This window comes from Ralstonia mannitolilytica, from assembly GCF_905397375.1.
Taxonomy (GTDB): Bacteria; Pseudomonadota; Gammaproteobacteria; order Burkholderiales; family Burkholderiaceae; genus Ralstonia; species Ralstonia mannitolilytica.
Map to the genome: position 1 here is coordinate 339,182 of NZ_CAJPVG010000003.1, position 55,923 is coordinate 395,104.

The following is a 55,923-nucleotide window of genomic DNA, read 5'->3' on the forward strand; positions in this document are numbered from 1 at the left end:
GCGGTCCATCAGTGGCCGCCGTGCTCCGCGTAGACCTTGCGCGCCAGGCACAGGTCTTCCCACGCGCGGGCCTTGTCGCCCAGGGTGCGCAACAGATACGCCGGGTGGTAGGTCACGACCACCGGCACGCCTTCCACCTCGTGCACCTTGCCCCGCAGCTTGCTTACAGGCGTCTGCGTCTGCAGCAGGTTCTGTGCGGCCACGCGCCCCAACACGACGATGATGCGTGGCTTGACCAAGGCAATCTGGCGCTTGAGATACGGGTCGCACATCGCGACCTCGTCCGGCTCCGGGTCGCGGTTGCCCGGCGGGCGACACTTGAGAACGTTGGCGATGAACACGCCTTTGCCCTCACCCGGCTGACGCGACAGGCCGACGGCGCGCAGCATGCTGTCCAGCAGCTTGCCGGCCTGGCCGACGAACGGTTCGCCCTGCTTGTCTTCGTTTTCGCCGGGCGCCTCGCCGATCAGCATCCAGTCGGCCTGACGGTCGCCCACGCCGAACACCGTATTCGTGCGCCGTTCGCACAGCTTGCAGGACGTGCAATTCGAGACAGCGGCCTCAAGCTCGGCCCAGCCGAATGCCGCGATGCGCTGCGCGCGCGGAATCGCCGCCTCTGCCCCGCCCCCGCCCACCGGAATCCCGATCTCGGCCGGCGGCATTTCGACTCGCCCGGGTGCGGGCTCGGCAGCCACCGCAGCGGCAAAGGCTTCGGCCTCGAGCGGCGGCTCGACGACGGCAATGTCCTCGACCTGCTCGGCGGGCGGCTGCGCACCGCGCAAGGTCCATTCCGTGGAAACGCCCAGCGCTTCCAGCATCCGGGATCGACGATTCATGCTGCCTCCACGCCGCTTGCCTCGCAGCTGATGCGCATGACGAGGGCATCCTCCCGCGTGTTGTTCTCTGCCGGGTAATAGCGCTTGCGACGACCAATCTCGGCAAACCCGGCGCGGCGATACAGCGCAATGGCCCCCGTGTTGGACGGACGCACCTCCAGCAGCAGGCTGCCGAAACCGTGCGCGAGTGTGAGCGCCACCGCCAGCCGAAGCAGCCAGCGGCCCAGGCCCTGGCGCTGCCACACCGGCGCCACTGTCACGTTGAGCAGGTGCATCTCGTCGACCACCGGCATGAGGATCAGGTAGCCCGCGACCTCGTTGCCCCCGTCGCGCAGCACGATGCCAAGGTGGCCAGACTTGAGCGAATCCTCGAAATTGCCGCGCGACCAGGGGAACGCAAACGCGGTCTGTTCGACGGCGGCCACGCCTGCCACATCGAGCGCAGTCATGCGCTCGGCGCGCCACCCGGCGGGCAGCGGCGTCTGTGCGGCAACGCCTGCGAGCGCGGTGTCGATGAGGCTCATGCGCCGGCACCTGCTGCCGCAGCCTTGGCCAACTGCACAGCCTGGCGTTCTTCAATGGTGAGCGCGACCTTGTCACGCACATAGAGCGGCGCCGCCTCTTCGGGCCGGACCGTATGCCCAGCCGCCAGAAGGCGCAAGCCGACCGCAACAACCTCACGCGCGTGTGGCGCAACCTCAGGCAGCACCGCAGCAGCCCCTGAGGCCACGGCCAACCGGTCGCCGAACACCGTCACGGCGTTGCCGGCCAGCCAGTACGGCTGCGATGGCGCCACCACGCTGTCCGGGCTGCTCACCTGGATGGCGGAAAGCGCGTGCCACCCGGAGGCCTCCTGCGCCGTGTCGGCGGGCATGAAGCTGGCCCAGTAGCACTCGTCCATGCGGGCATCCAGCGCCACCGTCACAGCGGTGCCAGCGGGCAGGGACGCCCGCGTCTGTTCTGCGCCGGCCACCAGCGAGTTGACCGGCACGACCGGCAGGTCCGCGCCGAAGGCCAGGCCCTGCGCGACCCCGCACGACGTACGCAGGCCGGTAAAGGAACCCGGCCCCGCGCCGAACGCGATGGCCGCACAATCGGCCAGGGCGATACCGGCCTCGGCCAGCAACTCGGCGGCGGCGGGCAGCACGCGACTGCTCGATCGCGCCCCCGTGTGTTCGTGGCGGAACAGTGTGCGGGTGCCGTCACCGAGGGCGACGGAACAGAACTCGGTGGAAGTGTCGAAAGCGAGAATCCAGGGCATCCCGGCATTGTAACGGCTGGTGTGTCGCATGAACGCGCGAACCGGCGGCGGCGCACGCCGGAAACCGAAGCCATCCTCGAATTCAAACGGCGTGGGAGCGCCCCCCCGGACGCTATCATCGCCAGACCATTGTCTTTCAGCCGGGAATCATCATGAGCGACCTGCAAGCCCGTTTCGAGCAAGCCCAGATCGACGTCAAGGGCCTCTCCGAGCGCCCCAGCAACATGACGCTGCTGCGCCTGTATGCCCTCTACAAGCAAGGCGCCGAAGGCGACGCGCACGGCGACAAGCCTGGCTTCACCGACATCGTCGGCCGCTACAAGTTTGAAGCGTGGGAAGGCCTGAAAGGCACGTCGCAGGATGAGGCCAAGCAGAAGTACATCGACCTCGTCGAAGAACTGAAGAGCGGCGCGACGACGTGATCGGCACTGCGCCATGCACGGACCGGGCCCCGCGCCCGGTTTTTCATTGCGCAGACGACATGGCGACCGCCGGCCCGCTGCGGCGCATGCGCCACGCCGCCGCCACCGCAAGTGCGCACAGCGCACCGAGGAGGACGAAGGTCTCGTCGAAAGCGACGATCCGCGCCTGTGGGTCGACTGCGGCGCCGTGCACGGTCTCGATGCCGCGCGTGGCGAGCCGCCATTGCAGGAAGATGCCCGTGGCCGACACGCCGATTGCCCCGCCGAGTTGACGCAGAAAGTTGACCGCACTCGAACCTTGGGCGATCAATGTGAAATCGACGCCGCGCATCGCGCCCAGGCTCAGCGACGGCAGCACGAAACCGAGCCCGACGCGCCCGACGACGGCAATGGCGATCAGCAGCAGATAACTGGTGTCGCGCGTGTTCGTCGCCATGAGAAAGAACGACAGCGCCAGCGCTGCCAGCCCGAACGACACCAGCCGGAACGGCTCGATGCGGTTGGTCAGCCGCCCCGCCAGCATGATCGTCACGGCCAGCACCAGCCCGGCGGGCAGCAGCACGAGGCCCGCGCGCGACGGCGCATACGCGAGCGCCACCTGCATGTACACGGGCACCAGGTATGTCGATCCATACAGCCCGGCGCCGTAGATGAACGCCACCACCGCGCCCATCGCAAACTGCCGGTAGCTGAAGAGGCGCAGGTCCAGCAACGGCGACTCCACCCGCCGCTGCCAGGACACGAAGCCCGCCACGCACACGCCCGACACGAGCATCAGCACCGCGCCGTGCACCACATCGCCGTGCAGTGCCACCAGCCCGTTCAGCAGCGAGACCGTCGCCGCGCCAATCAGCAGCAGGCCGCGCCAGTCCAGCGGCTTCGGGTCGCCCGCCATGGATGAATTGATGGCCATGAAGCGACGCGCCATCGCCCAGCCGAGCAGCGTGAACGGCACCACCACGAAGAAGATCGAGCGCCAGCCAAACAGCTCCACCAGAAAGCCGCCCACGCTGGGGCCGACCGCAGGCGCCAGCACCACGCCAAAACCGAACAGGCCGAACGCCTTGCCCTGCTCCCGCTCCGGAAACACGCGCAGGATCAGGATGTTGGGCAGCGGCTGCATGATGCCGGCGGCAACCCCCTCGACGACACGCATGGCGATCATCACGCCGTAGTTCGGCGACAGCCCGCCCGCCAGCCCGCCCACACCGAGCAGCACCAGCGCGCCGATGAACGTGCGCCGCAACCCGAAGCGCAGCAGCAGCCAGGGCGTCAGCAGCATCGACAAGGTCATCGCAACCATGAAGCTCGCCGACACCCACTGCGCCCGCTCCTGCCCGAGCACGAAATGACGGCTCAGGTCGGGAATGGCCACGTTGACGATGGTGGCCGAGATGACCGACGACACCGCACCCACCATCAGCGTGAACAGCACGAGCCACTTGAAGCGCTCCCCGTGGCGCGCGCGCAGGGCCTCGAGCGTGGGCGTGAATGTCGTCATGGTCTCGTTCTGATGCTGTATGAGACGACCAGGAAGGGATCAGCCCGACCTGCACATCCTCCATGCAGGGCCGGGGTGGCAGGTCAGCCGAGGCGGCCGGTGGCGGCGATCTCGCGGATGCGGCGTACGGTGTCGATATCGGATTCGCGGTAGGCCGACTTGACGATCTCGGCATAGCGCGTATCGCCGCTCTCGTCCGCGTTGGGCAGCGTGGTGTCGTAGACGAACCGGATGAACGCCGCGTTGTTGTCGCCGGTTTCGATGGTCATGGTCAGGGAGCCGCCGGCGTGCTCGCCCGTGGCAGCCGTGGTGTACGTCACGCGGGTATGCGGCTCCAGGGTCACACGATCCTGGATGCGCGCGCGGCCGTACACCAGTTCGCGCTCGACCCAGCCGTCGCCTTCGGCCGTGATGATGCATTCGTCCAGGCTTTCGACGAATTCCTTTTGCTCGCGCACCCGCAGCACCAGGCCTTGCCAGATCTGGTTGGGGGTCAGCGCGTCGATGAGGGGGTTCAGTGGATCGTTGACTTCCACCAGGTGTTCAAAGCGCAAAGCAGCCTCCGCAAGATTTCTTGACATTATCGCGCGGCTTGGCCCGCGCTGCGCCAAATGAAAAACGCCGGCGGGTTGCCCCGGCCGGCGTTTTTCATCGCGATGCCTGAAGCGTCGCCTGGCTTCAGATTTCTTCGTAGAGCGGCAGCGTCAGGAATTCTGCAAAGTCTTCCGAGGTCGACATCTGTTCGAAGATTTCTGCCGCGCGGTCAAAATGCCCCACCGCGCCCGTCTCCTTCACCTTGGCCAACTCTTCGGGGATCAGCTTGCGGACGAGTTCGGCCGTGACCTTCGTGCCGTCTTCGAGCTTGCCCTTGGGCGAGCGGATCCACTGCCACACCTGCGAGCGCGAAATCTCGGCCGTGGCGGCGTCTTCCATCAGGTTGTGGATCGGCACGCAACCGTTGCCGGCCAGCCAGGCACCCAGGTAGTGGATGCCGACGTTGATGTTCATGCGCAGGCCGGCTTCGGTGATCGGCGTTTCGGGCTGGAAGTTCAGCAGGTCGGCGGCCTTCACGTCCACGTCCGGACGCTGCTTGTCGAACTGGTTCGGCTTGTCGCCCAGCACCGCCACGAACTCCTTCATGGCCGGCTCGACCAGGCCTGGGTGAGCCACCCAGCCGCCGTCGTAGCCGTCGGTCGCGTCGCGCTTCTTGTCGTTGATGATGCCCTGCATGGCGATGGCGTTCTTCTCCGGATCGTTCTTGATCGGGATCAGCGCGCTCATGCCGCCGATGGCCGGTGCACCGCGCTTGTGACAGGTCTTGAGCAGCAGCAGCGCGTAGGCACGCATGAACGGCGAGGTCATCGTCACCTTGGCGCGGTCGGCCAGGCAGAAGTTCTTGTCGACCTTGAACTTCTTGATGCACGAGAAGATGTAGTCCCAGCGGCCGGCGTTCAGGCCAGCGCTGTGCTCGCGCAGTTCGTACAGGATTTCCTCCATCTCGAAGGCGGCGAGGATCGTCTCGATCAGCACGGTGGCCTTGATTGTGCCTTGCGGCAGGCCGATCTCGTTCTGCGCCATCACGAAGATGTCGTTCCACAGGCGCGCTTCCAGATGGCTCTCCATCTTCGGCAGGTAGAAGAACGGACCGGCGCCGCGGGCGATCTGCTCCTTGGCGTTGTGGAAGAAGAACAGCGCAAAGTCGAAGATGCCGCCGGAGACGCGCTCGCCGTCGACGGTCACGTGCTTCTCGTCGAGGTGCCAGCCGCGCGGACGCACCTGCAGCGTGGCGATCTTGTCGTTCAGCTTGTACGTCTTGCCGTTCGATTCCAGCGTAAGCGTGCGACGCACGGCAGCCTTCAGGTTGACCTGGCCTTGCAGCTGGTTGTGCCAGTTCGGGGTGTTGGAATCCTCGAAGTCGGTCATGTAGCTGTCCGCGCCCGAGTTGAACGCGTTGATGACCATCTTGGCATCGACCGGGCCGGTGATCTCCACCCGGCGGCAGTGCAGCGCGGGCGGGATCGGCGCAACCTTCCAGTCGCCCTCGCGGATGGCCTTCGTCTCGGGCAGGAAGTCCGGGCGCTCGCCGGCGTCCAGGCGCTTGGCGCGCTCGACACGCGCAGCCAGCAGCTCTTTGCGGCGCGGCTGGAAGGCACGGTGCAGCTTGGCGACCAGCGCCAGTGCTTCAGGGGTCAGAATGTCTTCGTAGGCCGGAAGGATCTCGGCCTTGATCTCCATGCCTTGGGGCAGCGTGAGCGCCATGGTTGTTCTCCAGAGGATGATGTGAGGGTTGAACGGGTTCGGTCCTATGGCTGGACCGATGAAATGCAATGCCTTACGTCGCTTGTGTTGCCTGCACGAACTGCAGCAGATCGCGCATGTCGTGGCCCGCCGCAGTGGGCGCCACGTCGAGCGCCTCGGGCGGATGCCCCAGGCGATTGATCCAGAACGTCTTGAAGCCGTACCACGTCGCGCCGCAGGCATCCCAGCCATTGGACGAGACAAACAGAATCTGTTCCGCCGGCACACCAAACGCTTGTGGCGCCAGCGCGTAGGCTTGCGGCGCGGTCTTGTAGAGCTTGACCGCATCGACCGACAGCACGTGATCGAACAGCCCGGACATGCCGGCACTCTTCACGGCAATGTCAAGCATCTGGGGGTTGCCGTTGGAGAGGATGCCCAGCGGCAAGCCCATCTCGCGCAGGCGGCGCAGCGCAGGCACGTTCTCGGGAAACGCCGACAGGCACGCATATTCGCGCATCAGCGTGGCCTCGTCGTGGGCGGAAAGCTCGACGCCCAGGCGGGCCGCGGCGTAGCGCAGCGCGTCGACGGTGATGTCCCAGAACGGCTTGTAATGCTCGCCCGAGGGGCCGGCCAGCGAGCGGATGCGGGTGTAGTCGATCTGCTTGTCGCGCCAGAGGACCGACAGCGCCTCGCCCTTGCCGGCAAAGAGCTGCTCGGCGCGTGCCGCCACCGAATACACGTCGAACAACGTGCCATAGGCGTCGAAGACCACCGCGCGAATCGAACTCATGCCTCAGCTCCACGGACCCGAAGGCCGGTACTCCGCGCGTTCCGCTCTGCAGAATGCTTCTCCGACCTTCGCAACGAGGGCCATTCTAGAAAAGGTGACGCGCTGCACAAAGACGCCAACGGTCACTTGATCTTTAACTTTTACCCGACGAATGGCGAGTGATAACCTTTATATTCGTCACAATCCCGCAGCACGCGGTATAAGCATCGGCCATGGATCATTTCAAGCAGCTCGAAACGTTTGTCGCCGTGGCCACGCGCGGCAGCCTGTCTGCCGCGGCCGCCGCCGAGGGCGTCGCGCCCGCCATCATCGGGCGCCGCATCGACGCGCTCGAAGAGCGCCTGGGCGTGAAGCTCCTCGTACGCACGACGCGGCGCATCACCCTCACTTTCGAGGGCTCGGCGTTCCTGGAAGACTGCCAGCGCATCCTCAATGACCTGCACAACGCCGAGGCCAGCGTGTCGGCGGGCGGCGTGAAGGCGAGCGGCCATCTGCGCGTGACGGCTCCGGCGGGCTTCGGCCGCCGCCATGTCGCGCCGATGGTGCCCGACTTCATTGCGTCGCATCCGGACGTGTCGATGACGCTGGACCTGGGCGACCGCGTGGTGGATCTCGTCAACGAGGGCTTCGATTGCGCCATCCGCCTCGGGGACCTGCCGGACTCCAGCCTCGTTTCGATCCGCCTGTGGGAAAACCGCCGCGTGGTGGTGGCCGCGCCGAGCTACCTCGAGCGCCGCGGTGTACCGACGCAGGTCGAGCAGCTTTCCGCCCACAACTGCCTGGCCTTCGGGGCCAGCGCCAACGTGCAGCGCGGCTGGGTGTTCCAGCAAGGCGGCAAGGCCATCACCGTGAAAGTCTCGGGCACCATGGAATGCACCGACGGCGCGGTGCTGCGCGAGTGGTGCCTGCAGGGCCACGGGCTGGCCTGGCGCTCGTGGTGGGAGGTCGGGCACGACATCGCCACGGGCAAGCTGGTGACGGTGCTCGACGCCTTCGAGGCGCCGCCGATCGGCATCCACGCGGTGTTTCCGCAGCGCAAGCACCTGCCGTTGCGGGTGCGGCTCTTCATCGATTTCCTCAAGAACACGTACGGCAACCCGGCCTACTGGCGCCGCGCCGACGCGCTGATCGGCATGGATTAGCGATCACCCTGAGTGGGTGGAACCGCTCGTGCGGCCTACAATCAAGACAAGACCCTCTTTCGCACCCTCACTCCGGAGGCCGCATGTTCCAGCACATCCTCATCCCGACCGATGGTTCTGAGCTGTCGCGCAAGGCGGTGGCGGGCGCGCTCGACTTTGCCAAGACCCTGGGCGCGCGCCTGACGGCATACACGTGTCTCGAGGAGTATCCGTACACGCCCTTCTCCGAGATCGTCGTGGAGACGCCGCAGGCGTTCAAGGAGCGGGTCGAAGCGCAGGCGCGCGTGGTCCTCAAGGACGTCGAGGACGCCGCCCGCAGCGCCGGCATCGAGTGCGACACCGACATGAGCTGCTTCCCGGTGCCCTACATGGGCATCATCGACGCGGCCGAACGCCATGGCTGCGACGTCATCTTCATGGCCTCGCACGGGCGGCGCGGGCTGGCCGGCCTGCTGCTCGGCAGCGAGACGCAGAAGGTGCTGACCCATACCGAAATCCCGGTAATCGTGTACCGCTGAGAGCCGCTCGGGCCCATGCCGCACAGCCGTCCTTGGGGACGGCTTTTTTTCTCCACGCGCGAGGCGGTCTCACGCACGTGCCTGATCATCACGCTCTACGACCGCCCCGGCCCGCCCGCATGCCCCGAACATGAGCACGACACGCTCACAGAAGCCCGCGACCCGCAACGTCGAGCGCGCACACGACCTGATGCGCGAGCATTTCCAGCACATCGAGCAGTCGCTGGACCTGCATGCGACGCCCACGTCGGCACTCGACCTCGAATCGATTTTCAAGCGCACATAAAAAAAACCGCGCCACTCACTGGGGCGCGGTCCGAGCGGCCGGCGTGTGGTCAGCACACCGGCCCAGGTGACCTGGATGCCGGATGCGTCGGCAACCTCAAGCGACCTTTTTGGCTTCCGCCTTTTCTTCGAAGAATTGCTCGTCTTCGGTCGAACCCTTGAGCGCCGTGGTCGACGCTTCGCGCTCGATGGTCTGCGTCACGGCATCGAAGTAGCCCGTGCCGACTTCGCGCTGGTGCTTCACCGCGGTGAAGCCACGCTCGGCGGCCTTGAACTCGGCCTCCTGCAGCTCGACGAAGGCGCTCATCTGGTTGCGGGCGTAGCCGTAGGCCAGGTTGAACATCGAGTAGTTCAGCGCGTGGAAGCCGGCCAGCGTGATGAACTGGAACTTGTAGCCCATCGCACCGAGTTCCTTCTGGAACTTGGCGATCGTGGCGTCGTCCAGGTTCTTCTTCCAGTTGAACGACGGCGAGCAGTTGTAGGCCAGCATCTTGCCGGGGAACCTGGCGTGGATGGCCTCGGCAAACTTCTTGGCGTACTCGAGATCCGGCTTGCCGGTTTCGCACCACACCAGGTCGGCGTATTCGGCATAGGCCAGGCCGCGCGAGATGGCCTGCTCCAGGCCCGGCTTCGTGCGGTAGAAGCCTTCGACGGTGCGCTCGCCGGTGCAGAACGGCTTGTCGTTGTCGTCCACGTCGGTGGTCAGCAGGTCAGCGGCTTCCGCGTCGGTACGGGCGATCAGCACGGTCGGCACGCCCATCACATCGGCGGCCAGGCGTGCGGCCACCAGCTTGCTCACGGCTTCACGCGTGGGCACCAGCACCTTGCCGCCCATGTGGCCGCACTTCTTCACAGCGGCCAGCTGGTCTTCGAAGTGCACGCCAGCGGCGCCCGCTTCGATCATGGCCTTCATCAGTTCGAACGCGTTCAGCACGCCGCCGAAACCGGCTTCCGCATCCGCCACGATCGGCGCGAAGAAGTCGATGTCGTCCTTGCCTTCCGACCACTGGATCTGATCGGCGCGCTGGAACGTGTTGTTGATCTTCTTCACGACCTTGGGCACCGAATCCACCGAGTACAGCGACTGGTCCGGATACATCTCGCCGTTGCTGTTGGCATCACCGGCCACCTGCCAGCCCGACAGGTAGATCGCTTTCAGGCCCGCCTTGACCTGCTGCATGGCCTGGTTGCCCGTCAGCGCGCCCAGGGCGTTCACGAACGGCTCGTTGTTGATGAGCGTCCACAGCTTCTCCGCACCACGCTTGGCCAGCGTGTGCTCGATCTGCAGCGAGCCGCGCAGGCGCACCACGTCTTCCGCGGTGTAGCCGCGCTTGATGCCCTTCCAACGCGGGTTGGTTTCCCATTCCTTCTGCAGCTTTTGCACTTCGAGTTCGCGCGACATCACACTCTCCTTTTTGATCGCATCCATCAAATAAAAACTGGGGTAACTCTCACTCGTCGCCTAGAGCCGCCGGCGCCTTTTTGGGGTGCCGCTGGGTGGCTCAAGTCATATGTCTTATATAAGAGTGTAGGGAAGCCCGGTGCAGCGCAACAAGTAGAACTTTGTCTTGCGTAAAAGTTTTTATTCCTTATTTTTCATATAGTTATGCGCCATATTTCGGGATGCGGAAAGATTTTTCCTATCATGAAAGACAGCGATGGTGCTGTGCGGCGCGCAATTTTTGCGGACCAAAACGACTTTCCGCATTATGAAACACCTCGACTTCCGCCCGACGCATCGCCGCCCCCAAAAAAACGCCGCAACAGCGGCGTTTCCTGGGCACAAGGAGGGGGATCACTCACGGGCCAGCCGATGCGCCACCCAATCCCCGCCTGTAATGACGGGCCGCCCAGCGACATGCTGCGCGCTCACCGGATACACGATGCAGTCGACGGTGCTGCCTCCAAGCACGACCGCATGGTTCTCGCGCACAAACAGCGCATCGCCGCCGGGGTAGACCTCTTCGATCTCGTCCAGCACGGGGACGAGCGCGGCATCGATGCGATAGATATCGCCGCGCACGGCGGTGCCGGTCGGGTCGAGCACCAGGCCGGGGTACGCGCCGAAATCGTACAGACGGCCGTGCAAGCTGGCGGACCCCAGCAGTTCAGGCTCGGGGATGCCGCGTGCGGCGGCGGCCACGCGCAGGTCGTTGGCCTCGCCGGCGCGCAACGTGCCGTAGACGAAGACATGGATGAGGCCGGGGTTGGACACCGGAAGGTTCATTGGCTGGCTCATGCGAGTTTGTCCTGCGAAACCAGCACGCCGTCTTCATCGGCATAGATCCACTCGCCCGACTGGATGTACGCGCCGGGCATCTGCACGCCCACCTCGCGCTGGCCAGCGTTCTTCTTGATACTCTTGCGCGGGTGCACGGCCAGGGCGTGGATGCCGACGTTGCACTCCGCCAGCTCGCGGGTATCGCGCACGCAGCCGTTGACGAGAATGCCTTCCCAGCCGTTCTCCTCGGCCAGCTTGCCGAGGTTGCCACCCACCAGCGCGCAGCGCAGCGAGCCGCCGCCGTCGATCACCAGCACGCGGCCGGCCCCCTGCTCTTCAAGCGCGGCACGCACCAGGCCGTTGTCTTCAAACACCTTGAGCGTGGAAGCAGGGCCCGCAAACGCGGCGCGCTTGCCAAAGCTGCGGAACACCGGCGTGAGCACGCGCAGGCTTCCGTAGATGAGCTTGTCTTCGTGCAGGTCGCACAGGTCGGTCACTGGGATCATCGTCATGGCAAATGGGATGTGAAAGGCGTTGGCGAATGCGGGTTCAGGGGCGGGCGCGGCTTGGTGACTGGGCGCGCAGCGAATCGATGGTCGCACGCGGGCTGATGATGTTCGGGTCGGTCTGTACCTCGATGAGCGTGGCAACCGGCGAGGCCAGCGCGGCCTCCACGGCCGACTGGAACGCTTCGAGCGTGCGCACGGTATGGCCTGCGGCGCCATACGCTCGGGCCAGCGCGGCAAAGTCCGGGTTGCGCAACTCGGTGCCGCTCACGTGCTCGGGGTATTCGCGCTCCTGGTGCATGCGGATGGTGCCGTACATGCCGTTGTTGACCACGATGAAGATCACCGGCGCGTTGTACTGCATGGCAGTCGCCAGCTCCTGGCCGTTCATCAGGAAGCAGCCGTCACCGGCCATGCAGATGACGGGCGTATCGGGGCAGACGATCTTGGCCGCCACCGCAGCCGGGGCGCCGTAGCCCATCGCACCGCTGGTCGGCGCGAGTTGCGTGCGCGAACCGGCGGCCAACGTACCGTATTGATAGAAACGATGCAGCCACGTCGCGTAATTGCCCGCGCCGTTCGTCAGGATGCTGTTGTGCGGCAGGCGCTCACGCAGCCACTGCATGGCGCGGGCCATGTCGATGCCGTGGCCGCTGAACGGCGGCGGCGTGATGTTGGCGAGGTAGTCGGCGTGCGCGGCTTGCGTCCACGCGGACCAGCGGGGCGCGGCATCGGGCGAGACGCCGTCCAATGCCTCGGCCATCGCCGGCATTGAGGCATGGATCATCAGCTCCGCCTGATAGACGCGCCCCAGTTCTTCGGCGCCGGCATGCACGTGGATGAGCGTCTGCTTCGGGCGCGGCACATCGAACAGCGTATAGCCGGACGTGGTCATCTCGCCCAGGCGCGGTCCGATGGCGAGCACCACGTCCGCCTCTTTCACACGCGCGGCCAGCTTCGGGTTGATGGCGATGCCGACATCGCCGGCGTAATTCGGGTGGCGGTTGTCGAACAGGTCTTGCCGGCGGAACACGCAGGCGGCAGGCAGATTCCAGCGCTCGGCAAACACCTGGATCCGGGCGGCAGCGGCCGGCGTCCAGCCCGAGCCGCCCAGCAGCAGCATCGGGCGCTCGGCGCTCTGCAGCAGCGTCTTCAGCTGCGCCAGGTCGCGCGGGCCGGGCCACGCCATCGCGCGGGGCATCGGCGGTACGTCCGCCACAGCGGCAACGTGCGTGAGCATGTCTTCGGGCAGCGCCAGGACCACGGGGCCCGGCCGGCCCGCGGTGGCCGTCTGGAATGCACGTGCGACGTATTCGGGAATGCGCTCCACGCTGTCGATCTGCGCGACCCATTTGGCCATCTGGCCGAACATGCGGCGGTAGTCGATTTCCTGGAATGCTTCACGGTCGACAAAATCGCGGCCGACCTGGCCGATGAAGAGGATCATCGGCGTGGAATCCTGGAACGCGGTGTGCACACCGATGCTGGCGTTGGTTGCGCCCGGGCCCCGCGTGCAGAAGACAATGCCGGGCCGGCCCGTGAGCTTGCCGTACGCATCGGCCATGTTGGCCGCGCCGCCTTCCTGCCGGCAGACGATGAAGCGTGCGCGGTCGCGCCGCTGGTAGAACCCTTCGAGCACCGGCAGGTAGCTTTCGCCCGGCACGCCAAAGGCGATGTCGACGCCATGCGCAACCAGCGCATCGACAAGGATCAGGCCGCCGTGACGCGGTTCGATGAGGGGGCTCGCGGCGCGTGCTGCGGTCTGCATGGCGGGTGGTCTCGCTCTCGATTCGTTGACGACACAACGGATCATAGCGGAACGCACCCCGCACGCGCACGCGTTCGCTACATCTGCCGGAACAGGTGCGCGTACTGGCGCGCCACGGGCAGCGTCTCGGTGCGCCCGCGCATCTTCAGGCCGAGGCGGCCGAGCGACAGGTGCACGGCGCTGGCCACATGCGCCACGTTGACCACGGTACCGCGATGCACCTGCCAGAAGTGCTCCGGGTCCAGCTGCGTCAGCAATTCGCGCAGGCTCATGCGGATGAGCGATTCGCCGCTGCTGGCCACGACGTTGACGTACTTGTCGGTGGCTTCCAGGTACAGCACCTCCTCCACGGGGATGAAACGCACCTCCTGCCCGACCAGCGCCTTGATGAAGCGCAGATACCCCCCCTGCGGCGCAACGCGCGTCTGCGCGGCGCTCTGCAGCCCAGCCAGCCGCTCGACGAGTTCTGCGAGCGTCTGCGCGGGGTCGGCCGCCGTCGTACTGTCTGCGCGTGTGCCCAGGCGCGCCTTCAGGCGCTTGACGGTCTCGGCCAGGCGCTCTGTCTGCACGGGCTTGAGCACGTAGTCGACCGCCGCCTGCTCAAACGCATCGAGCGCGAACTGGTCGTAGGCCGTGACGAACACCACGAGCGGACGGACCTCACGTTTCGACAGCTCCCGCGCCACGTCAATGCCGGACAGGCCCGGCATGCGGATATCCAGAAAGACGACGTCCGGCCCCTGCCCCGCGGCCGTATCGTCGATCACGTCGAGCACCGACTGCCCGTCGTACACGGCGGGCAGCAACGTGGCTTCAGGCCAGAGGGCTGTCAGTTCCGCGAGCAGGCTATCGGCCAATGCGGGTTCATCGTCGGCAATGAGCAAACGCGGGGAGGCGGGCATCGATCAGGTTCCGGCAGACGCGCGCGAAGACAGCGCGGAGTTGGCAGGCGAACGCGAGGGTTGTGAAAAGCGGCAGCGCCATTCGGGCGCATCGGCGTGCACCGGCGTGTCGGCGCTTTCACGCGCGAGCGGCAGCTCGACGATGATCGTCACGCCGTGCGGCACGGTCTCCGTAATCGTCAGGCGCGCATCGCCGTCGAACAGCCGCGACAGGCGCTCGCGCACGTGGGTGAGCCCCAGGCCCGAGCCCTTGCTGCCGTCGTTGCCGAAACCGACGCCGGTATCGCGCACCTCCAGCACGAGGCGCTCGCCTTCTTCGCGGGTCACGCGGCGGGCCGACAGCGCGATCTCGCCGCCTTCACGCGCGGGTTCGATGCCATGCACGACGGCGTTCTCGACGAGCGGCTGGATCAGCATGGGCGGAATGACGATGTTGGCGATGGCATCGTCCAGCGCCAATGAGAAACGCAGCCGATTGCCGAAGCGCAGCGCCTGGATATCGAGATACGCACGCAGCAGCGCAAACTCCTGCGCCAGCGTGCATTGCTCGGCGCGCGCATGCGAGAGCGACGCCCGCAGGAAGCCGATCAGATGCTGCAGCAGACGCCGCGCGCCGCCGGGGTCTTTCGCAATGAGCGCATCCACGTGGGCCAGCACGTTGAACAGGAAGTGCGGCTCGATCTGGGCCTGCAGCGCCATCAGCTGCGCGCGCACGACCTGCTTCTCGGCCTCTTCGCGGTCGAGCGCATCGAGCGCAGCCCGGCGCTCGAGGGCCGCGAGCTTGCCGCGCGACCAGTAGTAATACGTTGCGCCCAGCGCCGCCAGCATCGCGATGATGAAGCTCATGCGCAGGCTGTCGGCGCGCCACGGCTCGGCGGTGCTTCCGTTCAGGCACAGAATCGTGCGCGCGATCCACTGCCCCAGCGGCACGCCGATCACCACGGCGCCCACCACGATCCACGGAAACAGCTTCTTGTTGGGCGGGCCGTCGCCCCAGAACACGTGGCGCGGAATGCCGATCAGCGAGAACATCGACAGCCCGATCGCCTGGCTGAACACGAAGCTTTTCCAGAACGACTCCTCGGGCCGGATGCCGAACGCCAGCACGGCCGCGATCAGCGTATTGATGACGATGATGACGGCATAGCGGATGACCCAGCGCCGCACGAGGCGCAGGCACTCCGCAAGAGAAGGGAACGACACATTGGCGAACATGCCGGCGATCTTACCGGAGGCAACTTCGGCGTTGAAGCTTGGGATTTCCCGCATCAGCGGCCCGCCTGCGCGCGCAAGCGGGCGAGTTCCTGGTCAACCAGGCGCTGATAGCCGTTGCCCATGCTCCACGCCAGGCTCAGGCCATGCGCGGCCAGGCCCATCCCCCAGCCGAGCAGCGGCCAGACAAACCAGAATTGCCCGCGCGACAGCGCCATCGCTGCCAGCACGGCATTCACGGCCAGAAACGACAGGAGGTGGATGCGGAACCCCATGCGTGCGCCGGCGCGGTGGCGGGCGCGTCGCAACAGGGCTTGATCGGATTCGGCGGGCTGCGGGTAAGAGATGGCGGACATGGTGGTCTCCGGGGCAACCGAGGATGTCCGCAGTATAGGAATGGCGCCCGGGCAGGCACCACGTCGGTGCGACGAACCGCGCAATCGCGGGGCTGAACGGTCGCCATCCCGCGCCGGATCGGCCGTGCGGGGCTAGGCGGCCAACGCCTCCACGCGCGCCGACTGCGTCACCACGGAAGACGCCACCGCTTCGGCCACCGTTTCGCGCGACAGATGCGGCGCGAACATCCCGATGAAGTCATGTGCGTAGCCACGCAGGTACGCGCCACGGCGCACCGCCACACGCGTGGTGTTCGGCTCGAACAGGTGATCCGCCCCGATGCAGACGAGGTTGTCGTCCTTGCGCCCGTCATACGCCATCGACGCGATGATGCCCACGCCCACATCCAGCGCCACGTACGTCTTGATCACGTCGGCGTCCATGGCGGTCAGCACGATCTCGGGGTGCAGGCCGGCGCCGGCAAATGCCGCGTCGATGTTGCGCCGGCCCGTGAAGCCCGCGTCGTACGTGATGAGCGGATACTGCGCCACGTCTTCCAACGTCGGGAGCGGGTTCTTCGTCAGCGGATGGTCCGGGCTGACCACCAGCACGTGACGCCAGCGGTACGCCTCGAACGACGTCAGCCCCGGCTCGTTGGCCACGGCCTCGGTGGCGATACCGATATCGGCCTGCCCCGTCAGCAGCAGCTCGACGATGTGCGAGGGCGACGCCTCCTGCAGCGCCAGCGTGACGTGCGGGTATTCCTTACGGAACGACTGCACGACCTTCGGCAGCGCATAGCGCGCCTGGGTGTGCGTGGTCGCCACGGTCAGGCGGCCGGATTGTCGGCCGGAGAATTCCTCGCCGGCCTGGCGCAGGTTTTCGGCTTCGAGCAGCAGCCGTTCGACAATGCGGACGATCTCGCGGCCCGGTTCGGTCAGGCCCGTCAGGCGCTTGCCGTAGCGCTCGAAAATCTCCACGCCAAGCTCATCCTCCAGCTCGCGAATCTGCCGCGACACGCCAGGCTGCGACGTGTACAGCGCGTTGGCGACTTCGGTCAGGTTGAACTGGCGGCGCACCGCCTCGCGGATGGAACGCAGTTGCTGGAAGTTCATGGCTCGTGTCCTCTCGTATTGGTTGTCGTCGGAGCGTCGTGTTACACGGCGGCTTGCGCAACGGGCCGTGCATTGCCTTGCGCGAACACCCGGATCGCGCGCGGGCGCACCACCAGCGTTTCGCCTTCACGGAAGCCCTCGGCGCGGAAGCGCTCGATGGGCAGGGAGACTTCGATGATGTCGTCGGTGTCTTCGCGCTCCAGCTCAAGCTGCGCGATGGCGCCCAGCGTGAGCGCGCGGCGCAGCCTCACGGGAATGCCCTCGGCGCCCGGCGCATAGCGCTCGAGGTCGATTTCATGCGGGCGCACGAAGGCCACCGCCTGATCGGCGCGGGACGAATCCACACCGCCCGACGGCACGGCGATGGCCGAATCGCCCACGTGCAGCACGCTGCCGCCCTCGCCCTCTTCCAGGCGGCCGTGGAACAGGTTCACGTTGCCGAGGAAGCCGTAGACGAACGGCGTGGCCGGCGTGTTGTAGACCGCATCGGGGCTGCCGACCTGCTCCACCTGGCCGCGGTTCATCAGCACCACGTTGTCGGCCACTTCCAGCGCCTCTTCCTGGTCGTGCGTAACGAACAGGCTCGTGACATGCAGATCGTCGTGCAGGCGACGCAGCCAGCGGCGCAGCTCCTTGCGCACCTTGGCATCGAGCGCGCCGAAGGGCTCGTCGAGCAGCAGCACGCGCGGCTCCACCGCCAGCGCGCGCGCCAGGGCAATCCGCTGACGCTGCCCGCCAGACAGCTGCGGCGGGTAACGATCGGCCAGCCAATCCAGCTGCACGAGTTCCAGCAGCTCTTTCACCTTGGCGCGGATCTGCGCTTCGCTTGGCCGCTGCGCGCGCGGTTTCACGCGCAGGCCGAACGCCACGTTCTCGAACACCGTCATGTGCTTGAACAGCGCGTAATGCTGGAACACGAAGCCGACCTGGCGCTCGCGCACATGCTGGTCCGATGCGTCTTCGCCGTTGAGGTGAATCGTGCCCGAATCGGCATGCTCCAACCCCGCGATGATGCGCAGCAGCGTGGTCTTGCCGCAGCCCGACGGGCCCAGCAGCGCAGTCAGTTCGCCCTGCTTGAAGTCGAGCGAAACATCGTTGAGGGCAACGAAGTTGCCAAAGCGCTTGGTGATGTGTTGAACCTGGATGCTCATGCTGCGCTCCCTTCCAGCGGAGATTGCACGGAAATGTGCGAATTCGAATTGGATGTCTGTTGCGCCACGCGCTGCCCCGGACCTTCGCCCACGCCGGCATCAGCATCAGCCAGCTCGCGACGGCTGCGCCATTCGACCAGCGTCTTCAGCGCCAGCGTGACAAGCGCCAGCAATGTCAGCAGCGACGCCACGGCAAACGCGGCCGCAAAGTTGTATTCGTTGTAGAGAATTTCCACGTGCAGCGGCATCGTGTTGGTCAGCCCACGAATGTGGCCCGACACCACCGATACCGCGCCAAACTCGCCCATCGCCCGCGCGTTGCAGAGGATGACGCCATACAACAGGCCCCACTTGATGTTCGGCAGCGTCACGCGAAAGAACGTCTGCCAGCCCGAGGCGCCGAGCACGATGGCGGCCTCTTCCTCTTCACTGCCCTGCGCCTGCATGAGCGGAATCAGCTCGCGCGCCACGAACGGAAACGTGACGAACACCGTCGCCAGCACAATGCCCGGCACCGCAAAAATGATCTTGAAATCGTGATCGGAGAGATACGGCCCGAACCAGCCCTGCGCGCCGAACAGCAGCACGTAGATCAGGCCGGCAATGACGGGCGACACCGAAAAAGGCAGGTCAATCAACGTCAGCAGCAGGTTCTTGCCGCGAAACTCGAACTTGGCAATCGCCCATGCCGCCGCCACGCCAAACACCACGTTCAGCGGCACGGCAATCGCTGCTGTGGTCAGCGTCAGATAGATCGCCGAAAGCGCATCGGGCTCGATCAGCGCCTCGACATACACGTCGACGCCCTTCTTGAACGCTTCGACAAACACGCTCGCCAGCGGCACGAACAGGAACAACGCCAGGAACACGAACGAAACGAGGATCAGCGTTGCACGCACCCAGGCGGATTCTGCGGTGGCCCCTCGGCGGCCACCAGCGGGCGCCTGACCAAGTTGACGGGAAACAGTACCGGCCATGTCAGGCTCCAGCTGCCGCGTTGGCGGTCGGGGGTTCGGGGGCACGCTCGATGGCGTCATTGCGATTGCCGCGGCGGCGCGTCCACGCTTGCAGCAGATTGATGACCAGCAGCAGCGTGAACGAGATACCGAGCATGACGACGGCAATGGCCGTGGCCCCCGCGTAATCGAATTGCTCCAGCTTGGAATAGATCATCAGCGGCGTGATCTCGGAAACCATCGGCATGTTGCCGGCGATGAAGATGACCGAGCCGTATTCGCCGGTCGCACGCGCAAAGGCCAACGCGAAACCGGTCAGCAATGCGGGCAGCAAGGTCGGCAGGATCACGCGAGTGAAGGTCTGCCAGCGCGTGGCGCCCAGGCTGGCCGCCGCCTCCTCCAGTTCGGACTCCAGATCTTCGAGCACCGGCTGCACCGTGCGCACGACAAACGGCAGGCCGATGAACGTGAGCGCCACCACGATGCCCAGCGGCGTGAACGCGACCTTCAGCCCCAGCGGTTCCAGCCGCGAGCCGATCCAGCCATTCGGCGCGTACAACGCGGTGAGCGCAATGCCGGCCACCGCAGTCGGCAGCGCAAACGGCAGGTCGACCAGCGCATCGATCAACCGCTTGCCCGGAAAGCGATAGCGCACCAGCACCCACGCCACGATCAGCCCGAACACGAGGTTGATTGCCGCCGCAATCAGCGACGCGCCGAACGTCAGCTTGTACGACGCCACCACGCGGGGCGCGGTGACGGTGGTCCAGAACGCGTCCCACGTCATGGTGAACGTCTTGAGGACGGTGGCCGACAGCGGGATCAGGACGACCAGCGCGAGATACAGCAGCGAAAAACCCAGTGCCAGCCCGAAACCAGGCAGGACGTTGGCGGGCTTTCGCCGCTGGGCAGGAGAAAACGCAGAAGACAGGCTCATCAGCGCAACCAAGGAAAAGGCCGCAAACCCTGCGACCTATTGCAGATGCACCGATTGTGGCGAGCTGCCCTTATGAAGAAAACGAATATTTGCGCATGTGCATCATCGTTTTAGATATAAGGGGTGCTGGGCAAGACATCCCATTGCGCTTGCCAGTCGGCGCCATCTCGGGTGGTGCCTTCAGCACTTGCGCGGCTAATGAGGCGCTCCAGCAGGGTCAGACCGGCGTCCCAGTCGCCGAGGTTGGAATCGGCGTTGATGTGCCCGGCGTCGCCCGCATCGATGAATTCGGCGCCCCAGCGGGCCGCCCAGTCGAGGGCGCTGGCCTGCGTCATCCACGGGTCGTTGCGGCTGGCGATAACCGCGGCGGGAAACGGCAGCGCGCGCTGCGGCAGCAGGTCGCGCACGCCGAACTTGTCCGGATCGGCCGGTGCGACGAGCAACACAGCGGCCACGGCGTCCTTGGGCTCCTTTCCGCGGGTTGCCCAATGCAGCGACGCCAAGCAGCCAAAGCTGTGTGCCACCAGGATCACGCGGCGGGCGCGCGCTTGGCCAGCCAGGGCGGTGCGCACGGTTTCGCCCACGCGGGCAGACCAGCGCGGCAGGTCGGGCGTCGACCAGTCCGTCTGTTCCACACGGTGCCAGTCCGGAAAGCGGGCCTCCCAGCGCGTCTGCCAATGGCCCGGGCCGCTGCCATGCAGCCCAGGGACGGTCAGGACGACGGCGTCGGCAGGCCAGTGCCAGTCCAAAGCCTTCGATGCGGTTGCGGGTGCGCTACGTGCCATGGAATGGGGCTCAGTCCGTCAGAGAAAAGCCGGCGCACTGCTGCTGTTGCAACAGCGGTGCCTGCGCCATCGGCGCGATGACGGCCGGCGTGGGGATGGCCTCGGGCTCAGGTTCTGCGCCCGGCAGGATGGTGCCCTGCACGTACGTGATGCCGGCTGCCCGGGCAAGCTGCAGGTCGCCCGGACGTTCGCAGCGGCGCAGGGCCAGCGTCACGCCAAGTTCGTGCGCCGATTCGGCCAGCGACAACAGGTGCCGGACGTTCCAGTCACGCCGCGCGTCGAGCTTGAGGAACGCGGGCCTCGCGTGTACGAGCAACGCGCCCGCCTCGGCCGGGTCCGATGCCTGCACGGCCACGGCAAAGCCGTTGCGCCGGTAGTTGTCGACCACGAACAGCAGCAGGCCCAGGTCGTCATTGGCGGTGGACGGCACCTGGATGACGAACTGCTCGGGCCGCAACCCCAGCGCCGTCACTGCACGATGGAATGCCTTGCCGTGGTCGGCCGCCACCGCGGCCAGCAAGCGGCCGTGGATATTCACCACCAGCCGCCGCGCATCCGAGCGCGCAAAGTAGTTCAGCGTATGCACGAGCCGGCACAGGCGGTCGAGTTCCACCAGCGTGCTGTCGTCCGACGCCAGCGAGAACACCTTCCACGGGTTCAGGCCCCGATCGCCGTCGCGCGTCCAGGTGCGCATCAGCGCTTCATGGCCGGCGGGTGCGAGCGAGCCGTCGGCGGCAAGCTGCCAGATGGGCTCAAACAGGCTCGTGAGCGCGCAGTGGAAGAACTGGCCCTGCACGCGGCCGCTGGCGTCGCGCCACAACTGGCGATCCGGCGTTGGCGCGTTCGGCAGCGTGCCGAGAAACTGTGCGAGTGCGGTGGTGTGCATGAGACTCATCGAGATGGGGGCTCCCAAGGAAAGTCACCCCTCCTCCAAGGGCGGATGGCGCTTACAGCTTGGCGATCGAAACTTCAGTCGCCTTCACCAGCGCAACCACTTCACTGCCGATCTTCAGCCCGAGGTTGTCGACCGAGCGCGTGGTGATGACCGAGGTCACGATGCCGGCCGCCGTCTCCACGTCGATCTCCGAGAGCACGTCGCCCCGGATGATCTCCTTGATCTGGCCGCGAAACTGGTTGCGTACGTTAATCGCTTGAATGGTCATGATGTTCCTTCGTAGTAGATGACAACAGCGTGTTGTTCAATCGGATGCCGACGAATGTTCTCGGGAGAACGGCTTGCGCCGGCTTACACGGCCCAGCGCACCGCCGTGGCCGCGACGTCAAAGGGTGATGCCCACGCCGTGCGCGCGCGCACATCGGTCACTTCATTCGGATCGACCTTGCGCTGCATCACGCGGTTGAGAATGGCCTCCTCGAGTCGCGCAAACGCGGGCGAACCGCGATGGCGCGGGCGCGGCAGGTCGATGCGCTCGTCCAGCGCGATGCGGCCGTCTTCGATCAGCACCACGCGGTCGGCCAGCGCCACTGCTTCGGCCACGTCGTGCGTGACGAGCACGGCGGTAAAGCCGAGGCGCTGCCAGAGGCCTTCGATCAGGTTCTGCATGTCGATGCGGGTCAGTGCATCGAGCGCGCCGAGCGGCTCGTCGAGCAGCAACAGGCGTGGGCGATGCACCAGCGCACGGGCCAGCGCCACACGCTGGCGCTGGCCGCCGGACAGGCGCGCGGGCCACTCCCCTGCCCGCTCGGCCAGCCCGACTTGCGCGAGCACCTCGGCGGCCTGCGCGCGCTGCGTTTTTGGCAGGCCCAGCGCCACGTTGTCGAGCACCCGCTTCCACGGCAGCAGGCGTGCGTCCTGGAACATCACGCGCGCATCGTCATGCAGGCCGTCTTCGGCCTCGCCGTCGCGGCGCAGGTGGCCGCCGTCGATGCCCTCCAGCCCCGCGATCAGCCGCAACAGCGTGCTCTTGCCGCAACCGCTGCGCCCGACGATGACGACAAACTCGCCCGGCGTGATCTCCAGGTCGATGCCGTGCAGGACTTCACGGTCGCCGTAGCGCTTGACGACGTGCTCGATGTGCAGTGCGGTGCCGGCCAGCGCGGCGTGCTCGGTAGCGTTGCTTTGCATGGGTTTCTCCATTGCGCTCAGGCGGCCGCCTGATAACCGGGGTGCCAGCGCAGCCAGTAGCGCTCCAGCCCTCGCGACAGCCAATCCGCCACCTTGCCCAGCAGCGCATACAGCAGGATGCCGAGCAGCACCACATCGGTCTGCAGGAACTCGCGCGCGTTCATCGTCATGTAGCCGATGCCGGCCTGGGCCGAGACGGTCTCGGCAACGATCAGCGTCACCCACATCAGCCCCAGCGAGAAGCGCACGCCAACCAGGATCTGAGGCAGCGCGCCGGGCAGAATCACCTCGCGATACAGCTGCGCACGCGACAGGCCGTAGCTGCGCGCCATCTCCACCAGCGCCGGATCGACCGAGCGGATGCCGTGGTACGTGTTCAGGTAGATCGGGAAGAACACGCCCAGCGACACAAGGAACAGCTTGGCCGACTCATCGATGCCGAACCACAGGATGACCAGCGGAATGAGCGCCAGCACCGGGATGTTGCGCACCATCTGGAACGTCGTATCGAGCAGCGTCTCGGCCGTGCGGAAGGTGCCCGTGAGCAGCCCCAGCACCAGCCCGAGCGAGCCGCCGATCGCAAAGCCCACCAGCGCACGCCACGTGCTGACCGCCACGTGCGTCCACAGCTCGCCCGAGCGCGCCAGTGCGATGGCGGACTTGGCCACGTCCAGCGGCGCCGGCAGGATGCGGTTCGACAGCCAGCCCCATTGCGCAGACGCCTGCCACAGCACCAGCAAGACGATCGGCACGATCCAGGGGGCAATGCGTTGGCGTGCCGCGCGCAGGAACGTGCTGGCTGTGCGTTTCGATTCGGAAGCCATGGCGTGCTCCTTCAGCTTGCGGCCACTTTGGGCACGATGCCGGTGGCGATCACCTCGCCAAATGGGCCGTTGAGCACGTTGCCCGGCAGCTTGTCGCGCACCGAGCGCGGCAGCAGCGGGAACACCAGTTCGGCAAAGCGGTACGCCTCTTCGAGGTGCGGATAGCCGGAGAGGATGAACGTATCGATGCCCAGCTCGGCGTATTCCTGCATGCGGGCGGCCACGGTCTGCGGGTCGCCCACCAGGGCCGTGCCGGCACCGCCGCGCACCAGCCCCACCCCGGCCCACAGGTTCGGGCTGATCTCCAGATCGGCACGCGTGCGCTTGACGCCGTTGGCATGCAGGGCGGCCATGCGTTGCTGGCCGGCCGAATCCATCTTGCGGAAGGCCTCCTGCGCGCGGGCGACGGTGTCGTCGTCGAGCTTGCTGATGAGCTTGTCGGCGGCCGCCCATGCCTCGTCTTCCGTCTCACGCACGATCACGTGCAGGCGGATGCCGAACTTGACCGTGCGGCCATGCCTGGCGGCGCGCTTGCGCACGTCGGCCAGCTTGTCGGCCACGGCCGCAGGCGGTTCTCCCCAGGTCAGGTACGTGTCGACCTGCTCGGCGGCGAGCTCATGCGCCGCCTCCGACGAACCGCCGAAATACACCGGCGGATACGGCTTCTGCACCGGCGGGTACAACACCTTCGCGCCCTTCACGCTGAGGTGCTTGCCGCTGTAATCGAGCGCGGCGCCTTCGTGGCTCGCGGCCAGGGTTTCACGCCAGATGCGGATGAACTCTTCCGATGCCTCGTAGCGCTGCGCGTGGTCCAGGAACAGGCCATCGCCGGCCAGCTCGGCCGGATCGCCACCGGTGACGAGGTTCACCAGCAGGCGGCCGTTCGACAGGCGGTCATACGTCGCCGCCATGCGCGCAGCAAGGGTCGGCGCCATCAGGCCCGGGCGCACCGCCACCAGGAAGCGCAGGCGCTTCGTCACGGGAATCAGGCTCGCTGCAACGATCCACGGGTCTTCGCACGAACGCCCCGTCGGGATCAGCACGCCCTCGTAGCCGAGCGTATCGGCGGCCACGGCCACCTGCTGCAGATAAGTGTGATCGACCTGGCGTGCGCCCTCGGCCGTGCCGAGGTAACGGCTGTCGCCGTGGGTCGGGATGAACCAGAAGACTTGCATGACAGCTCCTTGGATGGTGTTGTTCTCGCCGTTCTCGGCCGGCCCCTCACGCGCGGGCAATCGCCAGCTGCGCCGGGCTCGGATGCCAGACCAGCTCGATCGGCTTGACCGCGCGCGGAATCAGCCCCAGCCCGTGGAACGCATCGGCCACGCGCTGCTGCTCGGCAATGGCCTCGGGCGTGACGGGCCGCACCGGAGACTGCGGCCGCCGCGACAGGAACAGATGCACCGTCGCGAGCGACAGGCCCGAGAAATCGGCAATGCGCTGCGCGGCTTCCTTGCGGTTCTCCTGCACGAGCCGGTCTGCGCGCGAGAGTTCGGCAAAGATCGCGGCGATGGTGTCGCCGTGCTGCTCGGTAAAGGCGCGCGGCGCGAAATAGAACGAGTTGTTGGACGACAGCGTGCGCCCCGTCGCCAGCACGCGCGGCTTGATGGCCAGCTCCGTGGCGGCGTAGTAAGGGTCCCAGATGCCCCAGGCGTCCACGGCGCCACGCTCGAAGGCGGCGCGCGCGTCGGCGGGCGTCAGGTACACGGGCTGGATATCGGCAAAGCCGAGCCCCGCTTTCTGCAGGGCGCGCACGATCAGGAAGTGCGAGCTCGATCCTTTCTGAAACGCCACGCGCTTGCCCTTCAGATCGGCCAGCGTCTTCAGTGGCGAGGCCTGCGGCACCAGAATCGCCGAGCTGTCCGGCTTGGGCGGCTCCACGCCCACGTAGCGCAAGTCCTTGCCGGCGGCCTGGGCAAACACCGGCGGGGTATCGCCAGTGAAGGCCAGGTCAAGGCTGCCTGCGGACAGCGCCTCCAGCTGCTGCGGCCCGGCCGGAAACTCCAGCCAGCTCACCTTCGATTCGGGAAAACGCTGCTCCAGCGCGCGGCTTTCCTTGACGATGACGAGGTTGACCGCGCTCTTCTGGAAACCGATGCGCAGTTGCGCAGGCGGGGTGATCTTCGGCAGGTTGGCCGGCACGCCCGCAGCGTTGGCCGCCTGCGACACCGGCGCCAGCGATGCCAGCGACGCACCGGCCACGGAAGCGCCCAGCAGACGACGACGTTGGATATCGATGGTCATGGCAGTCAGCGAGCGGCTTGTTGCGTGGCGGCCGGCGCGACCGGCTTCCAGGCGGAATCGGCCACCTTCACCTGACGCGGAATCAGCTTGAGCGTGTGGAACGTATCGGCAATGCGCTGCTGGTCGGCCAGCGCCTCGGCCCCGACCGGCTGGATGCCGTACGCAATGCGCGACACCGAACGCGCCACCACCGCCGGCTCCAGGCCAAGCTGCGGGCCGAGAATGGTCGTCACCTCCTTCGGGTTGGCCGCGGCCCAGGTGTCGGTCTTCTTCAGTTCATCCAGCACGATGTTCAGCACATCGGGCCGCGCGCCCGCATAGCCCTTCGAGGCCAGGAAGTACTGCGAGTTGTTGACCACGCCCGTGCCGTCGGCCAGCACGCGCGCGCCCAGCTGCTGTTCAGCCGCGGCAAAGAACGGATCCCAGATGACCCAGGCGTCGACGGCGCCGCGCTCGAAGGCAGCGCGCGCATCGGCGGGCGTGAGGTACACGGGCTGGATATCGCTGTAAGGCACATTGGCCTTTTCCAGCAGTTTCACCAGCAGGTAATGCACGTTCGAACCCTTGTTGAAGGCGACGCGCTTGCCTTTGAGATCGGCCACGCTCTTGAGCGGCGAAGTCTTCGGCACGATGATCGCCTCGCCGGTGGGCGCAGGTGGCTGGTTGCCGACATAGACGAGATTCGCGCCGGCAGCCAGCGCGAAGATCGGCGGCGCTTCACCCGTGGTGCCGAAATCGATGGCGCCCACGTTCAGGCCTTCCAGCAGCTGCGGGCCCGCGGGAAACTCGGTCCACTTCACTTCGATGCCCTGCGCGGCAAGGCGCTTTTCCAGCGTGCCGCGCGCCTTGAGCACGGTCAGCGTGCCGTACTTCTGGTAGCCGATGCGCAGTTGCTTGGCAGCGGTTGGCGGCGGGGCATCGCTGTTGGCAGACACGGCCGGTGCACCGAGCGTGGCGAGCAGCGCTGCGAGCGTCAGGGAAGCGCGGGTCAAGGTCCTGCGCAGTTGTGAGTGGTTCTTCATGGCAAGTTCGGTCGATGCGAAATGTTGGGGCGGCACGATCCGCGCGCAGGCGCTGCGCGGGCATGACAACAACGGGAAACTCAGGAACAGGCGTGCGCGATCAGCGCATCACGCCAGACATCGCATTCGTTCTTCGTCGGCGGCCTGGAACGTGGCACGCACCGCGCTGCGGCTGGAGACGATGACCTGCGCCACGGCCGGATGCCGTGCCAGCGCCAGTGCCTGATGCACGCGCTCCACGCCGTCATCCAGGCGCTGCTGCAGCGCTGGGTCGACGCTCACGCCGTCATCTGCCACGACGATCTGCGAGTCGACTGCAAAGATGCCCGGCAGGATCGAACGCGCCGCCAGCGCCGTCAGCACGGGGCGCAGCGCGTAGTCGATCGCCAGCGTATGGGCAAGGCTGCCGCCGGTGGCAATCGGCAGCACGACCTTGTCGCGCAGCCCGCTCTGCGGCAGCAGATCGAGAAATGTCTTGAGCAGCCCGCTGTAGGCCGCCTTGTAGACCGGCGTGGCGAGAATCACCACGCCCGCCGCTTCCACCCGCGCCACCGCATCGGCGATGGCGGGGTCCGACACCTGCGCGCCGAGCAGCGCGTCGGCCGGAAGGCTGCGCAGGTCCAGGTGGTCCGCCTGCTCGCCGGCGCGTTCGAGCTGCGCACGCACGTGGCCCAGCAGGCGCGCAGATCGCGATTGCGCCGAAGGGCTGCCGGAAATCGTCAGGATTTGCATGATGCGGATCACCCGATGTCGTTACGTCATGAGGGCCTTACTTGCCCGGTTGGTAGAGCTGGTCAAACTGCCCGCCGTCGGCAAAGTGCGTCTTCTGCGCCTTCTGCCAGCCGCCGAACGTGTCGTCGATGGTCACAAGCTTCACCTTCGGGAATTCGCTCTCGTGCTTCTTCGCCACGGCCGGGTCGGTCGGACGATAGAAATTCTTCGCACCGATCTCCTGCCCTTGCGGCGTGTACAGGAACTTGAGATACGCCTCCGCGGCCTTGCGCGTGCCCTTCTTGTCGGCCACCTTGTCCACCACCGCCACCGGCGGCTCGGCCAGGATGGAAATCGACGGCACCACCACGTCAAACTTGTCCTTGCCTTCCACGCGTGCCGCCAGCAGCGCCTCGTCTTCCCACGCGATCAGCACGTCGCCGATACCGCGCTCGGTAAAGGTCGTGGTCGCACCGCGCGCGCCCGAATCGAGCACCGGCACGTTCTTGTAGAGCTTCTGCACGAAATCCTTGGCGGTGGCGTCCGAACCGCCCGGCTGCTTCAGCGCATAGGCCCAGGCGGCCAGGTAATTCCAGCGTGCACCGCCGGAGGTCTTCGGGTTCGGCGTGATGACGGCGATGCCCGGCTTGACCAGGTCATTCCAGTCCTTGATGCCCTTCGGGTTGCCCTTGCGCACCAGGAAGACGATGGTCGACGTGTACGGCGAGGCGTTGTGCGGCAGGCGCTTCTGCCAGTCCTTGCCGGTCAGACCCTTCTCGGCGATCGCGTCGATGTCGTAGCCGAGCGCCAGCGTCACCACATCGGCCTCCAGCCCGTCGATCACGGAGCGGGCCTGCTTGCCCGAACCGCCATGCGAAGCGCGCAGGGTGATGTCCTCACCCGTTTCGGCCTTCCACTTCTTGGCGAATTCGGTGTTGATTTCCTTGTACAGCTCGCGCGTCGGGTCGTACGACACGTTCAGCAGTGTCGTTGCCGCATGCGCACCCACGGTTCCCCCCGCCACGATGGCAGCCGCGATGGTGTTGAAGACAAACTTGCGAATCATCTTGCAGCTCCGTTTCTGATCTCTGATGGATTTGGAATAGGAGCAAGACTACCGAGCGGGTCTTGTACGGGGAACGAATGGTTTCAGGGAATGTTCATCGTTTTTTGCATAAGGTGGAGGTGGGGGCTGCGCGGAGGGGGGCGGTCTGTGCGTGGGGGGTGTTTGTGGTGCATCCCTTGTTTCGCCCCCGGCAGGGGGTGAAACAAGGGATGCACCACCAACAAAAAAAGCCGCTCCAGAACCCTCCGGAGCGGCTTTTCAACGCACCAAACCACAGCCTCAGTGCACAACCCTCTCAAACGTAAACTGACCATCCCGATAATCCACCGGCACCACATCCTTGGGCGCGAACTTGCCCTCCAGGATCATCCGTGCCACCGGATTCTCGAGCTGCTGCTGGATCGCCCGCTTCAAGGGCCGTGCCCCAAACACCGGGTCATAACCCGCTGAAGCGAGCTTGGCCACCGCTTCGTCGCTGATCTCCAGCGTCAGGTCCATCTGCGCGAGACGTGCCGCCAGGCGCTTGAGCTGAATCCGCGCGATCGATTCGATGTTGCGTTGGTCCAGCGCGTGGAACACCACCACCTCGTCGATCCGGTTCAGGAATTCGGGCCGGAAATGCGTCTTCACTTCCTGCCACACGGCACCCTTGATCACATCCGCGGGTTCGGTCGCCATCTGCTGGATGAGCTGCGAGCCGAGGTTCGACGTCATCACGATCACCGTGTTCTTGAAGTCGACCGTGCGGCCCTGGCCGTCGGTCAGACGGCCATCGTCCAGCACCTGCAGCAGCACGTTGAAGACGTCCGGGTGCGCCTTCTCCACTTCATCGAGCAGCACCACGCTGTACGGCTTGCGGCGCACGGCTTCGGTCAGGTAGCCGCCTTCCTCGTAGCCGACATAGCCCGGCGGCGCGCCGATCAGTCGGCTCACGGAATGCTTCTCCATGAACTCGCTCATGTCGATGCGGATGAGGTGGTCTTCCGAATCGAACAGGAAACTGGCCAGCGCCTTGCACAGCTCGGTCTTGCCGACACCCGTGGGGCCGAGGAACAGGAACGAGCCGTAGGGCTTGTTCTCGTCCGCGATGCCGGCGCGTGAGCGGCGGATGGCATCCGCCACCAGGCGCACGGCCTCGTCCTGGCCTACCACGCGCTCGTGCAGGCGGTCTTCCATCTTTAGCAGCTTCTCGCGCTCGCCGGTCATCATCTTCGACACGGGGATGCCCGTGGCGCGGCTGACGACTTCGGCAATCTCTTCGGCACCCACCTGCGTGCGCAGCAGCTTGTTCGGCTGCTTCTGGCTGGCCGACTCGGCGGCGGTCGCGGCCTTCAGCTTACCTTCCAGCTCGGGCAGCTTGCCGTATTGCAGTTCGGCTACCTTGTCGAGCTTGCCTTCGCGCTGCAGCTTGGTGATCTCCAGCTTGATCTTGTCGATCTCCTCCTTGAGCGCGGCCGCACCTTGCGCGGCGCCTTTCTCGGCCTTCCAGATTTCGTCCAGATCGGCGTATTCCTTCTGCAAGCGTTCGATCTCCTGCTCGATCAGCTCCAGGCGCTTCTGCGAGGCTTCGTCGGTTTCCTTCTTCACCGCCTCGCGCTCGATCTTGAGCTGGATCAGGCGGCGGTCGAGCTTGTCCATCGCCTCCGGCTTCGAGTCGATTTCCATCTTGATGCGCGCCGCAGCCTCGTCGATCAGGTCGATGGCCTTGTCCGGCAGGAAGCGGTCGGTGATGTAGCGGTGGCTGAGTTCAGCCGCGGCCACGATCGCCGGGTCGGTGATCTCCACGCCATGGTGCAGTTCGTACTTCTCCTGCAGACCACGCAGGATGGCGATGGTCGCCTCCACGCTGGGCTCATCAACGAGCACCTTCTGGAAGCGGCGCTCCAGCGCAGCATCCTTCTCGATGTACTTGCGGTATTCGTCCAGCGTGGTCGCGCCGATGCAATGCAGCTCGCCACGTGCCAGCGCCGGCTTGAGCATGTTGCCGGCGTCCATCGCGCCCTCGGCCTTGCCCGCGCCCACCATGGTGTGGATCTCGTCAATGAAGAGGATGGTCTGGCCCTCTTCCTTGGCGATGTCGTTCAGCACGGCCTTCAGGCGCTCTTCGAACTCGCCGCGGTACTTGGCGCCGGCCAGCAGGCCCGCCATGTCGAGCACCAGCACACGCTTGTTCTTCAGGCTCTCGGGCACTTCGCCGTTGACGATGCGCTGCGCCAGGCCTTCGACGATGGCCGTCTTGCCGACGCCCGGCTCGCCGATCAGCACCGGGTTGTTCTTGGTGCGGCGCTGCAGGATCTGGATGGCACGGCGGATCTCGTCATCGCGGCCGATGACGGGGTCGAGCTTGCCGATGCGTGCACGCTCGGTGAGGTCGATGGTGTACTTCTTGAGCGCTTCACGCTGGCTCTCGGCCTCGGCGCTGCCGACGGTCTGGCCGCCGCGCACGGCGTCGATGGCGGCTTCGAGCGGCTTGCGCGAGAGGCCGTGTTCGCGCGCAATGCGGCCGGCCTCGCCCTTGTCGTCAGCCACGGCCAGCAGGAACAGCTCGCTGGCGATGAACTGGTCGCCGCGCTTGATGCCTTCCTTCTCGGTCTGCTGCAGCAGGCTGCCGAGGTCTCGGCCGACCTGGACTTGCTCACCGCCCTGCACCTGCGGCAGGTGCTTAATGGCGCGGTCCAGCGCCGTGTCGAGCGCGCTCGTATTGACGCCCGCCCGAGCGAGCAGGTTGTTGGTCGCCCCATCCGGCTGGCGCAGCATGGCCAGCAGCAGGTGGACCGGTTCGATGTACGGATTGTCGTTGCCCAGCGCCAGGCTCTGCGCGTCCGCCAGCGCTTCCTGGAAGCGGGTGGTCAGTTTGTCCAAACGCATTAAAAAACCCCTTGCGGAAAATGTTTCACTGACCCGAAAGATAGGGAGCTTCGGTGCCATTTCAAGCACAGAAGCGCCGGTTTTCATGCAGTTTTTGCGCAAGAACAAGCGGCGGCACGCCTGCCGACGCGCCGCCGCCCGAAGTGCCTCAAAGCCGTCCCGGCTACGGCATCAGTTCGGCACCGACACCGTCACCACCCCGCCCGACACGTTCACCGAAATGCGGTCGCCCGCGGCTGGCGTGTTGGTGAAGTTCGGCACGTTCGTCGCGCTGATGGCCGGCGCAGCACCGGGCGTGCCGCCGCGCGGCGTGGTGCGCACCACCTGGGAAGGCGGCAGCGGCGTGCCGTTCTTCAGGTACGCATACATCGCGTCCAGCGCGCGCTGCTCGTACAGCACCAGCGGCACGAACAGCGAGTCGTAACCCGGGACGAGGTCGATGAAACCGTCGAAATGCTGCGCGTTCATCACCTCGATGTACGACAGCTTGCTGGAGCCGCCTTCCACCTTGGCATTGAGGCCCAGATACGGCCGCGCGCCGTGGTTGACGGGCAGCAGCGCATCGTTGCGGCCCTGCACGATCAACGCAGGCTTGCCCTGCAGGTTGCCGGTGCGCAGCGTCTGGCTGATGCCGGTCTGCAGCGATTGCGACGCCGCGTCGCTGCCGGTCAGCAGATTGCGCAGGCACAGCGCGCCATCGAGGTTGGCCGCCTGCGTGCCGCTGGAATCGATGGACTGGTTGCTGCGCATGGGACCGCCCTGCGCGTTGTTGTTGACGAGCTGCACGCCGGAGGTGGGCGGAATGCCGTTGCCCAGCGCCGCCATCTGCGCCAGCGATGTGGCGTTCACGGCGGTCGGGTGGAACGCGGCATCCGTGGCGGCAAAGCTGAAGCCACACAGGTTGTCGGCCACGCTTGCGCGCGAGAGCGCATTGCCGAAGGTCGTCGCCACGGACGGATCGATCTCGTAGAACGACATCGATGCGTGCACGAGGTCAGACTCGGGCTCCCAGCCGTAGGCGCGCATCTTCTGCAGGGCTTCGTCGGCCTGGGCGGCAGGCGTGGCCGCCGTCAGCAATCCCGCCGCCTTGAGCGCGGCGCAACGGTTGGCCTGCACGCCGGCCGGGAACGTCGTCAGGCTCGTAAAGAAGGCCTGTGCCGGCGCCGCCCCCACGCTCGCGGACGAGGCTGCGCACAAGCGGAAGACGTTGGCATAGCTCACGTAGTCGAAGAGCGGTTTGCCCGTGGTCGGCAAGGTTGCGCCGCCGCGCACCACCTGCACGCCGGTGTTGGGCGGCAGGTTCAGGCCCGGCTCGCCGACGGCCACACCGTCGATCCAGCCGCCGGTGTCCTGCTCGGCCGCCGCAATCGCGGCCCCGCCCCCGTTGGAGGTGCTCGACGCGATGACGATGGTGTTGTCGGGCCGTACCGGTAGCGCGCTGCCGACGAGCACGCCATTGGTCGGCGTGATCTTGTCGTTGATGGCCCAGAACGCGAACTGCACGGCTTGCAGCGTGAACTGGCCCCAGTCTTTCTCCGGGTTGCGCTGCGAATGCGCGTGCTTGAACGCCAGCCGGTTCGGCGTGGCCGCATTGAAGGCCGCGAGCTGGCTGCTCGTGAGCGGCGCGGCAAAGTGCGCATTGGTGCCGGCGGCGCTGCGCGTGGTGCGCGTGCCGTCCTGCAGGGCGACGGTATCGGTGGCAAGGTCATGCGGGCCGGCGCCGGTGCCCTTGTCGGTGTAGGCGACGGCGCACTTGCGCTTGAGCCCCCATTCGCCGGTCGAAATCGCACCGTAGACGCCGCGCGAGCCCGACGAGGTGGCGGTGATGATGCAGGGGTTGTTGACGTCGAAGCTGTCCGGAATCTGCACAAGCAGCACGACGTTCTGCTGCCCCGTGCCGTCATCGGAGTACGCCACGTATTCGGTGCCGGCGATCATGCCGGAGCCGCCGGTCGGGTTGCCGTTGACGTCGACACTCGGGCCGTACAGCGTGCCGTAGCCGCCCTTGGCCGCGGTGTCGACCAGCGCGCGGTAGTTGGCCCAGATGGCGAGACGGCGCAGCTCGGCTGCCGTGGGCGATGTTGCATTGGCAACGGCGGGCGCGGTGGCCGACGCCAGCCCATTGGCGCCCAGGCCCGCGGTCAGCAGGTCATCGGAGGTGCCGTCGTAATGCGTGATGGTCACCTTACCGACGAAGGCCGGCTTGGTGTTGCCCGGCACGTTGTTGCCGTCGTTGCCGCCGCCGCAGGCACTCAGCACGCCGCAGCCGGCCAGCAGCATCGCGGTGGCCGTGACGAGGTTGCCGGCCGAGACGTGCCGTCGCAGGCGCGCGGTTCGGGTTGGTTTCATTGCGTCTCCTTCTCGTTATGGATGGAACAACACAAGACACCCCGCGGCAGCCTCCGGGACTGCCCGTCCTACGCCGCCGCGGGCGCTACCAGTATGTGAACCGTACGTATCATGCGCAAGGACAAAAAACCCGTAAGCCCAACGGGCGGCCTGCCATCAACTGAACGTACGCACCGTCCAGAGACCGAGCAGCGTGAGGAACAGAGAACCGCCCAGATGCACTGCCACGTGCAGCGCGCCAACCACGTAGTCGCCGGCCAGGATATTGGCGACCACCTCGCTCGAAAAGGTCGAGAACGTCGTCAGCCCACCAAGGAAGCCCGTCACAGCCAGCAAACGCCATTCCGGCGGCAGCCCGGCATGTGTATCAAAGAAGCCGACCGCCACGCCGATCAGGTAGCCGCCGAGCAGATTGGCGGCCAACGTGCCATACGGCAGCGCCGGATTGATCGCATTCCACAGCACGGCAAACAGCCAGCGCAGCCACGCCCCCAGCGCAGCCCCCACCCCGACGGCCACAAACCCCATCCCGCTCATGCGGTTGCTCCTTGTTATTCGTCATCGTTCGGCTGCGCGGGGGCGTCCGGGCTGCCGGCAGCGTTGTTCGTGGTGATGCCCCAGCGGGCGAGCGCCTTGTCGTCGGTCACGCGGGCGTCCACCCAGCGCGCGCCTTCGGGTGTCTGCTCCCTCTTCCAGAACGGCGCCTCGCTCTTGAGGTAATCCATGATGAATTCGCACGCCGCGAAGGCTTCGCCGCGGTGCTTCGATGCCACCGCCACCAGCACGATCTGGTCTTCGGGCTTGAGCTTGCCGACGCGGTGGATGACGAGCGCGTCGATCAGGTCCCAGCGCTGCATTGCCGCATCGACGATGTTGGCGAGCGCCTTCTCGGTCATGCCGGGATAGTGCTCCAGCTCCAACTCGGACACGCCGCTGCCATCGTTGACGTCGCGCACGGTGCCGATGAAGCTCGCCACCGCGCCGATGCTCGGACGGCCGGCACGCAGGGCTGCGATTTCAGCGCCAAGGTCGAAGTCGGCTTCTTGTACGCGGACGGTCATGTCGATCCCCGGCTCAGCCGCCCGTGACTGGCGGAAAGAATGCGACTTCGCAGCCATCGTGCACGGCCGTATCGGCGGACACGATCTGGTGGTCCACCGCCATGCGCAGCGCGCGGCCCTCGGCCAGTGCTTCACCCCACACGGGACCACGCTGCGCCAGCCAGCGGCGCACATCGCCGACGGTGCGCACGGTGTCCGGCACGGTGGCCGTCTCCTGCGAGAGCCCCAGCTGCTCTCGCACACTGGCAAAGAAGCGGAGTTCGATCTGCATGCTCATCGCTCCTTCACTCCTTACACCAGCCCCGCGAACGGCAGGAAGCTGACGACATCGCCCTGCGCGATCGGCTGGTTGGGCGGGTTGTCGATCAGGCCATCGCCCCACACGGTGGAGGTCAGCACGCCCGAGCTCTGGTTCGGGAACAGGTCCAGCCCGCCGTTGGCATTGATGCGTGCGCGCAGGAACTCGTTGCGGCGATCGCCCTTGGGCAAGGCAAAGTCGGCGCGCATCGGGATGCGCTTGGGCGCCACGTCCTGCACGCCCTGCAGGCGCAGGATGAACGGCCGCACGAACAGCAGGAAGGTGACGAAGCTCGACACCGGATTGCCCGGCAAGCCAATGAAGAACGCCGTCGGGCCGCCCACCATGCCTTCCGGCCGACGCACCTCGCCAAAGGCGAGCGGCTTGCCCGGCTTGATGGCGATCTGCCACAGGTTCAGGCGCCCTTCGGCTTCCACGGCGGGCTTGATGTGGTCTTCCTCGCCGACGGACACGCCGCCCGACGTGATGATCAGGTCGTGCGCCTCGGCAGCTTCGCGCAACGTCTCCCGCGTGGCTTGCAGCGTATCGGGCACGATGCCGAAATCGGTGATCTCGCAGCCCAGGTTTTCGAGCAGCGCACGCAGCGTGAAGCGGTTGGAGTTGTAGATGGCGCCGGGCTTGAGCGGTTCGCCCGGCATGGCGAGCTCGTCGCCGGTAAAGAAGACGGCCACGCGCGGGCGGCGCACAACCTGCAGATGGGCGCAGCCCACAGACGCCGCCAGCCCCAGTTGCTGCGCGCCAAGGCGCGTGCCACGCGGCAGGATCTCCGCACCCGCGGCGATGTCCTCGCCGGCACGGCGGATCCACTCGCCCGACTCCGGCACATGTTCGATGACGACGGTGCCGGTGTCCGGCTCGGCCTTGCATTGCTCCTGCATGACCACCGCATCGGCGCCCGGCGGAATCAGCGCGCCGGTAAAGATGCGTGCGGCCTCGCCGGCATTCAGCGGCTGGCCGACGTGGCCGGCAGGAATGCGCTGCGCCACCGTCAGCCGCGTGCCCGGTGCGCCAATGTCCGCCGTGCGCACCGCGTAGCCGTCCATCGACGTGTTGTCGGCCGGCGGCACGTTCAGGCTGCTGTGCACCGGTTGCGCGAGGATGCGGCCATTGGCGTGCAGCGTCGGCACGGTTTCGATGTCATGCAGAGGGCGCGCAGCAGCAAGCAGTTGCGACAGTGCCGCATCGAGCGTCAGCAGAGACGGTTTGACGGCGGGAGCATCGTTGGCGGACATGCGAGGCGGGAACACGAAATCGGTAGAGATTTCGATTGTATCGGTTCCACGCGGGCGCCATGCATCAGCGCAGGCGTATCACGCGAATGCGTTGGCCAGCGCGGCCCGCAGCGCGGGCACGATGTGCGCGTCAAACCACGGGTTGTGTTTGAACCAGGCGAGATTGCGCGGGCTCGGATGCGGCAGCGGAAACAGCACGCGGCGCCGGGCGTCGTGCACGGGCCCGTTGCGCACCACGTCGCTGAGCGACCAGTCGCGCGGCACGTCGAGGTAATAACGCTGCGCGTAGGCGCCCACCAGAAGGGCGAGCTTCACGTCGGGCATGGCCGTCAGCAGCGGACGATGCCAGCGCGGCGCGCATTCGCGGCGCGGAGGCAGGTCGCCATTCGCGCCGGTGCCGGGAAAGCAGAAGCCCATCGGCACGACGGCGATGCGCTTGTCGGCGTAAAAGTCGTCGTACGGGATCTGCAGCCACTGGCGCAGGCGATCGCCGGAGCGGTCATTCCACGGGATGCCCGTTTCATGCACCATGCGCCCGGGCGCCTGCCCGACGATCAGCACGCGGGCGCGGCGGTCCGCCACGACCACGGGGCGAGGCGTGTGTGCGAGCGCCCCGCTGCACGTGCGGCACGCGCGGATGTCGCGCAGGCAGCGTTCGAACGCTGCCGCGGTCGCGCCATCCGGCACCGCCATCACCGCGTCAAAGACCCGTGTGTTGCGCGATGTAGGCCTTCACGCGATCCACATCGGCGGGCATGACTTCAAAGCGCTGCGGCAGCGATTCGATATCAGCGTAGCCGGCCGGGCGCTCCGGCTCGCGGTCCAGCGCTTCGCGGATCGTGTCGCCAAACTTGGCCGGCAGCGCGGTTTCAAGCACCACCATCGGCACGCCTGGCGTCAGGTTTTCGCGCGCGACCTTTACGCCGTCTGCGGTGTGCGTGTCGATCATCGTGCCGTAACGGGCAAACACGTCGCGGATCGTATTGACGCGATCTTCGTGCGTGCTACGGCCCGAGACAAAGCCGAACTCGGCGATGCGGTCGAACTCCGGCTTGCCGGTCATCGAGAAGCCCCCCTTCTCGTCCACGTCGCGGAAGAGTTGTGCCAGGCGTGCCGGATCGCGATCCAGCAGGTCGAACACGAAGCGCTCGAAGTTCGAGGCCTTGCTGATGTCCATGCTCGGGCTGGACGTGTGGTATGTCTGGGCGGCCGAGCGCACGCGGTACGTGCCGGTGCGGAAGAACTCGTCCAGCACGTCGTTCTCGTTGGTCGCCACGACGAGCTTGTCGATCGGCAAACCCATCATGCGCGCGATGTGGCCCGCGCAGACGTTGCCGAAGTTGCCCGACGGCACGCAGAACGACACCTTCTCGCCAATCGACGGGGCAGCCAGCAGGTAACCTTTGAAGTAGTAGACGACCTGCGCCACGACGCGCGCCCAGTTGATGGAGTTGACCGTGCCGATCTTCTGGCGCGCCTTGTACTCGTGATCGTTCGACACCGCCTTGACGATGTCCTGCGCGTCGTCGAACACGCCTTCGATGGCGATGTTGAAGATGTTCGCGTCCTGCAGGCTGAACATCTGCGCGGTCTGGAACGCGCTCATCTTGCGGTGCGGGCTCAGCATGAACACGCGCACGCCGCGCTTGCCGCGCATGGCGTATTCGGCCGCGCTGCCGGTGTCGCCGGAGGTGGCGCCAAGGATGTTCAGTTCGGCGTGCTCACGGTCGAGCGCGTATTCGAACAGGTTGCCCAACAACTGCATTGCCATGTCCTTGAAGGCCAGCGTCGGGCCGTTGGACAGGCACAGCAGCGACAGCGAGGTGCCGCCCTCGTCGCCAAGCTTGTGCAGCGGCGTGATATCGGCGGTGTTGTCGCCGGCGCGTGCGTTGCAGTAGACCTCGGGCGTGTAGGTGCGGCGAGTCAGCGCACGCAGGTCATCCTCGGGGATGTCGGTGGCGAACTTGCGCAGGATCTCGAACGCGAGGTCCGCGTACGGCAGGTCGCGCCAGCGGGTCAGTTCCTCAACGCTGACCTGCGGGTATTGCTCGGGCAGGTACAGGCCGCCGTCCGGCGCGAGGCCGCCGAGCAGGATGCGGGAGAAGCTCTGCGGCTCTGCGTGGCCGCGGGTCGATCGGTATTGCATGCTCATCTCTTACGCGTGCTCAGTTCAGTTCTTCCATGCGGATGCGCGTGACCTTCGACAGCACGGTCGGCAGCGCCTCGATGGCGGCGATGGCACCGTTGACGTGCTTCTCGACGGCCGTGTGCGTCAGCATGATGATGTCGGTCTGCGGCTCGCCTTCGCGCGATTCCTTCTGCAGCATCGCGTCGATCGAGATACCGGTCTTGGCGAGAATCTGCGTGATGTCGGCCAGCACGCCCGTCTGGTCGGCCACGCGCATGCGCAGGTAGTAGCTCGAGCGCACCTCGTCGATCGGCAACACCGGCGTGTCGGACAGCGCGTCGGGCTGGAACGCCAGGTGCGGCACGCGGTGCTCCGGGTCGGCCGTGTGCAGGCGCGTCACGTCCACCAGGTCGGCGACGACGGCCGAGGCGGTCGGCTCGGCGCCCGCCCCTTTGCCGTAGTACAGCGTCGGGCCGACGGCGTCGCCGTTGACGACCACGGCGTTCATCGCGCCTTCCACGTTGGCGATCAGGCGCTTGGCCGGCACGAGCGTCGGGTGCACGCGCAGCTCGATGCCCGCGTCGACCCGGCGCGTGATGCCCAGCAGCTTGATGCGGTAGCCGAGTTCTTCGGCATAGCGGATGTCGACGGCTTCCAGCTTGGTGATGCCCTCCACGTACGCGCGCTCGAACTGCACCGGCACGCCAAACGCGATCGCGCTCATGAGCGTGAGCTTGTGCGCGGCGTCAAAGCCCTCGATGTCGAAGGTCGGATCGGCTTCGGCATAGCCCAGGCGCTGGGCTTCCTTCAACACGGTGTCGAAGTCCAGGCCCTTGTCGCGCATCTCGGACAGGATGAAGTTCGTGGTGCCGTTGATGATGCCGGCGATCCACTCGATGCGGTTGGCCGTCAGGCCTTCGCGCAGTGCCTTGATGATGGGGATGCCACCGGCCACGGCGGCTTCGAATGCCACCATCACGCCCTTGTCCTGCGCGGCCTTGAAGATCTCGTTGCCGTGCACGGCCAGTAGCGCCTTGTTGGCGGTGACGACGTGCTTGCCGTTGGCGATGGCACGCAGCACGAGGTCGCGCGTCAGGTCATAGCCGCCGATCAGTTCCACGACGATGTCGATCTCGGGCGAATCCACGACGGCAAACGGGTCGTTCACCACCGGCACGGTCGCGCCGGCTTCCTGCACGATGGCGCGCGCGCGCTCGAGATTGCGCACCGCAATCATGGCGACTTCAATGCCGCGCCCCGCACGACGGCGGATTTCTTCCTGGTTCCGTTGCAGAACCTTGAGGGTACCGCCACCGACGGTACCGAGCCCGAGCAGGCCGATCTTGATGGGATTCATGAGACGTATCGTTGAAACGGAAGGGCAAAAAACAGACAGGGCAGACACTTCGGTCTGCCCCGCAACAACAACTGATCTGGCGGATGACCGAGTCTAGGCTGCCCGGATGCCAGTACCGTGACGCTGACGGTACCGCTCCAGGAAGCGCGCAATTCGGCCGATCGCTTCACGCAGATCGTCTTCGTGCGGCAGGAAGACGATGCGGAAGTGGTCCGGCGAGTGCCAGTTGAAGCCGGTGCCCTGCACCAGCAGCACGCGCTCTTCTTCCAGCAACTGGCGGATGAAGGTCTGGTCGTCCTCGATCGGGTACACGGCCGGATCGAGGCGCGGGAACATGTACAGCGCCGCTTTGGGCTTCACGCACGTCACGCCGGGAATGGCCGTGATCAGCTCGTGCGCCAGGTCGCGCTGACGGCGCATGCGGCCGCCCGGTGCCACCAGGTCTTTGATGCTCTGGTAGCCGCCCAGCGCCGTCTGGATGGCCCACTGGCCCGGCACATTGGCGCACAGGCGCATCGACGACAGCATGTTCAGGCCTTCGATGTAGTCCTTGGCCGGGCGCTTGTCACCCGAGACGACCATCCAGCCCGCGCGGTAGCCGCACGAGCGGTAGCTTTTCGACAGGCTGTTGAACGTGACAGTCAGCACGTCTTCCGACAGCGACCCGATGGCAGTGTGCTTGTTGTCGTCAAACAGGACCTTGTCGTACACCTCGTCGGCGAAGAGCACAAGGCCGTGCTCGCGCGCGATGGCGACGATGCCGCGCAGGAGTTCGTCCGAATACAGTGCGCCGGTCGGGTTGTTGGGGTTGATGACGACGATGCCCTTGGTGTTGGGCGTGATCTTGGCGCGGATGTCGTCCAGATCGGGCATCCAGCCATTGGATTCGTCGCAGTAGTAGTGCACCGGCGTGCCGCCCGAGAGGCTCGTCACGGCGGTCCACAGCGGATAATCGGGAGCCGGCAGCAGCAGCTCGTCGCCCTCGTCGAGCAGCGCGTTGGTCGCCAGCGAGATCAGCTCGGACGCACCGTTGCCGAGATAGATGTCATCCAGCGTGACATTCTTGATGCCCTGCTCCTGCGTGTAGTGCATCACCGCCTTGCGCGCCGCGAAGATGCCCTTCGAATCCGAATAGCCTGCCGAATTCGGCAGGTTGCGGATCATGTCCTGCTGGATTTCTTCCGGAGCATCGAAGCCGAACGGGGCAAGGTTGCCGATGTTCAGCTTGATGATCTTGTGGCCCTCTTCCTCCATCTGCTTGGCCTTTTCGAGCACGGGGCCGCGAATGTCATAGCAGACGTTGTTGAGCTTGGCGGATTTTTGGATCGTTTTCACGGGCAAGGGACGATAAACGACGTCGAGCGGGCTTGGATTGCGACGGATCGGTGCAGCAAAGCGGCGACGGTGACACCGCCTGGCAGGAGAAAGCGCTGCGCTCTTCCTTGCCGGGCGTCGCTTGTGGCGCGGCGGGCAAAGGAGAGAAAAAGATATAATTTAGCCCATTATGACAGACTTCGGCGGGCATTTTTGCAACGCAGCGAGATCCGCCGGACAGTCCGAAACCGCGCCCTTGCCACCGTGTCGCCGCGTGCGCCGCAGCCATCGCGCCTGATGGGATTCCCGCCTTGAAGCTCCATTCGTCCGACCCGTCCGCCATTCTCAATACCGTCACCGCGTATGGCGACGGCTATATCGAAATCAACAAAGTGCGTTACACGCACTCCGTGCTGGTGATGCCCGAAGGCGCCATCGTGCCGTGGGACGTCGCGCGCTTTGAAGACCTGACGCCCGAACACTTCGCCCGCTTGCTCGAACTCGGCGCGGAGGTAGTGGTCTTCGGCACGGGAAGCCGGCTGCGCTTTCCCCACCCGCGACTCACTGCGCCGCTGACCGAGAAGCGTATCGGCGTGGAAGCGATGGACATGCAGGCCGCCGGCCGCACCTACAACATCCTGATGCTGGAAGGCCGCAAGGTGGCCGCGGCGCTGCTCATCGAAACCGCCTGAGCGCATGCCGATCGACCGCTCGACCAACGCGCCGGCCCTGCCCTGGCGCAACGCTTCCCTGTGGCTGCTCGCCACGGCACTGTTGGCCATCTGGCTCGGCACGCTGGGCTACCGCCACCTGATCCCCACCGACGAAGGCCGCTACGCCGAAATCGCCCGCGAGATGTTCACCTCCCGCGACTGGGTGACGATCCGCTACAACGGCCTCAAGTACTTCGAGAAACCGCCCCTGCAGATGTGGGGCACCGCGCTGGCCTACACGCTGTTCGGCGTTGGCGACTGGCAGGCGCGGCTGTTCACGGCGCTCTCGGGCATCGTCGGCATCGTCTTCACCATGCTGGCGGCGGCACGCTGGTGGGGCAAACGTGTGGCGGTCGTCAGCGGCCTGGTGCTCGTCAGCGCGCCGATGTGGAATGTGGGCGCGCATTTCAACTCGCTCGACATGGGCGTGGCCGGCTGCATGACGATGGCGCTGGCGGCGCTCCTCCTGGCCCAGCACCCGGACGCAAGCCGTGCCCAGCAGCGCGGATGGATGTGGGCGTGCTGGGCGTCCATGGCGCTGGCGGTGCTGAGCAAGGGGCTTATCGGCGTGGTGCTGCCCGGCTTCGTGCTTGTCGTCTATACGCTGGTCGCGCGGGACTGGGCGCTGTGGAAACGCCTGCATCTGGTGAGCGGCCTCATCGTGTTCTGTGCCGTGGCAGCGCCCTGGTTTGTGCTGATCTCCGCTCGCAACCCGGAGTTCGCGTGGTTTTTCTTCGTGCACGAGCACTTCCAGCGCTTCACCTCGACTGTGCACAACCGCAATGCGCCGGTCTGGTATTTCGTGCCGCTGCTGCTGGCCGGCTTCCTGCCATGGCTTGCGCAGTTGCCCGGCGCCGCCAGGCTGACCTTCGCGCGCACCGAGACCGCGGCCAACGGCTTCCGCCCGACGCTCGTGCTTGGCCTGTGGGCGATCCTGATCTTCGTGTTCTTCAGCATTTCCGACTCGAAGCTGCCGGGCTACATTTTCCCGATCATCCCGGCGTTGGCGATGCTGGCTGCCCTGGTGCTCGAACACGCCAGCGAGCGTGCCTGGCGCTGGCAGCTCCGCGCTTTCCTGGCCTTGGCGCTGGTCGGGCTCGCCGCCAGCGGCTACGTGGCGACGATGTCGTCGGCGATGTATCCGAATGCGGTGTTCGCGCGGTTCGCGGTGTTCCTGGCCGTGGCGTTCGGGGCGGGCGCTGCGTTCACGTGGATCGCGTTGCGCCGGGCGAACGGGCGCTTTGAGAGCCTCGCCGCCTTTGCATGTGCGTGGTTCCTGACATTCACGGCGGCCACCCTCGGCCATGAAGCGTTCGGGCGCTCGATGTCGGGTATCGACCTCGTACCGGCCGTCAGACCGTGGCTCAAGCCGGATGTGCCGTTCTATGCGGTAGAGCGCCTGGACCATACAATGCCGTTCTACCTCGGCCGGCCGACCATCATGGTGCAGGAGCCTGACGAACTGGCCTTCGGCGTGCAGCAGGAGCCGGCCAAGTGGATTCCGACCACCGAGGCCTTCGTGGCCCGCTGGAAGGAGGGCGGCCAGGCCATCGCGATGATGGGCCCGGGCACGTATGACCGCCTGGCAGCCCAGGGCGTCCCGATGGTGCCGGTGGCCCGCGATGCCCGCCGCGTGATCGTTCGGCGCCAGTAGCGGGACCAAAGCGACGCGGCGAAAGAAGCGCGCAAGCGGAATTGTCGTAACATGCGGCCCGGCGGTGGGGCCTCGGGGAAGCCACCGCAGTCGGAACACTACAAAACAACCTATGAATCTGGTCACATTCGGGCTGATCCTGACAGGTGTCATGCTCAATGCCTGCGCTCAGCTCTTGCTCAAGGCGGGCGTCAACAATATCGGCCGCTTTGCGTTTTCGGCCGACAACATCGTGCCGATCGGCATCAAGCTTGCAACGCAGTGGCCCATCATCGGCGGGCTGTCGTGCTACGTAATCTCCGTGGTGGTGTGGATCCTCGGGCTCTCGCGCGTGGATGTGACCATTGCGTATCCGATGCTCTCGCTGGGCTACGTGGTCAATGCCTTCCTGGCGTGGTATCTGTTTGGCGAAGTGCTGTCGGTGCAGCGCTTGATCGGCATCGCCATCATCCTTGTCGGCGTTTTCGTGCTGGCTCGCTCATGAGCGGCGCGCGCCCAACCTTCTCTGCTGCCATGACGCAAACCAACGCCACCGAACTGCCTTTCCTGCCCTTCGTGCGTCCGACCATCGACGAGGCGACCATCGCCGCCGTCGCCGAGGTGCTGCGTTCGGGATGGATCACCTCGGGCCCCAAGGTTGCCGCCTTTGAAGCCGCACTGTCGGAGTACTTCGGCGGCCGCATCGTGCGGACGTTCGCCAATGGCACGGCCACGATGGAAGTCGCGCTGCGCATCGCAGGTATCGGCCCCGGGGATGAAGTCATCACCACGCCGATCTCGTGGGTCGCCACGTCGAACGTGGTGCTGACGGTCGGCGCCAAGCCGGTCTTCGTCGACGTGGACCCCGTCACGCGCAACATCGACCTGAGCAAGGTCGAAGCCGCCATCACGCCGCGCACGAAGGCGATCATCCCGGTGTACCTGTCCGGCCTGCCCGTCGACATGGACCGCCTGTACGACATCGCCCGCCGCCACAAGCTGCGCGTGGTGGAAGACGCCGCGCAGGCCATCGGCTCGCGCTGGGGCGACAAGCGCATCGGCGAGATCGGCGATCTCGTCAGCTTCAGCTTCCAGGCCAACAAGAACATCACGACCATCGAGGGTGGTGCGCTCGTCCTGAACACGCCCGAAGAAGCGGTGCTGGCCGAAAAGTACCGCCTGCAGGGCGTCGTGCGCACTGGCTTCGACGGCATGGAAGTCGACCTGGTGGGCGGCAAGTTCAACCTGACCGACGTGAACGCCGCCATCGGGCTGGGCCAGTTTGCGCAACTCGAAAACGTCACCGCGCGCCGCGCCGCGCTCGCCCGCCGTTACTTTGCGGCCATGCGCGCCGCCGACATCGAATCGTTCGGTGTCGAACTGCCGGTCGAGAATTTTACGAACACCAACTGGCACATGTTCCAGATCGTGCTCCCGCTCGATCGCCTGAAGGTCGATCGCGCCGGGTTCATGGCCGGCCTGAAGGCGCTGGGCATCGGCGCGGGCGTGCACTATCCGCCGATCCACCTGTTCAAGCTCTACCGCGAACTCGGCTGGAAGCCGGGCATGTTCCCGGTGGCCGAACGCATCGGCCGCGCCATCGTTACGCTGCCGATGTTTGCCGGCATGGAAGATTCCGACGTGGACCGCGTCGTCAACGCGGTCCGCCAACTTTGCGCCCAGTACCAATAATCCAATAATGAAGACACCTGCTCTCTCGGTTGTCATTCCTGTCTACAACGAAGAAGACGGGCTTGCCGCGCTGTTTGCGCGCCTGTACCCCGCGCTCGACGCACTCGGCATCTCGTATGAGGTGGTGTTTGTCAACGACGGCAGCCGCGACCGCTCCGCCGCCATGCTGGCCGAGCAATTCCGTGCGCGCCCCGACACGACGCGCGTCGTCCTGTTCAATGGCAACTATGGCCAGCACATGGCCATCCTGGCCGGCTTCGAACATGCGCGCGGCGAACGCGTCATCACGCTCGACGCCGACCTCCAGAATCCGCCTGAAGAAATCGGCCGCCTGGTCGAGAAGCTCGACGAAGGCTACGACTACGTCGGCACCATCCGCCGCAACCGCCAGGACAGCTGGTTCCGTCGTACCGCGTCGCGTGCCATGAACTCGCTGCGCGAGCGCATCACGCACATCAAGATGACCGACCAGGGCTGCATGCTACGCGCGTACAGCCGCACCATCGTCGACACCATCAACCGCTGTCGCGAAGTCAACACGTTCATTCCGGCACTGGCCTACACGTTCAGCAAGAACCCGACGGAAATCGAAGTCGATCACGAGGAGCGGTTCGCGGGTGAATCGAAGTATTCGCTCTACAAGCTCGTACGCCTGAACTTCGACCTGGTGACGGGTTTCTCTGTGGTGCCGCTGCAGTGGTTTTCGGCGATCGGCATGCTGCTGTCGCTGGCCTCGGCCATCCTGTTCATCCTGCTGGTGGTACGGCGCTTCGTCCTCGGCGCGGAAGTCCAGGGTGTGTTCACCCTGTTCGCCATCACGTTCTTCCTGATCGGCGTGCTGCTGTTCGGCATCGGCCTGCTGGGCGAGTACATCGGCCGCATCTATCAGCAGGTGCGCGAGCGTCCGCGCTACCTTGTGCAGGGTGTGCTGGAAGACACGCCGCACCTGCACGAAGCCAGCGCGGCGGACCTGAAGGGCGGCGGCCCACAGCGAGGTGTGGCATGACCCGGCGTGCCGTCGTCTTTGCGTATCACAACGTCGGCGTGCGCTGCCTGCGCGTCCTGGCAGCGCGCGGCATCCGGGTCGAGCTCGTCGTCACGCACGAAGACAACGCGGCGGAGAACATCTGGTTCGGCAGTGTGCGCGCCACGGCGCAAGAGCTCGGCATCCCGTTCGTCACGCCGGACGACGCCCACGGTGAAGACCTGCACGCGCGCATCGCAGACATCGCGCCGGATTTCATCTTCTCGTTCTACTACCGGCACATGATCCCGATGCGCCTGTTGAGCCTGGCCAAACTTGGCGCGTTCAACATGCACGGTTCGCTACTGCCCAAGTACCGCGGCCGCGTGCCGATCAACTGGGCGGTGCTCCACGGTGAAACCGAGACCGGCGCGACCCTGCACGAGATGGTCGAAAAGCCCGATGCCGGTTACATCGTCGACCAGACCGTCGTGCCGATCCTGCCGGACGACACCGCGCACGAAGTCTTCGAAAAAGCCACCGTTGCCGCCGAGCAGACGCTCTGGCGCGCCCTGCCCGCCATGATTGCCGGGCAGATTCCCAAGCACCCGAACGTGCTGGCCGAGGGCAGCTATTTCGGCGGCCGCAAGCCCGAAGACGGCCGCATCGACTGGTCCAGGCCGGCGCAGCAGGTCTACAACCTCATCCGGGCCGTCGCGCCGCCCTATCCTGGTGCATTCACGGACGTCGGCGGCGAGCGCTACATCGTCGCGCGCGCCCGTCTGGCACATCAAATCTTTACGAATTTGCCGCCGGGCTTGCACGTCGTGGATAATGCGATGTTTGGCGTGTGCGGCGATGGAGCAGCCATCGCCATCCACGAGCTCTGGCGCGTGGACACCCAGGCTGCCGGCGGATCGTGCGCCGTGACTGCGCAGCAGCTCGCCAGCCAGCTTGCCCTCTCCTGATCTTGAGTTTGCCTTCATGAAAAAAGTACTGATCCTCGGCGTCAACGGCTTCATCGGCCACCACCTGTCCAAGCGCATCCTGGAGACCACCGACTGGGAGGTCTACGGCATGGACATGCAGACCGAGCGTCTGGGCGACCTGGTCAACCACCCGCGCATGCATTTCTTCGAGGGCGACATCACCATCAACAAGGAGTGGGTCGAGTATCACGTGAAGAAGTGCGACGTGATCCTGCCGCTCGTGGCCATCGCCACGCCGTCAACGTACGTGAAAGACCCGCTGCGCGTGTTCGAGCTGGACTTCGAAGCCAACCTGCCGATCGTTCGCTCGGCTGCCAAGTACGGCAAGCACCTCGTCTTCCCGTCGACCTCCGAGGTCTACGGCATGTGCAGCGATTCCGAATTCGATCCGGAAGCCTCGCCGCTGATCTACGGCCCCATCAACAAGCCGCGCTGGATCTACGCCTGCTCCAAGCAGCTGATGGACCGCGTGATCTGGGGTTACGGCATGGAAGGGCTGAACTTCACGCTGTTCCGTCCGTTCAACTGGATCGGCCCCGGCCTCGACTCGATCTACACCCCGAAGGAAGGTTCGTCGCGCGTGGTGACGCAATTCCTCGGCCACATCGTGCGCGGCGAGAACATCAAGCTTGTCGACGGCGGCAGCCAGAAGCGCGCCTTCACGTATATCGACGACGGCATCGACGCGCTGGTGCGCATCATCGCCAACAAGGACGGCGTGGCCTCGGGCAAGATCTACAACATCGGCAACCCGTCGAACAACTACTCGGTTCGCGAGCTGGCCAACATGATGCTCGAGCTGGCCGCCAACATCGACGAGTACAAAGACAGCGCCAAGCAGGTCCAGCTGGTGGAAACGACGTCCGGCGCCTACTACGGCAACGGCTACCAGGACGTGCAGAACCGCGTGCCGAAGATCGCCAACACCATGGAAGACCTCGGCTGGAAGCCGACGACCGTGATGAAGGACGCGCTGGCGAAGATCTTCGAAGCCTATCGCACGCACGTGGCCGAAGCACGCAGCCTGGTCGAAGAAGGCAACGGCCACAAGTAAGGCAATACCCGCGCAGGTTCAATGGCTCTCATCGTCCTCAAGATCGACGTCGACACCCTGCGCGGCACCCGCGAAGGCGTGCCCAATCTCGCGCGCATGCTGCGTGAGCACGAGGCGGGCGCGACCTTCCTCTTCAGCCTTGGCCCCGATCACACCGGCTGGGCGCTGCGCCGGGCGTTCCGCCCAGGCTTCCTCAAGAAGGTTTCGCGTACCTCCGTGGTGGAGCACTACGGCCTGCGCACGCTGATGTACGGCGTGCTGCTGCCCGGTCCTGACATCGGCCGCAAGGCTGCCGCCGAAATGCGCGCCATTGCCGAGGCAGGCTTCGAGACCGGCATCCACACGTGGGACCACGTGCGCTGGCAAGACAACGTCCGCCAGCGCGACGCCGCGTGGACGGCCAACCAAATGCGCGCCGCACACGCACGCTTCGTGCAGATCTTCGGCAAGCCGCCCGTCACGCACGGCGCTGCCGGCTGGCAGATGAACAACCATGCCTTCCGCCAGATCGACGCCTGGGGCATGGCTTACGCCTCCGACGGCCGCGGCACGCATCCGTACATCCCGAGCGTCGGCGGTCAACCGCTGAACCACGTGCAGCTGCCAACCACGCTGCCCACACTGGATGAGCTGATCGGCGTGGACGGCCTGACGACGGACACCGTCGCGCGGCACATCCTGAACATGACCGAATCCGATCACGACCAGGTCTTTACCTTGCACGCCGAGCTTGAAGGACAGAAACTCGCCCCGATCTTCCGCGAGTTGCTGCGCGGCTGGCGCGCGCAGGGTCACAGGCTGGCTTCGATGGGCGACTACTATGCGACGCTGGATCGCAATACCCTGCCCGTGCAGCCCGTCACGTGGGGCGAGGTTGCCGGCCGCAGTGGCAGCCTGATCGTCCAGCCGACGTGAGCCCGCGCTGCCGCAAGCACGGCAGCCTACGGAGTTGTAGACGCGCCCGTCCGTGCGCCAGCAGTCTTTTTTCCGCGGTTTTCCGGATCACACCATGCCCGTCTCCCTCGACAAGCCCCTTCCCGATTTCTCCGCGCCCGCGACCAGCGGCGTCACGTTCTCGCCGGCTTCGCAGCGCGGCAAGATCGTCGTGCTGTATTTCTATCCGAAGGACAACACGCCCGGCTGCACGACCGAGGCGATGAACTTCCGCGACCAGTACGAGTTGTTCGAAGCCGCAGGCGCCGTGGTGTTTGGCATCTCGCGCGACAGCCTGAAGTCGCATGAGAACTTCAAGGCCAAGCTGGAACTGCCGTTTGAATTGATCTCCGACGCCGATGAAGCCGTATGCCATCTCTTCGACACCATCAAGATGAAGAAGATGTACGGCAAAGACGTGCGCGGCATCGAGCGCAGCACCTTCCTGATCGACGCCAAGGGCGTGCTGCGCCAGGAATGGCGCGGGGTTAGGGTGCCCAACCATGTGGAAGATGTGCTGACGGCGGTACGCGCCCTGTAAAAGGCGCTGCGGCAAGCGCCGGGCAGCGCACGCCCCGCTTGCCTTTCGCCACACTGTTTCATCCATTCGCGCTGTCGCCTCCACACCGGACGTCACATGTGACAGATTGCAAATCACAAAGGGTTCCGATACAGTCGGAACCGATGAGTACGAAATCCGGATGCCATTCCGATAGCCCACGACGGTACCGGCGGCCAAGTTGGCCGGATACCGCTTCAGCGTTTTTCCCGGCAGCCAGACTTGGGAGAACGTCTGAAACGTGCAGCCTGTTGTGGCGTTCATCCAGGCCGCCCCACCTCTCGCAGGTCATGGCGGCTTTTTTGTGGCCGTCATTCGCGCGGCGCTCCCGCATCCCCTCCCACGTTTCCCGCCAGCATCGCGCCGTGATCAACGGGCGTGGTGTTTTGTCGCTGTTCCACCCAGAGAGGTAATCGAAGCATGCCGCTGCCGACCATGCCCACCCAGCCAGCCCAGTTGCTTGACCCGGCTGAATTCAAGCCTTTCGGCAAAGCCGGAAAGCCCAAGGCGGGTCAGGAACCTCGAAAACCGGTGCCCGCACTCGAACGCGAAGCCTTGTCGGAAACCGGCCGTGCGCAGCCCAAACGCAACGTGACCCGCGCGCGTTCCGGCGAGGCATCGCCCATGGCAAAGGAAGAGTCGCGCGAACATGCCGGCATTCTTGCCAAGGCGGTCGACAAGGTCAGCGCCACGGGCGATTCGACCGAAACCGCCGTGCGCCGCCGCACCCGCCGCGATGAAGGGCCGACCAAGCTGTTCGTGCTCGACACCAACGTGCTGATGCACGACCCCACCTCGCTGTTCCGCTTCGAAGAGCACGACGTCTATCTGCCGATGATGACGCTGGAAGAGCTCGACAACCACAAGAAGGGCATGAGCGAAGTGGCGCGCAACGCCCGGACGGTCAGCCGCACGCTCGACCAGCTCGTGGCCGGCACGGACGGCGTGATGGACGACGGTCTGCCGCTGGCCAAGCTCGGCAACCGCGATGCGCAGGGGCGCCTGTTCTTCCAGACACGCCTGAACGACATCAAGCTGCCCGACGGTCTGCCGCAAGGCAAGGCCGACAACCAGATCCTGGGCGTGGTGGCCGCGCTGCAGCAGCAGCGCCCCGACCGCAACGTCGTGCTGGTGTCCAAGGACATCAACATGCGGATCAAGGCGCGCGCGCTTGGCCTGCCGGCAGAGGATTATTTCAACGACCGCGTGCTGGAAGACACCGACCTGCTTTACAGCGGTGTCATGGCCTTGCCCGCCGATTTCTGGCAGAAGCACGGCAAGAACATCGAGAGCTGGCAGGACCCGAAGACCGGCACCACGTTCTATCGCCTGTCGGGCCCGCTCGTGCCCTCGTTCCTGGTCAACCAGTTCGTGTACTTGGAGCCCAACGACGGCAGCCTGCCCCTGTATGCACAGGTCAAGGAGCTCAACGGCAAGACCGCCGTGCTGCAGACGCTCAAGGATTTCACGCATCAGAAAAACAACGTCTGGGGGGTGACGGCGCGCAATCGCGAGCAGAACTTCGCGCTGAACCTGCTGATGCACCCGGAAGTCGATTTCGTGTCGCTGCTTGGCCAGGCGGGTACCGGCAAGACGCTGCTGGCCCTGGCCGCGGGCCTCGAGCAGGTGCTGGACCAGAAGCTTTACAACGAGATCATCATCACGCGCGCCACCGTGCCCGTGGGCGAAGACATCGGCTTCCTGCCCGGCACGGAGGAAGAGAAGATGCAGCCGTGGATGGGCGCCTTCGACGACAACCTCGAAGTGCTGCAGAAGTCGGACGACAACGCCGGCGAATGGGGTCGCGCAGCCACGCAGGAACTGATCCGTTCGCGGATCAAGGTCAAGAGCATGAACTTCATGCGCGGCCGCACGTTCGTCAACAAGTTCCTGATCATCGACGAGGCGCAGAATCTGACGCCCAAGCAGATGAAGACGCTGGTCACCCGCGCGGGCCCGGGCACCAAGATCGTGTGCCTAGGGAACATTGCGCAGATCGACACGCCGTATCTGACCGAAGGTTCGTCGGGCCTGACCTACGTGGTCGATCGCTTCAAGGGATGGAGCCATAGCGGGCACATCACGCTCGCCCGCGGCGAGCGCTCGCGACTGGCCGATCACGCCACTGACGTGCTGTAACCGTCACCACACGGCGAATCTGTCCGCCGCAAACCGTTGTGCCAAGGGGCCGCGCATGTGCGCGGCCCTTTTCTTGCTGCAGCGTCAAGGTCACTCCTTTCTTTTGACGGAGGCCCACGATGCCCATGCAGCGAAATCCGCACAACCGATCGCACTTCACCCTGACCTCGGCGGCGCTGGCGATGATGCTGTCCGCCGGCGCGTCCGTTGCGCTTGCCGGCAGCCTGACCCCGCAAACGGCTGGCCAGATCAGCTATGTCTGTGGCGGCGTTGCACAGGATGAACAGCAGGCGTTGAATGCCGAGGCACGCAATTACAACCTGTCCCTGCTCTTCACGCAGGGGCCGCGCGGTGAGTACCTTGCCGACGTCGACGTGAAACTCACGCGGCACGGCAAGGAGGTTGCAAGCTTCCGCGCCGATGGACCGCGCTGCCTGATCAAGGCCCCGCCGGCCAGCTACAACGTCATCGCCACATACGAAGGCACCACCAAGCGCGCAACCGTGCAGACCGGCAGTACGCGCAACGTCCAGCTGCGCTGGTAAAGCTTCCCGCAAAGCGCGACGCCATCGGGCCAGAATCCTGCGAGCCGCACCCCGCTTGGCGTTGCGCCTCGCCAACACGCCGTTTGGCTTTCCGACGCCGCACGCATAGCATGCGACCTATCCGGACTTTTCTGACGGCGCATGCTGACGCGGCACGGTTTTCACTCAGGCAATCTGCGACTGGCGGGCGCCGCCCTGCTGGCGCTGACGTGCCTGCTCTCTGCCTGTTCGTCGACGCCCTCCCGCCCCACCGCCTCGCGCGACATGGGGTTGCGCACGCGCGGCGCGCCTATCCAGGACCCGAGTGCCGGCCTGGAGGAAATCTCCATCGAGGCGATGGCCTTGGTAGGCACGCCGTACCGCTACGGCGGCAACACACCCGATAGCGGCTTCGATTGCAGTGGACTCGTGCGCTACGTGGTGCAACGCGCGGCCTCGGTGACGTTGCCCCGCACCGCCGCCGAGATGGGCCGGCGCGGCACGCCGCTGGACCGCAGTGAGGTCGCCTCGGGGGATCTCGTCTTCTTCAATACGACCGGCCAGCCGAACTCGCACGTCGGCATCTATGTCGGGCAGAACCGGTTTGTCCACGCGCCGGCCACGGGCGGCACGGTGCGTCTCGAAGACATGACGAAGTCCTACTGGGCGAGCCGCTACGCAGGGGCTCGCCGTGTGGTGGCGGCAGGCAACCTGCCCGATATCCCGGCCCCCGCTCCGACTGTCACGCCCAGCCCTGCGCCGGCCCCAGTGCGGCCAGTCGAGGAAGACCCGCTCGGCGCCCTGGCCCGCGCACGCAGCGCACAAGCGGACAGCTTGATGTCCACCCGTGCCCCCGCCGCTGCGACACCCGCCGTCGACGACGACCCCATCGCGCGGTTCGCAACCCAATAACGAATCGCTGGCTTCCATGCAAAACGCCCACCGTCTGGTGGGCGTTTCGTTGGGGTGCTGCAGACCCGCTTACAGGACGTGCTTGCCGATCCACCAGGCGATCGCAGCCATGAACGCCGAGGCGGGGATCGTCAGGATCCATGCCCACACGATGTTGCCTGCCACGCCCCAGCGCACGGCCGACGCCTTCTGCGCCGCGCCCACACCGACGATCGCACCCGTGATGGTATGCGTCGTCGATACCGGCACGCCCAGCGCGGAGGCGAAGAACAGCGTCAGCGCACCACCGGTTTCAGCGCAGAACCCCCCTACCGGCTTGAGCTTGGTGATTTTCTGACCCATCGTGCGCACGATGCGCCAGCCGCCGAGCAGCGTACCCAGGCCGATCGCCACGTAGCAGCAGACGATCACCCAGATCGGCGGCTCGTGCGTCGTCGCCGATGCATAACCGCCGGCAATGAGCAGCATCCAGATGATGCCGATGGTCTTCTGCGCGTCGTTACCACCATGGCCGAGGCTGTACAGCGACGCCGACAGCAACTGCAGGCGCCGGAACCACCGGTCCACCTTGGACGGCGGCGTTCGGAAGAATAGCCATGACACCGCCACCATCAACAGCGAGCCGAGGATGAAACCCAGCAGCGGCGAAATGAGGATGAACGCGACCGTCTTGAGCAGCCCGCTTGCGACCAGGGAACCCGTGCCGGCCTTGGCCACGGCCGACCCGACCAGCCCGCCGATCAGCGCGTGCGACGAGCTCGACGGAATGCCGTAATACCACGTGATGATGTTCCACACGATGGCGCCCACAAGCGCGCCAAAAATGACGTAGTGATCCACGATCGCCGGGTCGATGGTGTCCCGCCCGACGGTGCTCGCCACCTTAAGGTGGAAGATGAAAATGGCGATCACGTTGCACGCGGCGGCCATGGCCACTGCCTGCTGCGGCTTGAGCACGCCCGTCGAGACCACCGTGGCGATAGAGTTGGCGGCATCGTGAAAGCCGTTCATGAAGTCGAACACGATGGCCAGCGCCACCAGCAGGACGACCACCCAGAGACTGATCTGAAGCGTATGCATGAGGCGTCGTCTCGTCAGGCGTTTTCGAGCACGATGCCTTCGATGATGTTGGCGACATCCTCGCAACAGTCGGTGATGCACTCCAGCTGCTCATAGATGGCCTTGAGCTTGATGAGCAGCTTGATGTCGCTTTCTGTGCGGAACAGCTTGGCCATGGCGGCACGCATCACGCGGTCGGCCTCCGACTCGAGCCGATCGATCTCCTGCGCGATGGTCAGGATCTGGCGGCCGTTGTTCATGTCGCTGAGCAGCGCCACCGCCTTGCGGACTTCCTCGCAGCACGCCACGCAGATGCCCGCGAGCTGGCGGGCTTCATCCGTCACGTTGGTCACGTCGTACAGCGAGATCGTGAGCGACACGTCCTCCATCAGGTCGAGGATGTCGTCCATGGTGGTGATCAGCTTATGGATCTCGTCGCGGTCCAGCGGCGTAATGAACGTCTTGTGCAGCAGTTCCACCGTGTCATGCGTGATGCGGTCGGCCTTCTTCTCAAAGTTCTGCACATTGCGCGCATGCATTTCGGCATTGGGCAAGTCGTTGACCAACTCCTTGAGCGCGTGGGCCGCCTTGACGGCGCACTCTGCGTGCTGGTTGAAGTATTCGAAAAACTTGCCTTCGGTGGGCATGAAGCGACCGAACATGATGATCCTTGGAAACGGAAAAACGCAGGAGTCGTAGAAACAGCGCCAGTCGGGATCGCCGCTGGCGCTGTCATCAAAACGCAATATTTTACCGGAGCCAGCCGCGTGCCACGCGCGGCACGTTGTGGCGGGCCGACACGTCCGGCAGCTTACGTGTCGTTGTCAAAGAAGGCATTGCCTCCGGTGAAGTTGTCGAACTTCGTGTATTCACCCAGGAAGGTCAGCCGAACGGTACCGATCGGGCCGTTACGCTGCTTACCGATAATGATTTCCGCCGTGCCCTTGTCCGGTGAATCGGGGTTGTACACCTGGTCACGATAGATGAACAGGATCACGTCGGCATCCTGTTCGATGGCGCCGGATTCACGCAAGTCCGACATCACCGGACGCTTGTTGGGACGCTGTTCCAGGCTTCGGTTCAGCTGCGACAGCGCAATCACCGGGCAATTGAGTTCCTTGGCCAAGCCCTTGAGCGAACGGGAAATTTCGGAGATTTCCGTCGCGCGGTTTTCGCCACCGCCGCCTGAGCCCGACATCAGTTGCAGGTAATCGATGATGATCAAGCCGAGCTGGCCGCACTGCCGTGCCAGCCGGCGCGAACGCGCGCGCAACTCCATCGGGTTG

General features: G+C 65.6%; 57 protein-coding genes (1 of these 57 running past the window's edge). 16 read left to right on the plus strand and 41 right to left on the minus strand.

The genetic code is table 11. The features are described from left to right. Nucleotides 1–8: 8 nt before the first annotated feature. From KHN96_RS09655 to tsaB, 3 genes are read right to left on the minus strand one after another with little or no spacing between them, the layout of a single operon-like run. Nucleotides 9–836 carry a uracil-DNA glycosylase gene (locus KHN96_RS09655; protein WP_045786717.1) on the minus strand — a complete coding sequence of 276 codons (828 nt, stop codon included), beginning with the start codon at nt 834–836 and terminating at the stop codon, nt 9–11. Further along, nucleotides 833–1,360 carry a ribosomal protein S18-alanine N-acetyltransferase gene (rimI, locus tag KHN96_RS09660; protein ID WP_045786716.1) on the minus strand — a complete coding sequence of 176 codons (528 nt, stop codon included), beginning with the start codon at nt 1,358–1,360 and terminating at the stop codon, nt 833–835. The genes KHN96_RS09655 and rimI overlap by 4 nt, the downstream gene beginning before the upstream one ends. Then, the gene (gene tsaB, locus KHN96_RS09665; protein WP_062739133.1) at nt 1,357–2,097 is read right to left on the minus strand and encodes a tRNA (adenosine(37)-N6)-threonylcarbamoyltransferase complex dimerization subunit type 1 TsaB; all 741 of its coding nucleotides are present in this window, start codon (nt 2,095–2,097) and stop codon (nt 1,357–1,359) included. Before tsaB ends, rimI begins: the two co-directional genes overlap by 4 nt. Before the next feature lie 152 nt (nt 2,098–2,249). Between tsaB and KHN96_RS09670 the strand changes: the two genes are divergently transcribed. Further along, nucleotides 2,250–2,519: an acyl-CoA-binding protein gene (locus tag KHN96_RS09670; RefSeq protein WP_062739132.1), complete on the plus strand. Its 270-nt coding sequence runs from the start codon at nt 2,250–2,252 to the stop codon at nt 2,517–2,519. 43 nt (nt 2,520–2,562) lie between these two features. Here KHN96_RS09670 and KHN96_RS09675 read toward each other — a convergent pair whose 3' ends face one another. The 4 genes from KHN96_RS09675 to KHN96_RS09690 all read right to left on the minus strand — a co-directional run bounded on the left by KHN96_RS09675 (nt 2,563) and on the right by KHN96_RS09690 (nt 7,051). Beyond that, the gene (locus KHN96_RS09675) at nt 2,563–4,020 is read right to left on the minus strand and encodes a DHA2 family efflux MFS transporter permease subunit (RefSeq protein WP_062739131.1); all 1,458 of its coding nucleotides are present in this window, start codon (nt 4,018–4,020) and stop codon (nt 2,563–2,565) included. A gap of 83 nt (nt 4,021–4,103) precedes the next feature. Further along, entirely contained in the window at nt 4,104–4,574 is a 471-nt protein-coding gene (locus KHN96_RS09680) for an SRPBCC family protein (protein ID WP_045786713.1), read from the minus strand. A 124-nt stretch (nt 4,575–4,698) separates the two neighbouring features. Further along, complete coding sequence (aceB, locus tag KHN96_RS09685; RefSeq protein WP_045786712.1) at nt 4,699–6,279, minus strand: malate synthase A; 1,581 nt, start codon at nt 6,277–6,279, stop codon at nt 4,699–4,701. 73 nt (nt 6,280–6,352) lie between these two features. Further along, the gene (locus KHN96_RS09690; protein WP_045786711.1) at nt 6,353–7,051 is read right to left on the minus strand and encodes a haloacid dehalogenase type II; all 699 of its coding nucleotides are present in this window, start codon (nt 7,049–7,051) and stop codon (nt 6,353–6,355) included. A 212-nt stretch (nt 7,052–7,263) separates the two neighbouring features. Here KHN96_RS09690 and KHN96_RS09695 point away from each other — a divergent pair, with 212 nt between their 5' ends. From KHN96_RS09695 to KHN96_RS09705, 3 genes are all read left to right on the plus strand, one after another. Further along, a complete protein-coding gene (locus KHN96_RS09695; protein ID WP_045786710.1) occupies nt 7,264–8,193 on the plus strand; it encodes a LysR family transcriptional regulator in 930 nt (309 codons plus the stop codon). Between the two features lie 83 nt (nt 8,194–8,276). Continuing rightward, nucleotides 8,277–8,711 carry a universal stress protein gene (locus KHN96_RS09700; RefSeq protein WP_045786709.1) on the plus strand — a complete coding sequence of 145 codons (435 nt, stop codon included), beginning with the start codon at nt 8,277–8,279 and terminating at the stop codon, nt 8,709–8,711. Nucleotides 8,712–8,841: 130 nt separating this feature from the next. After that, entirely contained in the window at nt 8,842–8,997 is a 156-nt protein-coding gene (locus tag KHN96_RS09705; protein WP_181817398.1) for a hypothetical protein, read from the plus strand. Nucleotides 8,998–9,093: 96 nt separating this feature from the next. Here KHN96_RS09705 and aceA read toward each other — a convergent pair whose 3' ends face one another. The 31 genes from aceA to KHN96_RS09860 all read right to left on the minus strand — a co-directional run bounded on the left by aceA (nt 9,094) and on the right by KHN96_RS09860 (nt 41,487). After that, nucleotides 9,094–10,398: an isocitrate lyase gene (gene aceA / locus KHN96_RS09710; protein WP_045787852.1), complete on the minus strand. Its 1,305-nt coding sequence runs from the start codon at nt 10,396–10,398 to the stop codon at nt 9,094–9,096. 393 nt (nt 10,399–10,791) lie between these two features. Further along, on the minus strand, nt 10,792–11,235 hold the full coding sequence (locus tag KHN96_RS09715; protein ID WP_238587592.1) for a gamma-glutamylcyclotransferase family protein: 444 nt from the start codon (nt 11,233–11,235) through the stop codon (nt 10,792–10,794). Further along, nucleotides 11,232–11,729: a ribonuclease E activity regulator RraA gene (gene rraA, locus KHN96_RS09720; protein WP_045786707.1), complete on the minus strand. Its 498-nt coding sequence runs from the start codon at nt 11,727–11,729 to the stop codon at nt 11,232–11,234. Before rraA ends, KHN96_RS09715 begins: the two co-directional genes overlap by 4 nt. 37 nt (nt 11,730–11,766) lie before the next feature. Beyond that, complete coding sequence (locus KHN96_RS09725) at nt 11,767–13,491, minus strand: thiamine pyrophosphate-binding protein (protein ID WP_062739129.1); 1,725 nt, start codon at nt 13,489–13,491, stop codon at nt 11,767–11,769. A 77-nt stretch (nt 13,492–13,568) separates the two neighbouring features. Beyond that, nucleotides 13,569–14,393, minus strand: a complete 825-nt coding sequence (locus KHN96_RS09730) for a LytR/AlgR family response regulator transcription factor (RefSeq protein WP_045786705.1) — start codon at nt 14,391–14,393, stop codon at nt 13,569–13,571. A 3-nt stretch (nt 14,394–14,396) separates the two neighbouring features. Next, nucleotides 14,397–15,662 carry a sensor histidine kinase gene (locus KHN96_RS09735; RefSeq protein WP_045786704.1) on the minus strand — a complete coding sequence of 422 codons (1,266 nt, stop codon included), beginning with the start codon at nt 15,660–15,662 and terminating at the stop codon, nt 14,397–14,399. Beyond that, the gene (locus KHN96_RS09740; RefSeq protein WP_045786703.1) at nt 15,662–15,961 is read right to left on the minus strand and encodes a 2TM domain-containing protein; all 300 of its coding nucleotides are present in this window, start codon (nt 15,959–15,961) and stop codon (nt 15,662–15,664) included. The genes KHN96_RS09735 and KHN96_RS09740 overlap by 1 nt, the downstream gene beginning before the upstream one ends. A 132-nt stretch (nt 15,962–16,093) precedes the next feature. Continuing rightward, nucleotides 16,094–17,056 (minus strand): CysB family HTH-type transcriptional regulator, encoded by a 963-nt coding sequence (locus KHN96_RS09745; RefSeq protein WP_062739128.1) that lies wholly within the window; start codon nt 17,054–17,056, stop codon nt 16,094–16,096. Nucleotides 17,057–17,097: 41 nt separating this feature from the next. Beyond that, entirely contained in the window at nt 17,098–18,207 is a 1,110-nt protein-coding gene (locus KHN96_RS09750) for a sulfate/molybdate ABC transporter ATP-binding protein (RefSeq protein WP_062739127.1), read from the minus strand. Continuing rightward, nucleotides 18,204–19,184 (minus strand): sulfate ABC transporter permease subunit CysW, encoded by a 981-nt coding sequence (cysW, locus tag KHN96_RS09755; RefSeq protein WP_062739126.1) that lies wholly within the window; start codon nt 19,182–19,184, stop codon nt 18,204–18,206. The genes KHN96_RS09750 and cysW overlap by 4 nt, the downstream gene beginning before the upstream one ends. 1 nt (nt 19,185) lies before the next feature. Next, a complete protein-coding gene (cysT, locus tag KHN96_RS09760) occupies nt 19,186–20,100 on the minus strand; it encodes a sulfate ABC transporter permease subunit CysT (RefSeq protein WP_062739125.1) in 915 nt (304 codons plus the stop codon). 110 nt (nt 20,101–20,210) lie between these two features. Continuing rightward, nucleotides 20,211–20,885, minus strand: coding sequence for an RBBP9/YdeN family alpha/beta hydrolase (locus KHN96_RS09765; protein ID WP_115043942.1), 675 nt, complete (start codon nt 20,883–20,885; stop codon nt 20,211–20,213). A 10-nt stretch (nt 20,886–20,895) separates the two neighbouring features. After that, nucleotides 20,896–21,780, minus strand: coding sequence for an EAL domain-containing protein (locus tag KHN96_RS09770; protein WP_062739123.1), 885 nt, complete (start codon nt 21,778–21,780; stop codon nt 20,896–20,898). A gap of 52 nt (nt 21,781–21,832) precedes the next feature. Beyond that, nucleotides 21,833–22,048 (minus strand): TOBE domain-containing protein, encoded by a 216-nt coding sequence (locus tag KHN96_RS09775; protein WP_045786697.1) that lies wholly within the window; start codon nt 22,046–22,048, stop codon nt 21,833–21,835. 83 nt (nt 22,049–22,131) lie between these two features. After that, complete coding sequence (locus KHN96_RS09780) at nt 22,132–22,971, minus strand: ATP-binding cassette domain-containing protein (protein ID WP_062739122.1); 840 nt, start codon at nt 22,969–22,971, stop codon at nt 22,132–22,134. A gap of 17 nt (nt 22,972–22,988) precedes the next feature. Then, entirely contained in the window at nt 22,989–23,795 is an 807-nt protein-coding gene (gene ssuC, locus KHN96_RS09785; RefSeq protein WP_045786695.1) for an aliphatic sulfonate ABC transporter permease SsuC, read from the minus strand. A gap of 11 nt (nt 23,796–23,806) precedes the next feature. Then, nucleotides 23,807–24,970, minus strand: coding sequence for an FMNH2-dependent alkanesulfonate monooxygenase (ssuD, locus tag KHN96_RS09790; RefSeq protein WP_045787851.1), 1,164 nt, complete (start codon nt 24,968–24,970; stop codon nt 23,807–23,809). A 46-nt stretch (nt 24,971–25,016) separates the two neighbouring features. Continuing rightward, complete coding sequence (locus tag KHN96_RS09795; RefSeq protein ID WP_062739121.1) at nt 25,017–26,039, minus strand: sulfonate ABC transporter substrate-binding protein; 1,023 nt, start codon at nt 26,037–26,039, stop codon at nt 25,017–25,019. A gap of 5 nt (nt 26,040–26,044) precedes the next feature. Beyond that, nucleotides 26,045–27,061, minus strand: coding sequence for a sulfonate ABC transporter substrate-binding protein (locus KHN96_RS09800; protein ID WP_062739120.1), 1,017 nt, complete (start codon nt 27,059–27,061; stop codon nt 26,045–26,047). 108 nt (nt 27,062–27,169) lie between these two features. Continuing rightward, complete coding sequence (gene ssuE / locus KHN96_RS09805) at nt 27,170–27,793, minus strand: NADPH-dependent FMN reductase (protein ID WP_045787849.1); 624 nt, start codon at nt 27,791–27,793, stop codon at nt 27,170–27,172. A 37-nt stretch (nt 27,794–27,830) separates the two neighbouring features. Then, complete coding sequence (locus KHN96_RS09810; protein ID WP_045786693.1) at nt 27,831–28,838, minus strand: sulfate ABC transporter substrate-binding protein; 1,008 nt, start codon at nt 28,836–28,838, stop codon at nt 27,831–27,833. 279 nt (nt 28,839–29,117) lie between these two features. Further along, entirely contained in the window at nt 29,118–31,706 is a 2,589-nt protein-coding gene (gene clpB, locus KHN96_RS09815) for an ATP-dependent chaperone ClpB (protein ID WP_062739644.1), read from the minus strand. A 171-nt stretch (nt 31,707–31,877) separates the two neighbouring features. Continuing rightward, nucleotides 31,878–34,055 carry a 3-hydroxybutyrate oligomer hydrolase family protein gene (locus KHN96_RS09820; protein WP_062739645.1) on the minus strand — a complete coding sequence of 726 codons (2,178 nt, stop codon included), beginning with the start codon at nt 34,053–34,055 and terminating at the stop codon, nt 31,878–31,880. Between the two features lie 156 nt (nt 34,056–34,211). Then, entirely contained in the window at nt 34,212–34,592 is a 381-nt protein-coding gene (gene crcB / locus KHN96_RS09825; RefSeq protein ID WP_045786690.1) for a fluoride efflux transporter CrcB, read from the minus strand. Nucleotides 34,593–34,606: 14 nt separating this feature from the next. Beyond that, complete coding sequence (moaE, locus tag KHN96_RS09830) at nt 34,607–35,116, minus strand: molybdopterin synthase catalytic subunit MoaE (protein ID WP_045786689.1); 510 nt, start codon at nt 35,114–35,116, stop codon at nt 34,607–34,609. A gap of 13 nt (nt 35,117–35,129) precedes the next feature. Further along, a complete protein-coding gene (gene moaD / locus KHN96_RS09835) occupies nt 35,130–35,387 on the minus strand; it encodes a molybdopterin converting factor subunit 1 (RefSeq protein ID WP_062739658.1) in 258 nt (85 codons plus the stop codon). 20 nt (nt 35,388–35,407) lie between these two features. Continuing rightward, nucleotides 35,408–36,667 carry a molybdopterin molybdotransferase MoeA gene (locus KHN96_RS09840; RefSeq protein ID WP_062739646.1) on the minus strand — a complete coding sequence of 420 codons (1,260 nt, stop codon included), beginning with the start codon at nt 36,665–36,667 and terminating at the stop codon, nt 35,408–35,410. Nucleotides 36,668–36,745: 78 nt separating this feature from the next. Continuing rightward, entirely contained in the window at nt 36,746–37,363 is a 618-nt protein-coding gene (locus KHN96_RS09845; RefSeq protein WP_062739647.1) for a uracil-DNA glycosylase family protein, read from the minus strand. Nucleotides 37,364–37,367: 4 nt separating this feature from the next. Next, a complete protein-coding gene (gene thrC / locus KHN96_RS09850; protein WP_062739659.1) occupies nt 37,368–38,813 on the minus strand; it encodes a threonine synthase in 1,446 nt (481 codons plus the stop codon). Nucleotides 38,814–38,832: 19 nt separating this feature from the next. Then, complete coding sequence (locus KHN96_RS09855; protein WP_045786686.1) at nt 38,833–40,152, minus strand: homoserine dehydrogenase; 1,320 nt, start codon at nt 40,150–40,152, stop codon at nt 38,833–38,835. Nucleotides 40,153–40,245: 93 nt separating this feature from the next. Then, on the minus strand, nt 40,246–41,487 hold the full coding sequence (locus KHN96_RS09860) for a pyridoxal phosphate-dependent aminotransferase (protein WP_045787846.1): 1,242 nt from the start codon (nt 41,485–41,487) through the stop codon (nt 40,246–40,248). 290 nt (nt 41,488–41,777) lie between these two features. Between KHN96_RS09860 and KHN96_RS09865 the strand changes: the two genes are divergently transcribed. The 12 genes from KHN96_RS09865 to KHN96_RS09920 all read left to right on the plus strand — a co-directional run bounded on the left by KHN96_RS09865 (nt 41,778) and on the right by KHN96_RS09920 (nt 53,578). After that, on the plus strand, nt 41,778–42,158 hold the full coding sequence (locus KHN96_RS09865; protein ID WP_045786685.1) for an Mth938-like domain-containing protein: 381 nt from the start codon (nt 41,778–41,780) through the stop codon (nt 42,156–42,158). A gap of 4 nt (nt 42,159–42,162) precedes the next feature. After that, nucleotides 42,163–43,833, plus strand: coding sequence for a glycosyltransferase family 39 protein (locus KHN96_RS09870; RefSeq protein ID WP_062739648.1), 1,671 nt, complete (start codon nt 42,163–42,165; stop codon nt 43,831–43,833). Between the two features lie 112 nt (nt 43,834–43,945). Further along, complete coding sequence (locus KHN96_RS09875) at nt 43,946–44,317, plus strand: SMR family transporter (protein WP_045786683.1); 372 nt, start codon at nt 43,946–43,948, stop codon at nt 44,315–44,317. Nucleotides 44,318–44,346: 29 nt separating this feature from the next. After that, nucleotides 44,347–45,504 (plus strand): DegT/DnrJ/EryC1/StrS family aminotransferase, encoded by a 1,158-nt coding sequence (locus tag KHN96_RS09880; protein ID WP_045786682.1) that lies wholly within the window; start codon nt 44,347–44,349, stop codon nt 45,502–45,504. 7 nt (nt 45,505–45,511) lie between these two features. After that, nucleotides 45,512–46,510 carry a glycosyltransferase gene (locus KHN96_RS09885; protein WP_045786681.1) on the plus strand — a complete coding sequence of 333 codons (999 nt, stop codon included), beginning with the start codon at nt 45,512–45,514 and terminating at the stop codon, nt 46,508–46,510. Then, nucleotides 46,507–47,436 (plus strand): formyltransferase, encoded by a 930-nt coding sequence (locus tag KHN96_RS09890; RefSeq protein ID WP_062739649.1) that lies wholly within the window; start codon nt 46,507–46,509, stop codon nt 47,434–47,436. The genes KHN96_RS09885 and KHN96_RS09890 overlap by 4 nt, the downstream gene beginning before the upstream one ends. A 16-nt stretch (nt 47,437–47,452) precedes the next feature. Further along, nucleotides 47,453–48,511, plus strand: coding sequence for a bifunctional UDP-4-keto-pentose/UDP-xylose synthase (locus KHN96_RS09895; protein WP_062739650.1), 1,059 nt, complete (start codon nt 47,453–47,455; stop codon nt 48,509–48,511). 21 nt (nt 48,512–48,532) lie between these two features. Continuing rightward, nucleotides 48,533–49,426 carry a 4-deoxy-4-formamido-L-arabinose-phosphoundecaprenol deformylase gene (locus KHN96_RS09900; protein WP_062739651.1) on the plus strand — a complete coding sequence of 298 codons (894 nt, stop codon included), beginning with the start codon at nt 48,533–48,535 and terminating at the stop codon, nt 49,424–49,426. A 94-nt stretch (nt 49,427–49,520) separates the two neighbouring features. Continuing rightward, nucleotides 49,521–49,985 carry a peroxiredoxin gene (locus KHN96_RS09905; RefSeq protein ID WP_045786678.1) on the plus strand — a complete coding sequence of 155 codons (465 nt, stop codon included), beginning with the start codon at nt 49,521–49,523 and terminating at the stop codon, nt 49,983–49,985. A gap of 438 nt (nt 49,986–50,423) precedes the next feature. Beyond that, nucleotides 50,424–52,142, plus strand: a complete 1,719-nt coding sequence (locus tag KHN96_RS09910; protein ID WP_062739652.1) for a PhoH family protein — start codon at nt 50,424–50,426, stop codon at nt 52,140–52,142. Between the two features lie 119 nt (nt 52,143–52,261). Beyond that, entirely contained in the window at nt 52,262–52,687 is a 426-nt protein-coding gene (locus KHN96_RS09915) for a hypothetical protein (RefSeq protein ID WP_062739653.1), read from the plus strand. Between the two features lie 141 nt (nt 52,688–52,828). Beyond that, complete coding sequence (locus KHN96_RS09920) at nt 52,829–53,578, plus strand: C40 family peptidase (RefSeq protein WP_045786675.1); 750 nt, start codon at nt 52,829–52,831, stop codon at nt 53,576–53,578. A 69-nt stretch (nt 53,579–53,647) separates the two neighbouring features. On the opposite strand, the gene KHN96_RS09925 is transcribed toward KHN96_RS09920, so the two are convergent. The 3 genes from KHN96_RS09925 to KHN96_RS09935 all read right to left on the minus strand — a co-directional run. Next, complete coding sequence (locus KHN96_RS09925; RefSeq protein WP_045786674.1) at nt 53,648–54,658, minus strand: inorganic phosphate transporter; 1,011 nt, start codon at nt 54,656–54,658, stop codon at nt 53,648–53,650. A gap of 14 nt (nt 54,659–54,672) precedes the next feature. Then, nucleotides 54,673–55,299: a DUF47 domain-containing protein gene (locus tag KHN96_RS09930; protein ID WP_062739660.1), complete on the minus strand. Its 627-nt coding sequence runs from the start codon at nt 55,297–55,299 to the stop codon at nt 54,673–54,675. 149 nt (nt 55,300–55,448) lie between these two features. Next, nucleotides 55,449–55,923: the 3' end of a replicative DNA helicase gene (locus tag KHN96_RS09935; protein ID WP_045786672.1), read on the minus strand. The gene runs 917 nt beyond the window's last position; the window shows 475 of its 1,392 coding nt (coding positions 918–1,392); its start codon lies beyond the right edge, outside the window; the stop codon is at nt 55,449–55,451.

Excerpts from the sequence above, each read along its gene's own strand:
- KHN96_RS09655 (WP_045786717.1), bottom strand. The coding sequence starts at position 836 with ATGAATCGTCGATCCCGGATGCTGGAAGCGCTGGGCGTTTCCACGGAA.
- rimI (WP_045786716.1), bottom strand. The coding sequence starts at position 1,360 with ATGAGCCTCATCGACACCGCGCTCGCAGGCGTTGCCGCACAGACGCCG.
- tsaB (WP_062739133.1), bottom strand. The coding sequence starts at position 2,097 with ATGCCCTGGATTCTCGCTTTCGACACTTCCACCGAGTTCTGTTCCGTC.
- KHN96_RS09670 (WP_062739132.1), top strand. The coding sequence starts at position 2,250 with ATGAGCGACCTGCAAGCCCGTTTCGAGCAAGCCCAGATCGACGTCAAG.
- KHN96_RS09675 (WP_062739131.1), bottom strand. The coding sequence starts at position 4,020 with ATGACGACATTCACGCCCACGCTCGAGGCCCTGCGCGCGCGCCACGGG.
- aceB (WP_045786712.1), bottom strand. The coding sequence starts at position 6,279 with ATGGCGCTCACGCTGCCCCAAGGCATGGAGATCAAGGCCGAGATCCTT.
- KHN96_RS09690 (WP_045786711.1), bottom strand. The coding sequence starts at position 7,051 with ATGAGTTCGATTCGCGCGGTGGTCTTCGACGCCTATGGCACGTTGTTC.
- KHN96_RS09695 (WP_045786710.1), top strand. The coding sequence starts at position 7,264 with ATGGATCATTTCAAGCAGCTCGAAACGTTTGTCGCCGTGGCCACGCGC.
- KHN96_RS09700 (WP_045786709.1), top strand. The coding sequence starts at position 8,277 with ATGTTCCAGCACATCCTCATCCCGACCGATGGTTCTGAGCTGTCGCGC.
- KHN96_RS09705 (WP_181817398.1), top strand. The coding sequence starts at position 8,842 with ATGAGCACGACACGCTCACAGAAGCCCGCGACCCGCAACGTCGAGCGC.
- aceA (WP_045787852.1), bottom strand. The coding sequence starts at position 10,398 with ATGTCGCGCGAACTCGAAGTGCAAAAGCTGCAGAAGGAATGGGAAACC.
- KHN96_RS09715 (WP_238587592.1), bottom strand. The coding sequence starts at position 11,235 with ATGAGCCAGCCAATGAACCTTCCGGTGTCCAACCCCGGCCTCATCCAT.
- rraA (WP_045786707.1), bottom strand. The coding sequence starts at position 11,729 with ATGACGATGATCCCAGTGACCGACCTGTGCGACCTGCACGAAGACAAG.
- KHN96_RS09725 (WP_062739129.1), bottom strand. The coding sequence starts at position 13,491 with ATGCAGACCGCAGCACGCGCCGCGAGCCCCCTCATCGAACCGCGTCAC.
- KHN96_RS09730 (WP_045786705.1), bottom strand. The coding sequence starts at position 14,393 with ATGCCCGCCTCCCCGCGTTTGCTCATTGCCGACGATGAACCCGCATTG.
- KHN96_RS09735 (WP_045786704.1), bottom strand. The coding sequence starts at position 15,662 with ATGCGGGAAATCCCAAGCTTCAACGCCGAAGTTGCCTCCGGTAAGATC.
- KHN96_RS09740 (WP_045786703.1), bottom strand. The coding sequence starts at position 15,961 with ATGTCCGCCATCTCTTACCCGCAGCCCGCCGAATCCGATCAAGCCCTG.
- KHN96_RS09745 (WP_062739128.1), bottom strand. The coding sequence starts at position 17,056 with ATGAACTTCCAGCAACTGCGTTCCATCCGCGAGGCGGTGCGCCGCCAG.
- KHN96_RS09750 (WP_062739127.1), bottom strand. The coding sequence starts at position 18,207 with ATGAGCATCCAGGTTCAACACATCACCAAGCGCTTTGGCAACTTCGTT.
- cysW (WP_062739126.1), bottom strand. The coding sequence starts at position 19,184 with ATGGCCGGTACTGTTTCCCGTCAACTTGGTCAGGCGCCCGCTGGTGGC.
- cysT (WP_062739125.1), bottom strand. The coding sequence starts at position 20,100 with ATGAGCCTGTCTTCTGCGTTTTCTCCTGCCCAGCGGCGAAAGCCCGCC.
- KHN96_RS09765 (WP_115043942.1), bottom strand. The coding sequence starts at position 20,885 with ATGGCACGTAGCGCACCCGCAACCGCATCGAAGGCTTTGGACTGGCAC.
- KHN96_RS09770 (WP_062739123.1), bottom strand. The coding sequence starts at position 21,780 with ATGAGTCTCATGCACACCACCGCACTCGCACAGTTTCTCGGCACGCTG.
- KHN96_RS09775 (WP_045786697.1), bottom strand. The coding sequence starts at position 22,048 with ATGACCATTCAAGCGATTAACGTACGCAACCAGTTTCGCGGCCAGATC.
- KHN96_RS09780 (WP_062739122.1), bottom strand. The coding sequence starts at position 22,971 with ATGCAAAGCAACGCTACCGAGCACGCCGCGCTGGCCGGCACCGCACTG.
- ssuC (WP_045786695.1), bottom strand. The coding sequence starts at position 23,795 with ATGGCTTCCGAATCGAAACGCACAGCCAGCACGTTCCTGCGCGCGGCA.
- ssuD (WP_045787851.1), bottom strand. The coding sequence starts at position 24,970 with ATGCAAGTCTTCTGGTTCATCCCGACCCACGGCGACAGCCGTTACCTC.
- KHN96_RS09795 (WP_062739121.1), bottom strand. The coding sequence starts at position 26,039 with ATGACCATCGATATCCAACGTCGTCGTCTGCTGGGCGCTTCCGTGGCC.
- KHN96_RS09800 (WP_062739120.1), bottom strand. The coding sequence starts at position 27,061 with ATGAAGAACCACTCACAACTGCGCAGGACCTTGACCCGCGCTTCCCTG.
- ssuE (WP_045787849.1), bottom strand. The coding sequence starts at position 27,793 with ATGCAAATCCTGACGATTTCCGGCAGCCCTTCGGCGCAATCGCGATCT.
- KHN96_RS09810 (WP_045786693.1), bottom strand. The coding sequence starts at position 28,838 with ATGATTCGCAAGTTTGTCTTCAACACCATCGCGGCTGCCATCGTGGCG.
- clpB (WP_062739644.1), bottom strand. The coding sequence starts at position 31,706 with ATGCGTTTGGACAAACTGACCACCCGCTTCCAGGAAGCGCTGGCGGAC.
- KHN96_RS09820 (WP_062739645.1), bottom strand. The coding sequence starts at position 34,055 with ATGAAACCAACCCGAACCGCGCGCCTGCGACGGCACGTCTCGGCCGGC.
- crcB (WP_045786690.1), bottom strand. The coding sequence starts at position 34,592 with ATGAGCGGGATGGGGTTTGTGGCCGTCGGGGTGGGGGCTGCGCTGGGG.
- moaE (WP_045786689.1), bottom strand. The coding sequence starts at position 35,116 with ATGACCGTCCGCGTACAAGAAGCCGACTTCGACCTTGGCGCTGAAATC.
- moaD (WP_062739658.1), bottom strand. The coding sequence starts at position 35,387 with ATGCAGATCGAACTCCGCTTCTTTGCCAGTGTGCGAGAGCAGCTGGGG.
- KHN96_RS09840 (WP_062739646.1), bottom strand. The coding sequence starts at position 36,667 with ATGTCCGCCAACGATGCTCCCGCCGTCAAACCGTCTCTGCTGACGCTC.
- thrC (WP_062739659.1), bottom strand. The coding sequence starts at position 38,813 with ATGCAATACCGATCGACCCGCGGCCACGCAGAGCCGCAGAGCTTCTCC.
- KHN96_RS09855 (WP_045786686.1), bottom strand. The coding sequence starts at position 40,152 with ATGAATCCCATCAAGATCGGCCTGCTCGGGCTCGGTACCGTCGGTGGC.
- KHN96_RS09870 (WP_062739648.1), top strand. The coding sequence starts at position 42,163 with ATGCCGATCGACCGCTCGACCAACGCGCCGGCCCTGCCCTGGCGCAAC.
- KHN96_RS09875 (WP_045786683.1), top strand. The coding sequence starts at position 43,946 with ATGAATCTGGTCACATTCGGGCTGATCCTGACAGGTGTCATGCTCAAT.
- KHN96_RS09880 (WP_045786682.1), top strand. The coding sequence starts at position 44,347 with ATGACGCAAACCAACGCCACCGAACTGCCTTTCCTGCCCTTCGTGCGT.
- KHN96_RS09885 (WP_045786681.1), top strand. The coding sequence starts at position 45,512 with ATGAAGACACCTGCTCTCTCGGTTGTCATTCCTGTCTACAACGAAGAA.
- KHN96_RS09890 (WP_062739649.1), top strand. The coding sequence starts at position 46,507 with ATGACCCGGCGTGCCGTCGTCTTTGCGTATCACAACGTCGGCGTGCGC.
- KHN96_RS09895 (WP_062739650.1), top strand. The coding sequence starts at position 47,453 with ATGAAAAAAGTACTGATCCTCGGCGTCAACGGCTTCATCGGCCACCAC.
- KHN96_RS09900 (WP_062739651.1), top strand. The coding sequence starts at position 48,533 with ATGGCTCTCATCGTCCTCAAGATCGACGTCGACACCCTGCGCGGCACC.
- KHN96_RS09905 (WP_045786678.1), top strand. The coding sequence starts at position 49,521 with ATGCCCGTCTCCCTCGACAAGCCCCTTCCCGATTTCTCCGCGCCCGCG.
- KHN96_RS09910 (WP_062739652.1), top strand. The coding sequence starts at position 50,424 with ATGCCGCTGCCGACCATGCCCACCCAGCCAGCCCAGTTGCTTGACCCG.
- KHN96_RS09915 (WP_062739653.1), top strand. The coding sequence starts at position 52,262 with ATGCCCATGCAGCGAAATCCGCACAACCGATCGCACTTCACCCTGACC.
- KHN96_RS09920 (WP_045786675.1), top strand. The coding sequence starts at position 52,829 with ATGCTGACGCGGCACGGTTTTCACTCAGGCAATCTGCGACTGGCGGGC.
- KHN96_RS09925 (WP_045786674.1), bottom strand. The coding sequence starts at position 54,658 with ATGCATACGCTTCAGATCAGTCTCTGGGTGGTCGTCCTGCTGGTGGCG.
- KHN96_RS09930 (WP_062739660.1), bottom strand. The coding sequence starts at position 55,299 with ATGTTCGGTCGCTTCATGCCCACCGAAGGCAAGTTTTTCGAATACTTC.